52 protein-coding genes (1 of these 52 running past the window's edge) are annotated in these 57,671 nt (G+C 54.8%); 36 read left to right on the forward strand and 16 right to left on the reverse strand.

Annotation, left to right across the window (positions count from 1 at the left end):
- Window positions 1-195 precede the first annotated feature (195 nt).
- The 8 genes from ACNQ0W_RS16985 to fhuB all read left to right on the forward strand — a co-directional run bounded on the left by ACNQ0W_RS16985 (window position 196) and on the right by fhuB (window position 11,177).
- Window positions 196-765: a fimbrial protein gene (locus ACNQ0W_RS16985; RefSeq protein WP_062932495.1), complete on the forward strand. Its 570-nt coding sequence runs from the start codon at window positions 196-198 to the stop codon at window positions 763-765.
- Window positions 766-813: 48 nt separating this feature from the next.
- A complete protein-coding gene (locus ACNQ0W_RS16990) occupies window positions 814-1,527 on the forward strand; it encodes a molecular chaperone (protein WP_062932325.1) in 714 nt (237 codons plus the stop codon).
- A gap of 19 nt (window positions 1,528-1,546) precedes the next feature.
- Window positions 1,547-4,024, forward strand: a complete 2,478-nt coding sequence (locus tag ACNQ0W_RS16995; RefSeq protein WP_417933218.1) for a fimbria/pilus outer membrane usher protein — start codon at window positions 1,547-1,549, stop codon at window positions 4,022-4,024.
- Window positions 4,025-4,037: 13 nt separating this feature from the next.
- Entirely contained in the window at window positions 4,038-5,042 is a 1,005-nt protein-coding gene (locus ACNQ0W_RS17000) for a fimbrial protein (RefSeq protein WP_235143918.1), read from the forward strand.
- A 207-nt stretch (window positions 5,043-5,249) separates the two neighbouring features.
- Complete coding sequence (fhuA, locus tag ACNQ0W_RS17005) at window positions 5,250-7,460, forward strand: ferrichrome porin FhuA (protein WP_062932323.1); 2,211 nt, start codon at window positions 5,250-5,252, stop codon at window positions 7,458-7,460.
- Between the two features lie 50 nt (window positions 7,461-7,510).
- Window positions 7,511-8,308 (forward strand): Fe3+-hydroxamate ABC transporter ATP-binding protein FhuC, encoded by a 798-nt coding sequence (gene fhuC / locus ACNQ0W_RS17010; protein WP_032652619.1) that lies wholly within the window; start codon window positions 7,511-7,513, stop codon window positions 8,306-8,308.
- On the forward strand, window positions 8,308-9,198 hold the full coding sequence (fhuD, locus tag ACNQ0W_RS17015; RefSeq protein ID WP_047051285.1) for a Fe(3+)-hydroxamate ABC transporter substrate-binding protein FhuD: 891 nt from the start codon (window positions 8,308-8,310) through the stop codon (window positions 9,196-9,198). The genes fhuC and fhuD overlap by 1 nt, the downstream gene beginning before the upstream one ends.
- A complete protein-coding gene (gene fhuB, locus ACNQ0W_RS17020; protein ID WP_049134018.1) occupies window positions 9,195-11,177 on the forward strand; it encodes a Fe(3+)-hydroxamate ABC transporter permease FhuB in 1,983 nt (660 codons plus the stop codon). The genes fhuD and fhuB overlap by 4 nt, the downstream gene beginning before the upstream one ends.
- Before the next feature lie 93 nt (window positions 11,178-11,270).
- Here the strand turns inward: fhuB and hemL are convergent, their stop codons facing one another.
- Window positions 11,271-12,551 carry a glutamate-1-semialdehyde 2,1-aminomutase gene (gene hemL / locus ACNQ0W_RS17025; protein ID WP_015572714.1) on the reverse strand — a complete coding sequence of 427 codons (1,281 nt, stop codon included), beginning with the start codon at window positions 12,549-12,551 and terminating at the stop codon, window positions 11,271-11,273.
- A gap of 177 nt (window positions 12,552-12,728) precedes the next feature.
- Between hemL and clcA the strand changes: the two genes are divergently transcribed.
- Both clcA and erpA read left to right on the forward strand, forming a co-directional pair.
- A complete protein-coding gene (clcA, locus tag ACNQ0W_RS17030; RefSeq protein WP_017383743.1) occupies window positions 12,729-14,129 on the forward strand; it encodes a H(+)/Cl(-) exchange transporter ClcA in 1,401 nt (466 codons plus the stop codon).
- Window positions 14,130-14,214: 85 nt separating this feature from the next.
- Window positions 14,215-14,559, forward strand: a complete 345-nt coding sequence (gene erpA, locus ACNQ0W_RS17035; protein WP_003856230.1) for an iron-sulfur cluster insertion protein ErpA — start codon at window positions 14,215-14,217, stop codon at window positions 14,557-14,559.
- Between the two features lie 58 nt (window positions 14,560-14,617).
- On the opposite strand, the gene ACNQ0W_RS17040 is transcribed toward erpA, so the two are convergent.
- Genes ACNQ0W_RS17040 through mtnN form a run of 3 tightly spaced genes read right to left on the reverse strand, consistent with a single transcriptional unit; the run spans window position 14,618 to window position 16,768 of the window.
- A complete protein-coding gene (locus ACNQ0W_RS17040) occupies window positions 14,618-15,241 on the reverse strand; it encodes a TRIC cation channel family protein (RefSeq protein ID WP_003856227.1) in 624 nt (207 codons plus the stop codon).
- 23 nt (window positions 15,242-15,264) lie between these two features.
- Window positions 15,265-16,077, reverse strand: a complete 813-nt coding sequence (gene btuF, locus ACNQ0W_RS17045; RefSeq protein ID WP_062932322.1) for a vitamin B12 ABC transporter substrate-binding protein BtuF — start codon at window positions 16,075-16,077, stop codon at window positions 15,265-15,267.
- On the reverse strand, window positions 16,070-16,768 hold the full coding sequence (gene mtnN / locus ACNQ0W_RS17050; RefSeq protein ID WP_003856223.1) for a 5'-methylthioadenosine/S-adenosylhomocysteine nucleosidase: 699 nt from the start codon (window positions 16,766-16,768) through the stop codon (window positions 16,070-16,072). Before mtnN ends, btuF begins: the two co-directional genes overlap by 8 nt.
- An 82-nt stretch (window positions 16,769-16,850) precedes the next feature.
- Between mtnN and dgt the strand changes: the two genes are divergently transcribed.
- The 3 genes from dgt (at window position 16,851) to ACNQ0W_RS17065 (ending at window position 21,235) form a co-directional block, all read left to right on the forward strand.
- Window positions 16,851-18,365, forward strand: a complete 1,515-nt coding sequence (dgt, locus tag ACNQ0W_RS17055) for a dGTPase (protein ID WP_062932321.1) — start codon at window positions 16,851-16,853, stop codon at window positions 18,363-18,365.
- Between the two features lie 132 nt (window positions 18,366-18,497).
- Complete coding sequence (degP, locus tag ACNQ0W_RS17060; RefSeq protein WP_023303104.1) at window positions 18,498-19,931, forward strand: serine endoprotease DegP; 1,434 nt, start codon at window positions 18,498-18,500, stop codon at window positions 19,929-19,931.
- Window positions 19,932-20,077: 146 nt separating this feature from the next.
- Window positions 20,078-21,235, forward strand: coding sequence for a CdaR family transcriptional regulator (locus ACNQ0W_RS17065; protein WP_003856217.1), 1,158 nt, complete (start codon window positions 20,078-20,080; stop codon window positions 21,233-21,235).
- Window positions 21,236-21,327: 92 nt separating this feature from the next.
- On the opposite strand, the gene ACNQ0W_RS17070 is transcribed toward ACNQ0W_RS17065, so the two are convergent.
- The 4 genes from ACNQ0W_RS17070 to map all read right to left on the reverse strand — a co-directional run bounded on the left by ACNQ0W_RS17070 (window position 21,328) and on the right by map (window position 26,215).
- Window positions 21,328-21,714, reverse strand: a complete 387-nt coding sequence (locus ACNQ0W_RS17070; RefSeq protein ID WP_003856216.1) for a DUF3461 family protein — start codon at window positions 21,712-21,714, stop codon at window positions 21,328-21,330.
- A 111-nt stretch (window positions 21,715-21,825) separates the two neighbouring features.
- Window positions 21,826-22,650, reverse strand: a complete 825-nt coding sequence (gene dapD / locus ACNQ0W_RS17075; RefSeq protein WP_003856214.1) for a 2,3,4,5-tetrahydropyridine-2,6-dicarboxylate N-succinyltransferase — start codon at window positions 22,648-22,650, stop codon at window positions 21,826-21,828.
- Window positions 22,651-22,682: 32 nt separating this feature from the next.
- Entirely contained in the window at window positions 22,683-25,358 is a 2,676-nt protein-coding gene (gene glnD / locus ACNQ0W_RS17080) for a bifunctional uridylyltransferase/uridylyl-removing protein GlnD (protein WP_003856210.1), read from the reverse strand.
- A gap of 62 nt (window positions 25,359-25,420) precedes the next feature.
- Window positions 25,421-26,215, reverse strand: a complete 795-nt coding sequence (gene map, locus ACNQ0W_RS17085) for a type I methionyl aminopeptidase (RefSeq protein ID WP_015572721.1) — start codon at window positions 26,213-26,215, stop codon at window positions 25,421-25,423.
- A 321-nt stretch (window positions 26,216-26,536) separates the two neighbouring features.
- Here map and rpsB point away from each other — a divergent pair, with 321 nt between their 5' ends.
- From rpsB to tilS, 20 genes are all read left to right on the forward strand, one after another.
- A complete protein-coding gene (gene rpsB / locus ACNQ0W_RS17090; protein WP_003856207.1) occupies window positions 26,537-27,262 on the forward strand; it encodes a 30S ribosomal protein S2 in 726 nt (241 codons plus the stop codon).
- A 117-nt stretch (window positions 27,263-27,379) separates the two neighbouring features.
- Window positions 27,380-28,231 (forward strand): translation elongation factor Ts, encoded by an 852-nt coding sequence (gene tsf / locus ACNQ0W_RS17095; protein ID WP_003856196.1) that lies wholly within the window; start codon window positions 27,380-27,382, stop codon window positions 28,229-28,231.
- A gap of 149 nt (window positions 28,232-28,380) precedes the next feature.
- Window positions 28,381-29,106: a UMP kinase gene (gene pyrH, locus ACNQ0W_RS17100; protein WP_003856194.1), complete on the forward strand. Its 726-nt coding sequence runs from the start codon at window positions 28,381-28,383 to the stop codon at window positions 29,104-29,106.
- A 167-nt stretch (window positions 29,107-29,273) separates the two neighbouring features.
- Window positions 29,274-29,831, forward strand: a complete 558-nt coding sequence (gene frr / locus ACNQ0W_RS17105) for a ribosome recycling factor (protein WP_003856180.1) — start codon at window positions 29,274-29,276, stop codon at window positions 29,829-29,831.
- Between the two features lie 92 nt (window positions 29,832-29,923).
- On the forward strand, window positions 29,924-31,123 hold the full coding sequence (gene ispC, locus ACNQ0W_RS17110; protein ID WP_023315432.1) for a 1-deoxy-D-xylulose-5-phosphate reductoisomerase: 1,200 nt from the start codon (window positions 29,924-29,926) through the stop codon (window positions 31,121-31,123).
- Window positions 31,124-31,308: 185 nt separating this feature from the next.
- Window positions 31,309-32,067 carry a (2E,6E)-farnesyl-diphosphate-specific ditrans,polycis-undecaprenyl-diphosphate synthase gene (gene ispU / locus ACNQ0W_RS17115; RefSeq protein WP_003856176.1) on the forward strand — a complete coding sequence of 253 codons (759 nt, stop codon included), beginning with the start codon at window positions 31,309-31,311 and terminating at the stop codon, window positions 32,065-32,067.
- A gap of 12 nt (window positions 32,068-32,079) precedes the next feature.
- On the forward strand, window positions 32,080-32,937 hold the full coding sequence (gene cdsA / locus ACNQ0W_RS17120) for a phosphatidate cytidylyltransferase (protein ID WP_003856175.1): 858 nt from the start codon (window positions 32,080-32,082) through the stop codon (window positions 32,935-32,937).
- A gap of 11 nt (window positions 32,938-32,948) precedes the next feature.
- Window positions 32,949-34,301, forward strand: coding sequence for a sigma E protease regulator RseP (rseP, locus tag ACNQ0W_RS17125; RefSeq protein ID WP_003856174.1), 1,353 nt, complete (start codon window positions 32,949-32,951; stop codon window positions 34,299-34,301).
- A gap of 31 nt (window positions 34,302-34,332) precedes the next feature.
- Entirely contained in the window at window positions 34,333-36,750 is a 2,418-nt protein-coding gene (gene bamA / locus ACNQ0W_RS17130; RefSeq protein WP_061856037.1) for an outer membrane protein assembly factor BamA, read from the forward strand.
- Window positions 36,751-36,873: 123 nt separating this feature from the next.
- Entirely contained in the window at window positions 36,874-37,368 is a 495-nt protein-coding gene (skp, locus tag ACNQ0W_RS17135; protein WP_003856169.1) for a molecular chaperone Skp, read from the forward strand.
- 3 nt (window positions 37,369-37,371) lie between these two features.
- Window positions 37,372-38,397, forward strand: a complete 1,026-nt coding sequence (lpxD, locus tag ACNQ0W_RS17140) for a UDP-3-O-(3-hydroxymyristoyl)glucosamine N-acyltransferase (RefSeq protein WP_116329833.1) — start codon at window positions 37,372-37,374, stop codon at window positions 38,395-38,397.
- Between the two features lie 104 nt (window positions 38,398-38,501).
- Entirely contained in the window at window positions 38,502-38,957 is a 456-nt protein-coding gene (gene fabZ / locus ACNQ0W_RS17145) for a 3-hydroxyacyl-ACP dehydratase FabZ (protein WP_003856165.1), read from the forward strand.
- A gap of 3 nt (window positions 38,958-38,960) precedes the next feature.
- A complete protein-coding gene (lpxA, locus tag ACNQ0W_RS17150; protein WP_003856164.1) occupies window positions 38,961-39,749 on the forward strand; it encodes an acyl-ACP--UDP-N-acetylglucosamine O-acyltransferase in 789 nt (262 codons plus the stop codon).
- Window positions 39,749-40,897: a lipid-A-disaccharide synthase gene (gene lpxB, locus ACNQ0W_RS17155; protein WP_003856161.1), complete on the forward strand. Its 1,149-nt coding sequence runs from the start codon at window positions 39,749-39,751 to the stop codon at window positions 40,895-40,897. The genes lpxA and lpxB overlap by 1 nt, the downstream gene beginning before the upstream one ends.
- The gene (gene rnhB, locus ACNQ0W_RS17160; protein WP_003856158.1) at window positions 40,894-41,490 is read left to right on the forward strand and encodes a ribonuclease HII; all 597 of its coding nucleotides are present in this window, start codon (window positions 40,894-40,896) and stop codon (window positions 41,488-41,490) included. Before lpxB ends, rnhB begins: the two co-directional genes overlap by 4 nt.
- A 38-nt stretch (window positions 41,491-41,528) precedes the next feature.
- Window positions 41,529-45,011, forward strand: a complete 3,483-nt coding sequence (gene dnaE, locus ACNQ0W_RS17165) for a DNA polymerase III subunit alpha (RefSeq protein ID WP_003856156.1) — start codon at window positions 41,529-41,531, stop codon at window positions 45,009-45,011.
- 12 nt (window positions 45,012-45,023) lie between these two features.
- Window positions 45,024-45,983 (forward strand): acetyl-CoA carboxylase carboxyl transferase subunit alpha, encoded by a 960-nt coding sequence (accA, locus tag ACNQ0W_RS17170; protein ID WP_013095666.1) that lies wholly within the window; start codon window positions 45,024-45,026, stop codon window positions 45,981-45,983.
- Window positions 45,984-46,083: 100 nt separating this feature from the next.
- Entirely contained in the window at window positions 46,084-48,216 is a 2,133-nt protein-coding gene (locus ACNQ0W_RS17175; RefSeq protein WP_062932319.1) for a lysine decarboxylase LdcC, read from the forward strand.
- A gap of 66 nt (window positions 48,217-48,282) precedes the next feature.
- On the forward strand, window positions 48,283-48,672 hold the full coding sequence (locus ACNQ0W_RS17180; RefSeq protein ID WP_003856151.1) for a VOC family protein: 390 nt from the start codon (window positions 48,283-48,285) through the stop codon (window positions 48,670-48,672).
- Between the two features lie 58 nt (window positions 48,673-48,730).
- Complete coding sequence (gene tilS / locus ACNQ0W_RS17185) at window positions 48,731-50,017, forward strand: tRNA lysidine(34) synthetase TilS (protein WP_062939340.1); 1,287 nt, start codon at window positions 48,731-48,733, stop codon at window positions 50,015-50,017.
- Window positions 50,018-50,043: 26 nt separating this feature from the next.
- Here the strand turns inward: tilS and rof are convergent, their stop codons facing one another.
- Both rof and ACNQ0W_RS17195 read right to left on the reverse strand, forming a co-directional pair.
- Window positions 50,044-50,304 carry a Rho-binding antiterminator gene (rof, locus tag ACNQ0W_RS17190; protein WP_003856148.1) on the reverse strand — a complete coding sequence of 87 codons (261 nt, stop codon included), beginning with the start codon at window positions 50,302-50,304 and terminating at the stop codon, window positions 50,044-50,046.
- Window positions 50,291-50,491: a YaeP family protein gene (locus tag ACNQ0W_RS17195; RefSeq protein WP_003856146.1), complete on the reverse strand. Its 201-nt coding sequence runs from the start codon at window positions 50,489-50,491 to the stop codon at window positions 50,291-50,293. The genes rof and ACNQ0W_RS17195 overlap by 14 nt, the downstream gene beginning before the upstream one ends.
- A gap of 195 nt (window positions 50,492-50,686) precedes the next feature.
- Between ACNQ0W_RS17195 and ACNQ0W_RS17200 the strand changes: the two genes are divergently transcribed.
- The 3 genes from ACNQ0W_RS17200 to nlpE are packed head-to-tail and all read left to right on the forward strand — an operon-like array spanning window position 50,687 to window position 52,383.
- Window positions 50,687-51,232 carry a YaeQ family protein gene (locus tag ACNQ0W_RS17200; protein ID WP_003856144.1) on the forward strand — a complete coding sequence of 182 codons (546 nt, stop codon included), beginning with the start codon at window positions 50,687-50,689 and terminating at the stop codon, window positions 51,230-51,232.
- The gene (arfB, locus tag ACNQ0W_RS17205) at window positions 51,229-51,645 is read left to right on the forward strand and encodes an alternative ribosome rescue aminoacyl-tRNA hydrolase ArfB (RefSeq protein ID WP_006810027.1); all 417 of its coding nucleotides are present in this window, start codon (window positions 51,229-51,231) and stop codon (window positions 51,643-51,645) included. The genes ACNQ0W_RS17200 and arfB overlap by 4 nt, the downstream gene beginning before the upstream one ends.
- Before the next feature lie 39 nt (window positions 51,646-51,684).
- Window positions 51,685-52,383 carry an envelope stress response activation lipoprotein NlpE gene (gene nlpE, locus ACNQ0W_RS17210; RefSeq protein WP_062932317.1) on the forward strand — a complete coding sequence of 233 codons (699 nt, stop codon included), beginning with the start codon at window positions 51,685-51,687 and terminating at the stop codon, window positions 52,381-52,383.
- Between the two features lie 45 nt (window positions 52,384-52,428).
- Here nlpE and proS read toward each other — a convergent pair whose 3' ends face one another.
- From proS to metN, 6 genes are all read right to left on the reverse strand, one after another.
- On the reverse strand, window positions 52,429-54,147 hold the full coding sequence (proS, locus tag ACNQ0W_RS17215) for a proline--tRNA ligase (RefSeq protein ID WP_062932316.1): 1,719 nt from the start codon (window positions 54,145-54,147) through the stop codon (window positions 52,429-52,431).
- Between the two features lie 112 nt (window positions 54,148-54,259).
- Window positions 54,260-54,967 carry a tRNA (N6-threonylcarbamoyladenosine(37)-N6)-methyltransferase TrmO gene (gene tsaA, locus ACNQ0W_RS17220; protein WP_062932315.1) on the reverse strand — a complete coding sequence of 236 codons (708 nt, stop codon included), beginning with the start codon at window positions 54,965-54,967 and terminating at the stop codon, window positions 54,260-54,262.
- Window positions 54,964-55,368 (reverse strand): Rcs stress response system protein RcsF, encoded by a 405-nt coding sequence (rcsF, locus tag ACNQ0W_RS17225; RefSeq protein WP_003856133.1) that lies wholly within the window; start codon window positions 55,366-55,368, stop codon window positions 54,964-54,966. Before rcsF ends, tsaA begins: the two co-directional genes overlap by 4 nt.
- A gap of 106 nt (window positions 55,369-55,474) precedes the next feature.
- A complete protein-coding gene (gene metQ / locus ACNQ0W_RS17230; protein WP_003856132.1) occupies window positions 55,475-56,290 on the reverse strand; it encodes a methionine ABC transporter substrate-binding lipoprotein MetQ in 816 nt (271 codons plus the stop codon).
- Between the two features lie 40 nt (window positions 56,291-56,330).
- Window positions 56,331-56,984: a methionine ABC transporter permease MetI gene (locus tag ACNQ0W_RS17235; protein ID WP_003856130.1), complete on the reverse strand. Its 654-nt coding sequence runs from the start codon at window positions 56,982-56,984 to the stop codon at window positions 56,331-56,333.
- On the reverse strand, window positions 56,977-57,671 hold the 3' portion of the coding sequence (gene metN / locus ACNQ0W_RS17240; RefSeq protein WP_006810022.1) for a methionine ABC transporter ATP-binding protein MetN. 337 nt of this gene lie beyond the right edge of the window; the window shows 695 of its 1,032 coding nt (coding positions 338-1,032); its start codon lies beyond the right edge, outside the window; it ends in the stop codon at window positions 56,977-56,979. Before metN ends, ACNQ0W_RS17235 begins: the two co-directional genes overlap by 8 nt.

Raw genomic sequence — 57,671 nt, forward strand, 5'->3', positions numbered from 1 at the left:
ATCAAGAGGTTAATGAGAACAGGTTGTGAGAGAAGTTTTCATGCGGTAGACGAAGTTGAGACGATTCTGATTTAATTGTGCACAGGGTGAAATGTTATTTAAAGATTAACTTATTACATTTTGCTGTAATTATTCTCTGCTCCTCTGTTTCGGCAGGAATGGAATCGTATGTTTATCTCTTATAAGGAATATTGGATGAAAAAGCAGATTCGGTGCACTTTTTTAGCGGCAGGTATTATGGCTGTTTCATCGCTGCCTGTTATGGCGAGTGATTCTGGTACCGTCAATTTCGCGGGTAAAATTGTTGCTGATACCTGTGTCGTTAATGTTGATGATTCCAACTCAACGGTATCAACCGTTACGTTTGCTGACACCTATCCGTCTGACTATGGCACAGATGGAAAAATTGGCACCTCTAAAGATTTCAAAATTGAAGTGTCAGGCTGTGACCCTCTGGTGTCTAAACTGAACCTTAAATTTAGCGGTACCACAACGGATGCAGCCTATAAGCGTCTGCAAAACGATCTGACGGGCGAAGGTAATGCTACTCATGTTGGGATCACCGTAACCAATAAAAACGGCGGAAATGGAGATGTGCTGTTTAACGGCTCTGTTCCTGACAGCGCGACGGATGTAATCAACAACCCTGACGGCACGACGGCCTCTGTTTTTAACTATACCGCGAATGTCATCCAGGTCGGTGATACTTTGCCAACCGCAGGCCATTACTCGGCTTCCGCGACATTTGAGGTTATGTATCGCTAACTTTTTCGGGGCAGTGGCCTATCGCTGCCCCTTTCGGGTTTACCTATTATGAATACGTTTTTAAAAGTATTATGCGGATGCGTTTTGCTCGGCTGCTGTTCCGCGCAGGCCAGTATTGTTCTGGGTGGCACCCGTATTGTTTATCCATCGAATAAATCTGAAGTGCAGATTGCGCTAAAAAATAAAGATTTGCATACCCGTTATTTAGTTCAAAGTTGGGTCAGTAACCCTGACGCTACAAAAGCGCCTTTTGTTGTTACGCCTCCGGTTTATAAATTGCAGGAAAATCGCCAAACGCTTTTACATATTATTTATACCGGCGATAAAAACGCGCTTCCAAAAGATCGTGAGTCACTCTTTGTTGCGAACGTGAAATCTGTTTCCGCGCTTGCCCCTGAGCTGAAGGATAAAAATACATTGCAGTTTGCAATGAAGACGCGGCTCAAACTGTTCTGGCGTCCGTCGCAGTTAAAAGAATCTGATGCGCTTGAGGCATGGGAAAAGATCACTTTCCACCGTCAGGGGACGCAGCTTGTTGCGAAAAACCCTACGCCTTTCTATGTCTCCTTTGGCGAATTGGCCGTGGGGGGGAAAGCCGTGCCTGTCGTTGAAACAAAATCCATCCCCGGTGCGGTGGCAATGATGGTTGCGCCTTACAGCGAACAGACGTTCACCTTACCCGCAGGCGCCAGGGGGGCTGTCACATGGACGGCCATTAACGACCATGGTGCGCAAACCCGTCAGAAGCAGCAGGCTTTATAAATCATCATGTTGGTAGCGTATGTCGTCGTTCTCATATTACAGATCGGTTCTGAATGGGGTCGCGTTAGCCATGCTGGCGTTATTCCAGCCTGCAAATGCGGACGACGAATTCAACCTGCGCATTCTTGAGCTGGATACGCCGCTGGAAAACACTTCTACGCTTAAAAATTTCATCGGTAATAACAGCTTACTGGCCGGAAGCTATCCAGTGACCATCAAATGGGGGCGAGACATTATCGATAAACGGACCGTGACGTTTGTTCTTTCAAAAGACAAGCAGAGGCTGCTGCCCGAATTCACCAAGGCCGATCTCCGGGATTTTGGTCTTAAGGTAGATACCCTGCCGGACATGAAAGAACTGGATGATAGCGCCCGGGTAGAAGATATCTCGCATTTCATTGAAGGGGCGCAGTACGACTTTAATCAGGATAATCAAACCCTGAGCCTGGTTATTCCGCAGATTTATCGCGACCAAACGGCGGCAGGGACGATCAACCCCAAATACTGGGATGACGGAGCATCAGCCGCCTGGGCCAGCTACCAGGTCAGCGGTTCGCAGCAGGAGACAGATTCCGGAAAAAACAGGTCCACCTGGCTGGGGCTGAATTCGGGCATAAACCTTGGCGCATGGCGACTGCGTAACAACAGCACCTGGAGTGATACCTCCGGCTGGGATGCCATCAGCACCAGCCTGCAACGTGACATTAAAGCTCTGCGAAGCCAGCTGGAGATTGGCCAGACCGCGACCAACGGCGAGTTATTTGACAGCGTTCAGATGACGGGCATAAAGCTTGAAACCGATACCTCAATGTTGCCAACCAGTCAGCAGGGTTTTGCCCCTGTAGTTCGCGGTATAGCTAATAGCGATGCGAAGGTCACCATCAAACAAAATGGCTATACCGTATATCAGACCAACGTCGCACCCGGCCCCTTCGAAATTCGCGACTTAAGTCAGGTGACCTCCGGGACCGATCTCGAAGTGACCGTAGAAGAAGCCGACGGCAGCGAACATAGCTTTATTCAGGCCAGCGCCTCGGTACCCATTCTTCAGCGAGAAGGGGCGTTTAAATATTCCCTGGCAGCAGGTACGTTTCGCGGTAACGAAGGAGAAGAAGAGCCTGCTTTTGTTCAGGGAACAGCGATTTATGGCCTCCCTTACGGCGTTACGGTCTATACCGGCGCGCTGGGGGCATCCCTCTACAATGCGTTTCTGGCCGGCGTCGGCGCGGATTTGGGGCGCTACGGCTCGGCATCGGTTGATGTGACCGCCGCGCATACCGTATTTGACGACGGACGAGATCCCGCCAGCGGCCTGTCATGGCGCGCGCAGTATTCGAAAGATATTCCTGATACCGACACCACGGTCACGCTGGCGAGCTATCGCTACTCTACCTCCGGGTTTTACACCTTTCAGGAGGCGATCGACCAGCGCGACAGCCACATTGACGACGGGATCTACACCTATCGCCGGATGAATAACCGTCGCAGCCGTGTGCAGGTTAACCTTTCTCAGCGAGTGGGAGACTGGGGCTCCACCTATATTAACGCCTATCAACAGCACTACTGGGATATGAGCGGCAGCGAGCGCAGCGTGAGCGCCGGGTTTAGCTCAAGCTGGCACGATATCACCTGGTCTGTCAGCTATAACCTGACCCGCACCCCGGATGCCGACAATGACAGGCAGATGGCGCTGATGGTCAACATTCCTTTCTCCCACTGGCTGCCAAATGCATGGGCAAGCTACAGCCTGAATACCGCCAGCGGCGGATATACCTCTCACCAGGCCGGTATCGGCGGAACGGCGCTGGAGGACAATAACCTCAGCTACAACCTTCAGCAGAGCTATACCAGCAACAATGTCGGGTACGGCGCCAGTCTTTCAGGGCGCTACCGAGGCTCGGCTGGCGAGGTTGGGCTGGGTTACAGCTACGGCGGCAGCAACAGGCAGTGGAATTACAGCGCGAAAGGCTCTGTTGTTGCCCATGAGCATGGTGTGACGCTCGGGCAGTCCGTGCGCGACGCCTTTGCCATCGTGCATATCAAAGGGGGCAACAACGTTAAAGTCCAGAACGGACGCGGGATTTATACCGACTATTTTGGCAATGCGATTGTCCCGACGCTTACGGCCTATCGTCATAATGGCATCACCGTGAACACCCAGGATCGTGACGATCTGGACATCGAAATGGCGACGCAGGATGTAGTGCCGACCAAAGGGGCGGCCATGATGGCGAACTTTGATGCGCGTTCAGGGCAGCGGGCCTTGATTACCTTGTTATACCGTGGAAAACCGGTGCCTTTTGGCGCTCTGGTAACGTTTGAAAATAACACGGTGATTGTCGGTGATGACGGTGAAGCCTGGTTCACGGGGTTACGTGATGTTGTTCCGTTCACGGTTCAGTGGGGAGAAGAACAGGAGCAACACTGTTCCGGCGCGGTCCAGGTACCGTCTTCGGGCGTATCCGGCATTTTAAAAACCACGATAAGCTGCCAGTAAAAAGGGGAAGGGTGTGAGTCAGTTTTTTTCTCTTAAACGGTTTTTTGCCGCCGTTGTGCTTGTGATGTCAGGCGCTTGTTTTCAACCTGCGTGGGCGATTTGCACCATTTCTGGAGACCATGGCAGTCATGTTGTGACCTTCCCGATGCCTCCCACAATCTACCTGGAGCCGGATACGCCCGTCGGGACCATCATTTACGATCACAGTGCGGAGAGTGGGGAAGTATCGGTAGATTGTGGCGGCAGTGATGTGTATTACCGAAAAGGTTACCTGGCTATAACGGACGCCGATGCCCGGGAGGATGTGCTGCCTGGTGTCTACAAAACCAATATACCAGGGATAGGGTTCCGCGCCGCGGCATCGACGGAGAGGTTTCCCGCTTACCTGGAGGAGGATTTAGTCAGGCCGTGGCATCTGGTTGGAATGATACATGGTTACTCCCATGCTACGACTGTATTTCGTGCAGTAGCCCAACTGGTGGTGATTGGTGATGTGCAGGAGGGGATGCTGGACACCTCGCGTCTGATGTCCCGGGAAACGCTTGATGATGCTGTTGTTGGCGAGATGCGATTCTCACCGACCAGCGTGCGTATCACGACCAATACCTGCAACCTGGAGGATAAAAACATCTACGTCCCGCTCAGAACCGTTCATGCGGGCGATTTCGATGGGCAATATTCCGATATCCTGACCGATGACAGCTTTAAGATTGAGATCACCCGTTGTGCCGCTGGGACAAAAGTGGATTACAAATTCACCAGCACAGGCTCAACGGGCGTGACAAACGGCAATATTCTCGACATTGCCAGCGGCGAAGGTGCCGCCAGAGGCGTAGGGATCCAGATTCTGGATAAAAATAACGCGGTTCTGAATTTTGATCAGGACTATACGGCAGTCAGCAGCGTCAGCGCCAATGAAGCTGTGACCATCCCCCTTCAGGCGCGTTACATCAAAACGGGTCAGATTAGTGCGGGGAAGGTTGAGGCTATGGCGACCTTTGAAGTCTTTTATCGTTAATGCTCTTCGACCCGCTCCGGCGGGTTTATAGCGATCATTTCGCTAACTTTCTTAACCCGCTATTTTCATCTGGTTATTTCTTAAACCCTCAATTCTTGTAGGGCCGCATATCGCTTGCTATGCCGTCAGCGTTTCGCATATTATTCTGCGGTCATAATAATAATTCTCGTTTACGTTATCATTCACCTTTTCCATCAGAGATCCATCATGGCGCTTTCCAATACTGCTCAGCCAATTAACACGTCGCTGCGTAAACTCGCAGTCGTCGTAGCCACAGCGGTTGCCGGCATGTCTGCTTACGCACAGGCCGCTGAAACTCCCAATAAAGAAGAAACCATCACCGTGACTGCCGCACCGGCAGCGCAGGAAAGTGCCTGGGAGCCTGCACCGACGATTGCGGCAAAGCGCACTGCAACGGCGACGAAAACCGATACACCGATCGAGAAAACCCCGCAGTCCATTTCCGTGGTCACACGTGAAGAGATGGACATGAAACAGCCGGGAACGGTTAAACAGGCGCTGGCCTATACCCCAAGCGTTTTCGCAACGCGCGGCGCATCAACAACTTACGATGTGGTTTCGATTCGTGGTTTCACGACCTCCAGCACCGTGAATACCAACCAGTATCTGGATGGTATGAAGTTGCAGGGAGACAACTACTCTGAAGCGTCGATGGACCCGTACTTCCTGGAGCGCGTAGAGCTGCTGCGAGGCCCGACGTCCGTACTGTATGGCAAAAGCCACCCTGGCGGCGTAGTGAGTATGGTCAGCAAGCGGCCAACCACGGAACCGTTAAAAGAAATTCAGTTCAAAATGGGGACGGATAACCTCTGGCAGACTGGGTTTGACTTCAGCGACGCGATTGACGATGACGGCGTGTGGTCCTACCGTCTGACCGGTCTGGGGCGCAGCGAGAACGCGCAGCAGGAAATGGTGAAGTCTACTCGTTACGCGATTGCGCCGTCTTTCAGCTGGCGTCCTGATGATAAAACCGATTTCACTTTCCTGAGCAACTTCCAGAGCGATCCGGATGCGGGTTACTACGGCTGGCTGCCGCGTGAAGGTACCGTTGTGCCTTACTATGATGCTAACGGAAAAGCGCACAAACTGCCGACCGACTTCAACGAAGGCGATGAAGACAATAAGATCTCCCGTCGTCAGAAAATGGTGGGTTACAGCTTCGCGCATGAATTCAACGACACCTTCACCGTGCGTCAGAACCTGCGTTATACCAAAATCAACACGCTTTACCGTTCAGTTTACGGTAACGGCTATATCGCCCCTGCCCAGATCAGCCGCGCGTACGTGCGCTCAGATGAAGACCTCAACTCGTTCACGGTTGATACACAGCTCCAGTCGAAATTCGCGACCGGCGCCGTTGACCATACGCTGCTGACGGGGGTGGATTACCTTCGTATGCGCAATGACATTGATGCTGACTACGGTACCGCCGATCCGATCAGCATGAACAATCCGCAGCACGGCAATGCGAACGTCAATGTGAACTTCCCGTATGCCATGCTCAATCGCCAGGAGCAGACCGGGCTCTATGCGCAGGATCAGGCGGAATGGGATAAGTGGGTACTCACCCTGGGTGGCCGCTATGACTTTGCGAAAACGTCTGCCTTTAACCGTAATAACGGGACCACCGCGGAAATTAACGATCAGGCATTTACCTGGCGCGGGGGAATTAACTACCTGTTCGACAACGGGATCACCCCATACTTCAGCTACAGTGAATCCTTTGAGCCGCTCTCTGGCACCACCCAGGGCGGCAAACCGTTCGATCCGGCGCGCGGCAAGCAGTATGAAGCGGGCGTGAAGTATGTTCCGAAAGATCTGCCTGTTGTGGTGACGGCAGCGGTCTATCAGCTGACCAAGAACAACAACCTGACCGCCGATCCGGCGAACCCGACCAGCGGCTTTAGCGTGCAGGGCGGTGAAATTCGCTCCCGTGGCTTTGAGCTGGAAGCGAAAGCGGCGGTGTCGGCTAACGTGAACGTAACGGCGGCCTACAGCTACACCGATGCGGAATATACCCACGATACCTGGTATGAAGGTCGTCGTCCGGCAGAAGTACCGCGTAACATGGCATCCCTGTGGGCGGATTACACCTTCCACGAGACGGCGCTGAGTGGCCTGACCGTCGGTGCGGGCGCGCGTTACATCGGTAACACGGTGACGTACTACTCCTCAGCGTCGCCTAAAGCCTATGAGTCCTTTAACGTCGCGGGTTATGCCCTGGCGGATGCGACCGTGAAATACGATCTGGCGCGCTTCGGTCTGCCGGGATCTTCCGTCGGCGTCAACGTGAACAACATCTTTGACCGTGAATACGTCTCCAGCTGCTACAGCGAGTATGCATGCTACTGGGGAGCAGGACGCCAGGTTGTTGCCACCGCGATCTTCCGCTTCTAACCTCTTTCTGGGCACGGTTCGCCGTGCCCTTTTTATTTAAGTTGGCTGACATGCAGGATAATAAAACGCAATCCGACTCCACCTTCACGCTCAACAATCTCTCCTTTCGCGTACCCGGGCGCACCTTGCTGCATCCGCTCTCTTTGACGTTTCCCGCAGGTAAAGTGACCGGTTTAATCGGGCACAATGGTTCCGGTAAATCGACGCTGCTGAAGATGCTGGGTCGTCATCAGCCGCCGTCCGGGGGCGACATATTGCTGGATGATCAGCCGCTGGCGAGCTGGAGCAGTAAGGCCTTTGCCCGCAAGGTGGCCTATCTGCCGCAGCAGTTGCCGCAGGCGGAGGGGATGACGGTGCGCGAGCTGGTGGCGATTGGACGTTATCCGTGGCACGGTGCGCTCGGGCGTTTTGGCGTCGCTGACAGAGAGAAAGTGGAAGAGGCGATCGCGCTGGTTGGGTTAAAACCGCTGGCGCACCGTCTGGTGGATAGCCTGTCCGGTGGCGAGCGTCAGCGCGCATGGATCGCGATGCTGGTGGCGCAGGACAGCCGCTGCCTGCTGCTTGACGAACCCACGTCGGCGCTGGATATTGCTCATCAGGTTGACGTCCTGGCGCTGGTGCATCGCTTAAGCCAGCAGCGCGGCCTGACGGTGATTGCCGTTCTGCATGATATCAACATGGCGGCACGCTATTGCGACTACCTGGTAGCGCTGCGCGGCGGTGAAATGATCGCTCAGGGTACGCCTGCCGAACTGATGCGCAGCGAAACGCTGGAACATATCTACGGTATTCCTATGGGCATCCTGCCTCACCCGGCCGGTGCTGCACCCGTGAGCTTTGTCTACTGATGCTGGATCCAACATTCATTAGCCGCCGTCGCCTGCTGACAGCCATGGCGCTCTCACCGCTGCTGTTAAAGATGGGCCCGGCCCGCGCTGCCGCTATCGATCCGCACCGCATCGTGGCGCTGGAGTGGTTGCCCGTCGAACTGATGATGGCGCTGGGCGTGACGCCCTACGGCGTGGCCGATATTCCCAACTACACCCTGTGGGTGAATGAGCCAAAACTGCCGGACTCCGTCATCGACATCGGTCTGCGTACGGAGCCGAACCTTGAGCTTCTCACCCAGATGAAACCGTCTTATTTATTCTGGTCTGCGGGGTATGGCCCGTCGGAAGAGACCATGGCGAAGATTGCGCCCGGACGGGGCTTTTCCTTCAGCGACGGCAAAAAGCCGCTGACCATGGCAAAAAATTCCATCCACGAGATGGCGCAGTTCCTCAACCGTGAGGCTCAGGCGAAAAAACATCTCGATGAATTTGATGCGCTGATTGATTCCCTCAAGCCGCGCTTTGCCCACCGTGGCGATCGGCCTTTGCTGATGGTAACCCTGCTGGATGCCCGCCATATGCTGGTCTTTGGAAATAACTGTCTGTTCCAGGAAGTGCTCGACAGCTTTGGCATTCGCAATGCCTGGGAAGGCGAGATGACATTCTGGGGCAGTACCGCCGTGGGGATTGACCGTCTGGCGGCGTTTCGTGATGTGGACGTGCTGTGCTTCGATCACGGGAACGAGCGCGAAATGCAAACCCTGATGGCGACCCCGCTCTGGCAGGCAATGCCGTTCGTCCGCGAGCAGCGCTTCCTGCGCGCGCCAGCGGTATGGTTCTACGGCGCGACGCTGTCGGCAATGCATTTTGCCCGCGTGCTGGACAATGCACTGGGAGGCAAGGCATGAGCACGCGGATGGCCCGTTTCCCGATGTTGCTGTTAGCGCTCATTTTTCTGGCTGCCCTGGCGTTAACCGGCTTTAACCTGAGCACGGCGTTACCGCGCGATCAGTGGGCAGCCGCGTTTGCCGCACCGGATATCGATAATATTCAGCAAATGCTGTTCCACTACAGCCTGCTGCCGCGTCTGGCTATCTCCCTGCTGGTCGGGGCGGGACTGGGACTGGTGGGCGTACTGTTTCAGCAGGTGCTGCGTAACCCGCTGGCAGAGCCGACCACGCTGGGCGTGGCGACGGGGGCTCAGCTGGGGATCACCATCACTACTCTCTGGACCCTGCCGGGAGCGTTAACCTCGCAGTTTGCCGCGCTGGCAGGCGCATGTGTGGTCGGTGCGCTGGTCTTTGGCGTGGCCTGGGGAAAACGTCTCTCGCCGGTCACGCTGATCCTCGCGGGGCTGGTCGTCAGCCTCTACTGTGGGGCAATCAACCAGCTGCTGGTGCTGTTTCACCACGACCAGCTGCAAAGCATGTTTATGTGGAGTACCGGCACGCTCACCCAGACCGACTGGAGTATCGTCCAGCGCCTGTGGCCGCAGCTGTTCGGCGGCGTGGTGCTGACGCTGCTGCTGCTGCGTCCGCTGACGTTGATGGGCCTCGATGACGGCGTGGCGCGCAATCTGGGGCTGGCGCTGTCGCTGGCGCGTCTGGCGGCCCTGACCCTGGCGATTGTGCTGAGCGCGTTACTGGTTAACGCTGTCGGCATCATCGGGTTTATCGGCCTGTTTGCGCCATTGCTGGCAAAAATGCTCGGCGCGCGCCGTCTGCTGGCGCGGCTGATGCTGGCTCCGCTGATTGGCGCGCTGATCCTCTGGCTTTCCGATCAACTCATTCTCTGGCTGGCGCGCGTCTGGATGGAAGTTTCCACGGGCTCGGTGACGGCCCTGATCGGCGCGCCGCTGCTGCTGTGGCTGTTGCCGCGCCTGCGCAGCATTAGCGCCCCGGCAATGGATGCCGGCGATAAAGTACATGCCGAACGTCAGTCGGTGGTGTGGTTCAGCCTTGCCGGGCTGGCGGTGCTGGTTATCGCCTCGTTTGCCGCACTCTCGCTGGGACGCGACGCCACGGGCTGGCACTGGGCGACGGGTGATTTGCTGCATGAACTTATGCAGTGGCGCTGGCCGCGGATCTTCTCCGCGCTGATTGCGGGCGTCATGCTGGCGGTGGCGGGCTGTATTATCCAGCGTCTCACCGGCAACCCGATGGCAAGCCCGGAAGTATTAGGGATCAGCTCCGGGGCCGCGTTTGGCGTAGTGTTGATGTTGTTCCTCGTGCCGGGAAATGCGTTCGGCTGGCTGATGCCTGCCGGGAGTATCGGCGCGGCAGTCACGCTGATGATTATCCTGATCGCCTCCGGGCGAGGGGGGTTCTCACCTCACCGCATGCTGCTGGCCGGGATGGCGCTCAGCACCGCGTTTACTATGCTGCTGATGATGTTGCAGGCGAGCGGCGATCCGCGCATGGCGCAGATCCTGACCTGGATTTCCGGTTCAACGTACAACGCCACCGGCAGTCAGGTGGTGCATACCGGGATTGTGATGATTGTGCTGCTGGCGATTGTGCCGCTGTGCCGTCGCTGGATGACCATTCTGCCGCTGGGTGGGGATACCGCCCGCGCGGTCGGGGTGGCGCTGACGCCAACGCGTATCGCCCTGTTGCTGCTGGCCGCGTGCCTGACGGCGACGGCCACCATGACTATCGGCCCGCTCAGTTTTGTCGGATTAATGGCGCCGCATATCGCCCGTATGATGGGCTTCCGCCGGACTTTGCCGCATATCGTGATCTCTGCGCTGACGGGAGGGGCGATCCTGGTCTTTGCTGACTGGTGCGGAAGGATGGTGCTGTTCCCGTATCAGATCCCGGCGGGCCTGCTGTCGACCTTTATCGGCGCGCCGTACTTTATATATCTGTTGAGAAAGCAGAGTCGGTAATAAAAGTAAACGGCAATCCTTAGATTGCCGTTTTCGTGTTTGCTCCCTCTCCCTGTGGGAGAGGGTTGGGGTGAGGGCATCAAGCCGCACATTTTACAGCTTCGCAAACACCTTACGCGCTGCGTCGATGGTGTTATTGATATCTTCTTCGCTGTGCGCCACGGACATAAAGCCCGCTTCAAACGCTGACGGCGCAAGATACACGCCTTCTTCCAGCATCAGGTGGAAGAAGCGTTTGAAGCGTTCCACGTCGCATTTCACCACGTCCTGATAGCAGGTCACGGTTTTCGCATCGGTGAAGAAAATCCCGAACATCCCGCCGACGTGGTTTACCACCAGCGGGATACCCGCGTCTTCTGCGGCTTCCAGCAGGCCGTTTGCCAGCTGCGTCGTCCGGTCCGTCAGGGTTTCGTGGATACCCGGCTGCGCCACTTCGGTCAGACAGGCAAAGCCCGCCGCCATCGCAATCGGGTTACCGGAGAGCGTACCCGCCTGGTAAACCGGACCGGTTGGCGCCAGCGCGTCCATTACGTCCTTACGGCCGCCAAACGCGCCGACGGGCATGCCGCCGCCAATGATTTTGCCGAGGCAGGTCAGATCCGGCTCAACGCCGTAGTATGACTGCGCTCCCGCCAGCGCGACGCGGAAACCAGTCATCACTTCGTCGATGATCAGCAGCGCGCCGAACTCATCGCACAGCGCGCGCAGGCCCGGCAGGAAATCCGGCTGCGGTGGAATACAGTTCATGTTGCCCGCCACCGGTTCAACGATGATGCAGGCGATCTCCTGCGGATACTGCTCGAACGCGGCGCGAACGGTGTTCAGATCGTTATAGGTGCAGGTCAGCGTGTGTTTCGCGAAATCAGCCGGCACCCCCGGAGAGTTTGGCTGGCCGAGGGTCAGCGCGCCGGAACCGGCTTTTACCAGCAGGCAGTCGGCATGGCCGTGATAACAACCTTCGAACTTGATGATCTTGTCACGACCGGTAAAACCGCGCGCCAGACGGATAGCGCTCATGGTCGCTTCGGTACCGGAGTTCACCATACGCACCATGTCCATCGTTGGCACCAGCTCGGTGACCAGCTCCGCCATTTTGACTTCCATCTCGGTTGGCGCGCCGAAACTCAGGCCGCGCTGAGCGGCTTCAATCACCGCGTTGCGGATCGCCGGGTGGTTGTGCCCCAGTACCATCGGGCCCCAGGAGCCGACGTAATCGACATAGGCTTTACCATCCACATCATACAGATATGCGCCATCCGCACGTTCGATAAACAGCGGGGTGCCACCCACGCCGGTAAAGGCGCGCACGGGTGAATTCACGCCGCCTGGGATAAGCTCGCGGGCTGCGCTGTAGAGGTTTTCAGACTTGCTCATGGCGTCGTTCCTGGTTCGTAGAAATAAGTTAAGGCAACTATTCTAAGTGATTCGGAAGAGGTTATAAAATTTTTGCCCCTCAGAAGGCTTAACAATTGTTAAGTATTTTTCAGGGGACGATGGGATTGTCTCTGGTAGAATCCCTGCGGCCTTTTGTATGACGAAACAGAACAGGTAATGAACGAGAACACGCCTTCTTTTGAACAACAACAGTTTACGCGCGCGAAGCACCGGGTCAGTATCCGGCGGCTGCTCAACCGTGACAAAACCCCGTTAGCCATTCTGCTGGCAGCCGCCGTGGTTGGTACGCTGGCCGGTCTGGTGGGGGTCGCATTCGAGAAAGCGGTCAACGCGGTGCTCAACTGGCGCATAGGTACCGTCGCCAGCTTTGCCGATCGGGAATGGCTGGTCTGGGTGTGGGCCTTTGGCCTTTCAGCACTGTTTGCCATGGTGGGCTATTTTCTGGTGCGTAAATTCGCACCTGAAGCAGGTGGCTCGGGGATCCCTGAAATTGAGGGGGCGCTGGAGGAGCTACGCCCGGTTCGCTGGTGGCGGGTGCTTCCTGTGAAATTTATCGGCGGGATGGGAACCCTCGGGGCGGGCATGGTGCTCGGTCGGGAAGGGCCAACGGTACAGCTGGGCGGTAACGTCGGGCGCATGGTCGGCGATCTGTTCCGTATGCGCAGCGCCGAAGCACGGCATACGCTGCTGGCGACGGGGGCCGCCGCGGGGCTGTCTGCGGCGTTTAACGCGCCGCTGGCGGGTATCCTGTTTATTATTGAAGAGATGCGCGCCCAGTTCCGCTACAACCTGATCTCCATTAAAGCGGTGTTTACCGGCGTGATTATGTCGAGCATTGTCTTTCGCGTCTTTAACGGCGAAGGTGCGGTGATTGAAGTTGGCAAGCTGACCAATGCGCCGGTCAATACTTTATGGCTGTATCTGGTTCTTGGGATGATTTTTGGCGTCGTCGGCCCGCTTTTTAACACCCTGATTTTACGGGCGCAGGATATGTTTCAGCGCATCCATGGCGGAAATACCACGAAATGGGTGCTGGTGGGAGGCCTGCTTGGCGGCGTGTGCGGGATCCTCGGCTTTATCGAACCGAATGCGGCGGGCGGCGGTTTCGGCCTGATTCCCATTGCCGCGGCGGGGAATTTCAGCGTAGGCCTGCTGCTGTTTATGTTTATTTCACGCGTCATCACCACGGTATTGTGCTTCTCCTCCGGCGCACCGGGCGGCATTTTCGCTCCGATGCTGGCACTTGGGACGCTGCTGGGTACGGCGTTCGGGATGGCGGCGGCGGCAGGGTTCCCGGCCTACCATCTGGATGCGGGGACGTTTGCGGTTGCGGGAATGGGGGCGCTGCTGGCGGCCTCCCTGCGCGCGCCGCTGACCGGGATCGTACTGGTGCTGGAAATGACCGACAATTACCAGCTCATTTTGCCAATGATCATTACCTGTCTCGGCGCGACACTATTAGCCCAATTCCTGGGTGGAAAACCGCTATACTCCACCATTCTTGCCCGTACCCTGGCGAAACAGGAAGCTGAACAGGCCCTGAAGCAGAATACTTGAATGAATTACCAGGGTATTAGATAATGACAAAAAGAATTGGGTGATTTTTGCCCAATAGCAGTCGCAGTATTCATGGGAGCATAAGATGAGTGATGACGTAGCGTTGCCGCTGGAATTTACCGAAGCAGCAGCGAAAAAAGTGAAAACCCTGATTGCCGACGAGGACAATCCGGATCTGAAACTGCGTGTTTATATTACCGGCGGCGGCTGTAGTGGCTTCCAGTATGGTTTTACCTTTGACGATCAGGTTAACGATGGTGATATGACTATCGAGAAACAGGGCGTCGCGCTGGTGGTTGACCCGATGAGCCTGCAATATCTGGTGGGCGGTTCAGTGGACTACACTGAAGGTCTGGAAGGTTCGCGCTTTGTGGTGACTAACCCGAATGCAACCAGCACCTGCGGGTGTGGTTCGTCGTTCAGTATTTAAGCCTGAATGCAGATTGTAGGCCCGGTAAGCGAAGCGCTACCGGGCTTATAAACGATATCTATCTTGAATTTTCATCCAGCGCAAAGGTCGGCAGCTTCAGGTGCCAGCGTATCGCCGCTAAACGGATCACCAGCGTGACCACCATCCCCAGCATCGCCGCATTCTCCAGCGGGACAGCAAAGGTGTAATACGCCGTGGCGTGAACAATCCCCCCGATGATACAGGCCGTCGCGTAGATTTCCGTTCGCAGGATCATCGGGACTTCTCGCGCCAGTATGTCGCGAATAATCCCTCCGCCCACGCCGGTTAACACGCCCATGCAGATCGCCACCAGCGGGCCAGTCCCGGCAATAAAGGCTTTATTCACGCCTATCCCCACAAAAACCGCCAGACCGACGGCATCCAGCACCGGCAATATCCATTTTGGCAGTCTGCGAGGCTGACGAACCAGCACGATGGTTAACAGGCAGGTGACCATCGCCACCACCAGGTCCGTGGGATCTTTTACCCAGAATACCGGGCCGTTTGCCAGCGCCATATCGCGGATCGTTCCGCCTCCCACCGCCGTAACAACGCCGAGTACCAGTACGCCAAAAGGGTCCATGCGTAGTTTTCCGGCAAGCAAAACGCCGGAGATAGCAAAAACGGCTGTGCCAAGAATATCCAGCCAATACACGAGCATCGTTAAATCCTCGAAGGGGGTATTTATCTGTTTGAGTGACTCTCTGCAAGTTCGGCGCAGAGTTGTTTTGCGGCGAGGATAATACGCGGGCTGGCGCGTTCAAACCAGTCGCTGTTGAGTGCGATGACCGGAATTTTAAGCTGCCGATGCCAGAATTGTTCTATTTTAGGAATCTCGCTCGCATTTCCGACCACCACAATGGCCTGCGGTTGTCGGGCAAGAACCTGCTCACGACTGACCTGGGGCCAGGGAACCCGGCTTTCGGCAAAGATATTTTCACCTCCACAGGTCTCAAGCACCTGGTTCTGGATCGAACCTCTCCCGGTAGTGAACAGCGGCTGGCTGCCAAATTGCAGAAAAACGCGTTGTTTCGGTTGCGTGCCGTATCGGGCTTTTAGCGCGGCATAGTCGTTGAGCATCTGCTGTGCAGCCTGCCCGGCGCGTTGTGGGGTAGGGCTGAAGGGCGCGAGGTCACGGAGGGTTTGCGCCACCTGTTCGATGCTCACCGCGTCCACCCATTTCACCGTTATTCCCAGCGAAGAGAGCTGGTTCACCTGCCGTTCGGCATTACCGCCGCGCCAGGCGAGGACCAGATCGGGCTTTAGCGCCACGATGCGTTCCAGGTTCATTCCCTGCCAGGTGGCAACCTGTTCGATATGGGCGGCCTGCGGTGGATAATCGGAAAAGCTGCTCACCGCAACGGGCGTGATCCCGGCGGCAAACGCCAGTTCCGTATTGGCAGGGGAGAGAGTGATCACCCGCGGCGCGGCGATGAGCCAGGCCGGAGCGAGCAGCAGAAGCAGGGCGACCAGCGCCCTGAATGACACCTTACCCACGCGCCAGTTTCTGCACCAGGGTTTCCACCATCACGGTGGACTGTTTGGCCGCAACGGCCAGGAATTCGTCGAAGCTGATGTGGGACTGCTGGTCCGCCACGTCAGAGATCGCGCGAACGACCACGAACGGCACGCTGAAGTTATGGCATACGTGCGCGATGGCCGTGGCTTCCATCTCAACGGCCACAGCCTGCGGGAAGTTATGACGGATTTTCGCCAGACCGACAGAGCCGTTGATAAAGGCATCGCCGCTGACGATCAGGCCACGCACCGCATTGAGGTTCAGCTCGTTAATGCAGCTTTCAGCGGCGGCAATCAGCTTATCATCCGCTTTAAACCCGGCCGGGCAGCCTGGAAGCTGACCATATTCGTAGCCGAATGCGGTGACATCTGCATCGTGGTAACGCGCTTCGTCGGAAACCACGATATCGCCCACTTTCAGCGTCGGCGCCAGACCGCCCGCAGAACCCGTATTAATGATAACGTCAGGCTTGCAGCGCTCAAGCAGCAGGGTCGCGCCCAGTGCCGCTGCAACTTTACCGATGCCTGATTTCAGCAGAGCCACGTCAACGCCGTTCAGCTGGCCGGTGTAGATCTCACAGCCACCGAGGGAGAGGGTCTGACGGTTCTCAATTTTGTCACGCAGCAGCGTAACTTCTTCTTCCATTGCACCAATAATGCCGATTTTCATAGATTTACTCGCGATGTGCCTTGTTAAGATGCATAGTCTATCATGCGGTTAAGGGGAAACGCATTCTCACGCGGGGGAGCACATGGCACCAATCGATTTTCGCACCAAAATTAACTGGCACCGACGTTTCCGTTCGCCACAGGGCGAAAAGAGCGAACATGAGATCCTGCGCATTTTCGAAAGCGATCGCGGACGCATCATCAACTCGCCCGCCATCCGCCGGTTACAGCAAAAAACCCAGGTGTTCCCGCTGGAGCGTAACGCCGCGGTGCGTACGCGGTTAACGCACTCCATGGAAGTGCAGCAGGTGGGACGCTACATTGCGAAAGAGATCCTCAGCCGCCTTAAAGAGCAACGTCTGCTGGAAACCTACGGACTGGATGAACTGACCGGGCCGTTCGAAAGCATCGTCGAGATGGCCTGCCTGATGCACGATATCGGCAATCCTCCCTTTGGTCATTTCGGCGAGGCCGCCATCAATGACTGGTTTAAACAGCGGCTTTTTCCCTCTGACGCCATAAGCCAGCCGCTCAGCGATGACCGCTGTGTGGTACGCGATTTACGCCTGCGTGAAGGTGAAGATAGCCTGAACGATCTGCGCCGTAAGGTGCGCCAGGATCTGTGTCATTTCGAGGGTAACGCGCAGGGGATCCGTCTGGTGCACTCCCTGATGCGGATGAATCTGACCTGGGCCCAGGTCGGCTGTATTCTTAAATACACGCGTCCCGCATGGTGGACCGGAGAAACGCCCGCCACGCATAGTTACCTGATGAAAAAACCGGGCTATTACCTATCGGAAGAAGCATACATCGCGCGGTTGCGTAAAGAACTGTCTCTGACCCCCAATGGCCGTTTTCCATTGACATGGATTATGGAAGCGGCTGATGACATTTCTTATTGCGTGGCCGATCTGGAAGACGCGGTGGAAAAAAGAATATTCAGCGTCGAGGAGCTGTATCAGCATCTTCATGATGCCTGGGGAGAGCATGAAAAAGGTTCTCTGTTTGCGCAGGTCGTCGAAAATGCCTGGGATAAATCGCGTTCAAATTCGCTGAGCCGCAGTACCGAAGATCAGTTCTTTATGTATTTGCGGGTGAACACGCTGAATAAACTGGTGCCGTATGCGGCCGCCCGTTTCATTGATAATTTGCCGATGATATTTAGCGGGGAATTTAATCACGCCCTGCTTGAAGATGAGAGCAGTTTTAGTCAGCTGCTTGAATTATATAAAAACGTGGCTGTTCGCCATGTTTTCAGCCACCCGGATGTCGAGCAGCTGGAGCTGCAAGGATACCGGGTTATCAGCGGGTTGCTGGAAATTTATGGTCCGCTGCTCCAGCTGACGGTCGATGAGTTTTGCGAGCTGGTCGAAAATGAACGTGTTCGCCGCCTGCCGATTGAATCTCGTCTCTATCAGAAGCTTTCAACCCGCCACCGGCTGGCATACATTGAGGCCGTCAGTAAAATAGATCGCCATTCTTCCCACTGGCCAGTTATGGAATATTATTATCGCTGTCGTCTTATCCAGGACTATATCAGCGGGATGACAGATTTGTATGCCTGGGATGAATACCGCAAGCTTATGGCCGTTGAATAAGCCATGAGTTTTGTAAAGACGACCAATAAATTTTTACTTTTTCCATAAACTTAATCCCGGAACTAAGCGGTATAAAACGAATCTGAGTTACACAGCAATTTTGCGTTATCTGGTAAATCGAGATTGAGAAACATGAAAAAAACCACATTAGCAATGAGTGCACTGGCTCTGAGTTTAGGTTTAGCGCTGTCCCCTCTGGCGATGGCGGCCGAGACAGCTTCCTCGGCAGCGACTGCGCAGCAGATGCCAAGCCTGGCCCCGATGCTCGAAAAAGTGATGCCATCGGTGGTGAGTATTAACGTTGAGGGCAGCACGACCGTCAATACGCCGCGTATGCCGCGTAATTTCCAGCAGTTCTTCGGCGACAATTCGCCATTCTGCCAGGACGGTTCGCCATTCCAAAGCTCCCCGTTCTGTCAGGGCGGCGGTGCAGGGGATGACGGCATGGGCGGCGGCCAGCAGCAGAAATTCATGGCACTCGGCTCGGGCGTGATTATTGATGCAGCGAAAGGCTACGTGGTGACCAATAACCACGTGGTAGATAATGCTAACACCATTAAGGTGCAGATGAGCGATGGCCGTAAATTCGATGCCAAAGTGGTTGGTAAAGACCCGCGCTCTGATATCGCGCTGATTCAAATCCAGGATCCGAAGAACCTGACGGCGATTAAGCTTGCCGACTCTGACGCGCTGCGCGTGGGTGACTACACCGTCGCCATCGGTAACCCGTTTGGTCTGGGCGAAACCGTGACCTCGGGTATCGTCTCCGCGCTGGGACGTAGCGGCCTGAATGCGGAAAACTATGAAAACTTCATCCAGACGGATGCGGCCATTAACCGTGGTAACTCCGGCGGTGCGCTGGTTAACCTGAACGGTGAGCTGATCGGTATCAACACCGCTATCCTGGCACCGGACGGTGGCAACATCGGTATCGGCTTTGCTATCCCAAGCAACATGGTGAAAAACCTGACTGCGCAGATGGTGCAATATGGACAGGTGAAACGCGGTGAGCTGGGTATCATGGGTACCGAGCTGAACTCCGAGCTGGCGAAAGCGATGAAAGTGGACGCTCAGCGCGGCGCATTCGTAAGCCAGGTCATGCCGAACTCCTCGGCGGCGAAAGCCGGCATTAAAGCGGGTGACGTCATTACCTCGTTGAACGGTAAACCGATCAGCAGCTTTGCCGCCCTGCGTGCGGAAGTGGGTTCTATGCCAATCGGCAGTAAAGTGACCCTCGGCCTGCTGCGTGAAGGTAAGCCGGTTAACGTGAGCCTGGAACTGCAACAGAGCAGTCAGAATCAGGTCGATTCCAGCACCATCTTCAGCGGTATTGAAGGTGCCGAGATGAGCAACAAAGGGGCAGATAAAGGCGTGGTGGTGAACAACGTGAAAGCGAACTCACCTGCTGCCCGTATCGGCCTGAAAAAAGGTGATGTGATCATGGGCGCTAACCAGCAGCCGGTGAAAAACATCGCTGAACTGCGCAAAATTCTCGACAGCAAGCCGTCCGTGCTGGCACTGAATATTCAGCGTGGTGATACCTCTATTTATCTCCTGATGCAGTAATCTTCTTAAGCCCCTGTTCGCAGGGGCTTTCTCGTTTCTGTGACCTTTCCCACAACTCCATACATCTCTCTCTGCCTTTGGGCATCTGCACAATGCAGCCTTAGCTGAACTTCCCTATGCTTGAGCTCTGCTCACGGGAGGGTTATATGGCTGGCTGGCATCTTGATACCAAAATGGCGCAGGATATCGTGGCGCGAACCATGCGCATCATTGATACCAATATCAACGTAATGGATGCCCGCGGGCGCATTATCGGCAGCGGCGATCGTGAGCGTATTGGGGAATTGCACGAAGGGGCGTTGCTGGTGCTCTCTCAGGGGCGCGTGGTCGATATCGATGACGCCGTGGCGAAACATCTGCACGGGGTCCGTCAGGGGATCAACCTGCCGCTGCGTCTGGAAGGAGAGATTGTTGGCGTTATCGGTCTGACCGGCGATCCTGAATCGCTGCGTAAATACGGCGAGCTGGTCTGCATGACGGCCGAGATGATGCTGGAGCAGTCGCGTCTGATGCACCTGCTCGCCCAGGACAGCCGCCTGCGCGAAGAGCTGGTGATGAATTTGATTCAGGCGGAGGAGCACACGCCTGCCCTGAGCGAATGGGCGCAGCGTCTGGGTATCGACCTGAATCAGCCGCGCGTGGTCGCCGTTATTGAGGTGGATAGCGGCCAGCTTGGTGTGGACAGCGCCATGGTGGAGCTACAGCAGCTGCAAAACATGCTGGCGACGCCGGAGCGTAACAACCTGGTGGCGATTGTCTCTTTGACGGAAATGGTGGTGCTCAAGCCTGCGCTTAATCAGTTTGGCCGCTGGGACGCGGAAGATCATCGTCGCCGCGTTGAGCTGCTCATCGAGCGCATGAAGGAGAACGGACAGCTCCGTTTTCGCGTCGCGCTGGGAAATTACTTTACCGGGCCGGGAAGTATCGCCCGTTCGTGGCGAACGGCGCGCACCACCATGATGGTAGGGAAACAGCGCATGCCGGAGAGCCGCAGTTATTTCTATCAGGATCTGATGCTGCCGGTCCTGCTCGACAGCCTGCGCGGTGGCTGGCAGGCCAACGAGCTGGCGCGTCCGCTTGTGCGTCTGAAAGCGATGGACAACAACGGGCTGCTGCGCCGCACCTTGCAGGCATGGTTCCGACATAACGTGCAGCCGCTGGCAACGTCAAAAGCGCTCTTTATTCATCGTAATACGCTGGAGTATCGGCTTAACCGGATCTCGGAACTGACGGGGCTGGATTTAGGGAATTTTGACGACCGGCTACTGCTGTATGTGGCGTTGCAGCTGGATGAACAGAGATAACTAAGTGCGGTCTGGTGCCCTCACCCCATCCCTCTCCCACGGGGAGAGGGCACAAACATTAAAAACGGCAATCAAGGATTGCCGTTTTGCTTTTATTTCCGCGTCAATTTCTCAAGATCTGCTTCAATCTCGCTGATCTTATTGGTGACTACGCTTTCCAGGTGACGCAGGTCGTCAAGGATCTTACGTTTCAGATCGACTTCGCTGCGATCGCGCTGGCAGATTTGATCGAGTTCGTCGATCACGTAGCGCAGGTTAGGGCTGATTTCCTGTACTTCTTTATATCCCTGACCGATACCGTCAGCGACAACGGTCTTACGCTGGCGAGGGTATTTAAACTTCACGCTTTTGGCGAAGAACTCTCCTTTGTCCTTGTGAAAATAGATTTTCAAAATATCGTTATTGGCTTCCTGGCGGAGACTATAACGATCAATTTCATCAGGATTGGTAATGCCCAGACTTTTCAGATTATCGTACATAGCGGTACCCTTGATCTCAACATAACCTATGAATAATTAACGAAAAAATCTATTTTCGCCACCTTCGGATATAAAAAAAGCGGGGTTGCCCCCGCTTTTTGTTATACCCGATTAATCGATGGTGCGCAGCAGTTCATTGATGCCCACTTTACCGCGCGTTTTCGCGTCCACTTTTTTCACGATGACCGCGCAATACAGGCTGTATTTGCCATCTTTAGACGGCAGGTTGCCGGAAACCACAACGGAACCGGCTGGAACGCGGCCGTAGTGAATTTCACCGGTTTCGCGATCGTAAATACGGGTGCTCTGGCCAATATAAACGCCCATGGAGATCACAGAACCTTCTTCGACGATCACGCCTTCAACCACTTCGGAACGTGCGCCGATGAAGCAGTTGTCTTCGATGATGGTTGGGTTAGCCTGAAGTGGCTCCAGAACGCCACCGATGCCCACACCGCCGGACAGGTGAACGTTTTTACCGATCTGCGCGCAGGAGCCGACGGTAGCCCAGGTGTCTACCATGGTGCCTTCGTCAACGTAGGCGCCGATGTTCACGTAGGATGGCATCAGCACGGTGTTGCGTGCGATGAAGGCACCCTGACGAACGGCCGCCGGTGGTACTACGCGGAAGCCCTCTTTCTGGAAGCGCGCTTCGTCGTAATCCGCAAATTTCATTGGCACTTTATCGAAGTAGCGGCTTTCTGCTCCGTCGATAACCTGGTTATCGTTGATACGGAAAGAGAGCAGCACAGCTTTCTTCAGCCATTGATGAGTAACCCACTGACCGTCGATTTTTTCTGCCACGCGCAGCGCGCCGGAATCCAGCAGGGAAATAACCTGGTTTACCGCTTCACGGGTCACGGTATCCACATTTGCCGGAGTGATGTCGGCGCGACGCTCAAAAGCGGACTCAATAACGTTCTGTAACTGCTGCATTGTTTACTCTTTCCATTTCACTAAAAAACACGTCACCCTTTATCGTTTGGATTGAGGGCTGCTGTCAACCGTTGTTGCACTTCAAGTTGCAGGTCATTATTAAGGGCACGCCGGTCGGCCGTCGCGATTATAAATAAATCTTCTACTCGTTCGCCAATGGTTGTAATTCGGGCGCCGTGAAGCGAAATTCCCAGATCGGCAAAAACCTGGCCGACGCGGGCGAGTAGCCCTGGCTGGTCGAGCGCAATCAGCTCAAGGAACGATTTACGGTCGGTATGGGTCGGCAGGAAATTGACCTCGGTATCGACGGTAAAGTGGCGCAGTTTTGCCGCCTGACGACGCGGCTGCGGAGGTTGCCAGCTGCGCTGGGTAATGGCCTGCTCGAGGCCAAAGCGTATCCCCTCATGCCTGTCCGACGACAGCGGGCTGCCGTCCGGCTCCAGCACAATAAAGGTGTCCATCGCCATGCCGTCGCGGGTGGTAAAAATCTGCGCGTCGTGAACGCTCAGGTTACGCCTGTCCAGCTCGGCACAGACCGCTGCAAACAAATAAGGTCGGTCCGGGCTCCAGATAAAGATCTCCGTCCCGCCACGCGTGGCCTGCGGACTGAGCAGAATCATCGGTTTTGTCAGGTCGTGCTTCAGCAGATGCCGGGCGTGCCAGGCAAGCTGGTTTGGGCTGTGGCGCACAAAGTAGTTGGCGCGGCAGCGCGCCCAAATCTGATGCAGCGCCTCTTCGTTGATGTTATCCATGCGCAGCAGGGCCAGCGCCTGCAACTGATGGTGGCGCACGCGCTCGCGCATGTCGGGGGTGTTCTGCATCCCGCGACGCAGCTGTTTTTCGGTGGCGAAGTAGAGTTCGCGCAGCAGGCTCTGCTTCCAGCTGTTCCACAGGGTTTCGTTGGTGGCGCAGATATCGGCCACCGTCAGGCAGACCAGGTAGCGCAGGCGGTTCTCCGTTTGCACTTCCTCGGCGAACTGCTTGATCACTTCCGGATCCTGAATATCACGACGCTGAGCGGTAACCGACATCAGCAGATGATGGCGAACCAGCCAGGCGATAAGCTGCGTTTCACGCGAGTTCAGACCGTGCAGCTCGGCAAATTTCAGCACGTCCTGGGCGCCGAGTACGGAGTGGTCGCCGCCGCGACCTTTGGCGATATCATGGAACAGGGCGGCGATCAGGATCAGCTCCGGGTGCGCCAGACGTGGCCACAGATCAACGCACAGCGGATGGCGGGATCGCGTCTCTTCCTTAGCGAAGCTTTCCAGCTTCAGCATGACGCGGATCGTGTGCTCATCCACCGTATAGGCGTGAAACAGGTCGAACTGCATCTGTCCGACAATATGCGACCACTGGGGCATATAAGCCCACAATACGCTGTGACGGTGCATCGGCAGCAGACCGCGGCTGACGGCGCCCGGATGACGAAGCATGCTCAGGAACAGCGAGCGCGCCTCCGGGATGTAACACAGCGGCTGCTTCAGATGACGCCGTGCATGGCGCAGATGACGCAGGGTGGTGGAGTAGATCCCGGTGATCGTGCTGTTGCGCACCATGGTGTAGAACATTCGCAGGATCGCTTCCGGTTCGCGGATGAACAGCGTTTCGTCGCGCAGATCGATAAGCGTGCCGCGCAGCTGAAATTCATCATCAATCGGACGCGGTTTTTCGTCTGCCGTCAGCGCGAGGATCGCCTCATCGAACAACTGTAACAGCATCTGGTTTAGCTCAGAGACGCGGCGGGTGACGCGGAAGAAATCCTTCATCATTTGCTCGACCGGCTCGTTGCCCTCGCCCTGGTAATTCAGGCGCTGCGCCACGCTGAGCTGTCGGTCAAACAGCAGGCGGTTATCGTAGCGGGTGACTTCCAGGTGCAGGGCAAAACGGATGCGCCACAGCAGATGCAGACATTCATTGAGTTCGTTACGTTCGGCTTCGGTCAGAAAACCAAACCCGACCATTTCGTCCAGCGATGTTGCCCCAAAATGGCGACGGGCGACCCATTGCAGCGTGTGGATATCGCGCAGGCCACCGGGGCTGCTTTTAATATCCGGTTCGAGATTATAGCTGGTACCGTGATAGCGCTGGTGGCGCTGGTTTTGTTCTTCGACTTTCGCGGCGAAGAATTTTTCCGAAGGCCAGAAGCCGTCGCTAAAGATGTGCTTTTGCAGTTCGAGGAACAGCGCCACGTCGCCAATCAGCAGGCGGGTTTCAATCAGGTTGGTGGCGACGGTCAGGTCAGATAACCCTTCCAGCAGACACTCTTCCAGCGTGCGTACGCTGTGGCCCACTTCCAGCTTTACGTCCCAGAGCAGGGTCAACAGTTCACCGATTTTCTGCGCCCGATCGTCCGGCAGTTTTTTACGGCTTAAGATCAGCAGGTCGATATCAGAGAGCGGATGCAGTTCACCCCGGCCATAGCCGCCGACCGCAACCAGCGCGACGTCGCTCACCTGTCCGAAACCGTAGTCGATCCACAGACGTTGCAGGAGCTGGTCGATAAATTCGGTGCGCGCTTCAATGAGCTGCTCGGCCGAAACACCTGCGTCAAATGCGCTACCCAGCCAGCGATGGAAAACCTCCATGTGGGCTTTGATATGCGCGCAGGTCAGCTCATGCGGTGGCCAGACGCCCGGGTTATCAGGCTGGTCGGGGAGGGTGGGAAGTGCTGTGTTAGCATACTGTTCGGGTAAGAGATTACTCATCGTGCGCCACCCATAAGAAAAAGCTATCGCCATTAAAAAAGCCGGCATTCGCCGGCTTCTTATCACTCAATGTTCGTCAGTATCGCCGGGATGGTGTCATCCTTGCGCAAGGTCATAATTTCGCAGCCGTTGTCTGTAACCACAATAGTATGCTCGTACTGGGCAGACAAGCTTCTGTCTTTGGTTTTTACCGTCCAGCCATCTTTCATGGTACGGATGCGGTAATCACCCGCGTTGACCATTGGTTCGATAGTGAAGGTCATGCCCTTTTGCAGCACTACGCCGCCGTCGTCAGCATCGTAATGCAGAACCTGCGGTTCTTCATGGAAGACGCGGCCAATGCCGTGACCGCAGTATTCGCGCACCACGGAGAAACCTTCCGCTTCCACAAATTTCTGGATAGCCGCCCCGATGGTGCGCAGGCGGATGCCCGGCTTCACCATTTTCAGCGCCAGGTAGAGGCTCTCTTGCGTCACTTTGCACAGACGCTCGCCCAGAATCGTTGGCTTGCCAACGATGAACATCTTAGAAGTGTCGCCGTGGTACTCGTCTTTAATCACGGTCACATCGATGTTGACGATGTCGCCATCTTTCAGCAGTTTTTCGTCATCCGGAATGCCGTGGCAAACCACTTCATTAATAGAGATGCAGACGGATTTCGGGAAACCGTGATAGCCAAGGCAGGCGGAGACCGCGTGCTGCTCGTTGACGATATAGTCGTTACAGATGCGATCCAGTTCGCCAGTGCTGACGCCCGGTTTCACAAACGGCTCGATCATTTCCAGCACGTCCGCGGCCAGACGACCGGCGACGCGCATCTTTTCAATTTCTTCAGGTGTCTTAATAGAGATAGCCATGTAATCTGTCCATCGGTGTCGATTTTTTCGACAATACTAGTGTAAGTGTTGTCAATGGTATCAGTCAGGCGCACCCCGTGCCAAATTGAGAATCATTAACAGCACACTCCGCCAACAATTATTGGTTTCTGGCCGTGTTTTGTGATATAAAGCGCGCCGGACTTCCGATCCATTTCAGATACACAGGCTGGACGGGAGCGACAAATCTCACTTTGTGTAACAACACACACGTATCGGCACATATTCCGGGGTGCCCTTCGGGGTCGGTAATATGGGATACGTGGAGGCATAACCCCAACTTTCAATATAGAGGTTTTAAACATGGCAACTGTTTCCATGCGCGACATGCTCAAGGCTGGTGTTCACTTCGGTCACCAGACCCGTTACTGGAACCCGAAAATGAAGCCTTTCATCTTCGGCGCACGTAACAAAGTTCACATCATCAACCTTGAGAAGACTGTACCAATGTTCAACGAAGCCCTGGCTGAGCTGAACAAGATCTCTTCCCGTAAAGGTAAGATTCTGTTCGTTGGTACTAAGCGCGCTGCAAGCGAAGCTGTGAAAGATGCTGCTAACAGCTGCGACCAGTTCTTCGTGAACCATCGCTGGTTGGGCGGCATGCTGACCAACTGGAAAACTGTTCGTCAGTCCATCAAGCGCCTGAAAGATCTGGAAACCCAGTCTCAGGACGGTACTTTCGATAAGCTGACTAAGAAAGAAGCGCTGATGCGCACTCGTGAACTGGACAAGCTGGAAAACAGCCTGGGCGGTATCAAAGATATGGGCGGCCTGCCAGACGCGCTGTTCGTAATCGATGCAGACCACGAGCACATCGCAATCAAAGAAGCTAACAACCTGGGTATCCCGGTATTCGCTATCGTTGATACCAACTCCGATCCGGACGGTGTTGACTTCGTTATCCCGGGTAACGACGACGCAATCCGTGCTGTTAGCCTGTACCTGAGCGCTGTAGCTGCTACCGTTCGTGAAGGCCGTTCCCAGGATCTGGCTTCTCAGGCGGAAGAAAGCTTCGTAGAAGCTGAATAATAAGGTTTTACCCCTTATTAGTACCGTGTATGAATAGGGGCCCATTATCGGCCCCTTTTTTCAATTTATACTGTTTGGCTCCCGGCCGGGCAGTTCACATCTCCCGAGGATTTAAGAATGGCTGAAATTACCGCATCCCTGGTAAAAGAGCTGCGTGAGCGTACTGGCGCAGGCATGATGGATTGCAAAAAAGCGCTGACCGAAGCGAACGGCGACATCGAGCTGGCAATCGAAAACATGCGTAAATCCGGTGCGATCAAAGCAGCTAAGAAAGCAGGCAACGTTGCTGCTGACGGCGTGATCATCACCAAAATCGACGGCAACTACGGCATCATTCTGGAAGTTAACTGCCAGACTGACTTCGTTGCTAAAGATGCTGGTTTCCAGGCATTTGCTAACAAAGTTCTGGACGCAGCGGTTGCAGGCAAAATCACTGACGTTGAAGTTCTGAAAGCACAGTTCGAAGAAGAGCGTGTTGCGCTGGTTGCTAAAATCGGTGAGAACATCAACATCCGTCGCGTTGCTTCCCTGGAAGGTGACGTGCTGGGCTCTTACCAGCACGGCGCGCGTATCGGCGTTCTGGTTGCGGCTAAAGGCGCTGACGAAGAGCTGGTTAAACAGCTGGCAATGCACATCGCTGCAAGCAAACCAGAATTCGTTAAGCCAGAAGACGTGTCTGCTGAAGTGGTAGAGAAAGAGTACCAGGTTCAGCTGGACATCGCGATGCAGTCTGGTAAGCCAAAAGAAATCGCAGAGAAAATGGTTGAAGGCCGCATGAAGAAATTCACCGGCGAAGTTTCTCTGACTGGCCAGCCTTTCGTAATGGATCCAAGCAAGTCTGTTGCTCAGCTGCTGAAAGAGCACAACGCTGATGTAACTGGCTTCATCCGCTTCGAAGTGGGCGAAGGCATTGAGAAAGTTGAGACTGACTTCGCAGCAGAAGTTGCTGCAATGTCCAAGCAGTCTTAATGATTGAAAAGGAGCCGCCTGAGGGCGGCTTCTTTTTGTCACCCGTCTCACGAAATCAGACAGGCTCCAGTATCGCTGTGCTGATTTGCGACATATCATGTCGCCAGAATTAACCCCATCTTAATCGTTGACAGTCTCAGGAAAGAAACATGGCTACCAATGCAAAACCCGTGTACAAACGCATTCTGCTTAAGCTGAGTGGCGAAGCGCTGCAAGGATCGGAAGGCTTCGGTATTGACGCAAGCATCCTTGATCGCATGGCACAGGAAATCAAAGAACTGGTCGAACTGGGTATTCAGGTTGGCGTGGTCATTGGCGGTGGCAACCTTTTCCGTGGTGCTGGTCTGGCGAAAGCGGGGATGAACCGCGTAGTGGGCGACCACATGGGTATGCTGGCAACCGTGATGAATGGCCTGGCGATGCGTGATGCGCTTCATCGCGCCTATGTGAACGCTCGCCTGATGTCCGCTATTCCTTTGAATGGCGTATGCGATAACTACAGCTGGGCAGAGGCCATCAGCCTGCTGCGCAACAACCGCGTGGTGATCCTCTCCGCCGGTACGGGTAACCCCTTCTTTACCACCGATTCCGCAGCCTGCCTGCGCGGTATCGAAATCGAAGCCGATGTGGTGCTGAAAGCGACCAAAGTCGATGGCGTGTTTACTGCCGACCCGGCAAAAGATCCTTCAGCGACCATGTACGATCAGCTGAGCTACAGCGAAGTGCTGGAAAAAGAGCTGAAAGTGATGGATCTTGCCGCCTTTACGCTGGCTCGTGACCACAAACTGCCGATCCGTGTCTTCAATATGAACAAGCCTGGCGCGCTGCGTCGCGTTGTTATGGGCGAAAAAGAAGGCACTTTGATCACGGAATAATTTCCGTCGGCGATAAATACAGGTAAGATTCCGCTTTATTTCGACGTGGTATCTTACCCGGGCGCGCCTTTGGCGTTGTCATGAATTAAACGCGACTATACTTAGCACACCTGTAGCGCTGTGCTGGCGGATAGTCTGCCTGAGACAAGTTTTCAAGGATTCGTAACGTGATTAACGACATCAGAAAAGATGCTGAAGTACGCATGGACAAATGCGTAGAAGCGTTCAAAAACCAAATCAGCAAAATCCGTACTGGCCGTGCTTCCCCAAGCCTGCTGGATGGCATCATCGTAGAATACTACGGTACGCCTACGCCACTGCGTCAGCTGGCGAGCGTGACGGTAGAAGATACCCGTACCCTGAAAATCAACGTGTTCGATCGCTCAATGAGCCCGGCCGTTGAAAAAGCGATCATGGCATCTGACCTGGGTCTGAACCCAAGCTCAGCGGGCGCGGATATTCGCGTTCCACTGCCTCCGCTGACGGAAGAGCGTCGTAAAGACCTGATCAAAGTCGTGCGTGGTGAAGCTGAGCAGGGTCGCGTTTCCGTGCGTAACGTGCGTCGCGATGCGAACGATAAAGTGAAAGCTCTGCTGAAAGAAAAAGAGATCAGCGAAGATGACGATCGTCGTTCTCAGGACGACATTCAGAAAATGACCGACGCGGCGATCAAGAAAATTGATGCGGCGCTGGCAGAAAAAGAAGCGGAACTGATGCAGTTCTGATTTTCGCTGTACACTGATAAACGCCGTTCAGAAGGACATTGAGTCTTGCTGGCGGCGTTTTGCTTTTATCTGGTCTAACTTTTGGGCATCTCATGAAGCATCTCACTCTCCTCGGCTCGACCGGCTCTATCGGTTGCAGCACTCTCGACGTTGTACGTCATAATCCTGACAGCTACACCGTGGCCGCGCTTGTGGCCGGAAAAAACGTGCAGCGAATGGTCGAACAGTGCCTGGAGTTTACCCCCCGTTTTGCGGTGATGGATGACGAAGAGAGCGCCCGCCAGGTGAAAGCGCTGTTGCAGGAGAAGGGCTGCCGTACCGAGGTACTCAGCGGGCAACAGGCGGCGTGCGATATGGCCGCGCTTGATGAAGTTGATCAGGTCATGGCGGCAATCGTCGGGGCGGCGGGTCTTCTGCCGACGCTTGCCGCTATTGATGCGGGTAAAGATGTCCTGCTTGCGAACAAAGAGTCGCTGGTCACCTGCGGACGCCTCTTTATGGAGGCGGTAAAACAGCGTGGGGCGCGTCTTTTGCCGGTCGATAGCGAACACAACGCGATTTTTCAGAGTTTGCCTCAACCTTTTCAACAAAACCTGGGGTACGCTGACCTGGAGCAGAATGGCGTTGTGTCGATTCTGCTTACCGGGTCTGGTGGCCCGTTCCGTGAAACGCCACTGTCTGAATTGAGCGCAATGACGCCGGATCAGGCGTGTCGTCATCCGAACTGGTCAATGGGGCGTAAGATCTCCGTCGATTCGGCCACCATGATGAACAAAGGTCTGGAATACATTGAAGCTCGCTGGCTGTTCAATGCGTCGGCGAAACAGATGGAAGTGCTGATCCACCCGCAGTCGGTGATTCACTCGATGGTGCGCTATCAGGACGGCAGCGTGCTGGCCCAGCTGGGCGAACCGGATATGCGTACGCCAATTGCTCATACAATGGCGTGGCCAAACCGCGTAAAATCGGGCGTTAAGCCTCTCGATTTTTGTAAGCTGAGTTCACTGACGTTTAGCGAGCCTGATTATGACCGTTATCCCTGTCTGAAACTGGCGATGACGGCCTTCGATCAGGGGCAGGCGGCGACAACGGCGCTTAATGCAGCCAATGAAGTGACCGTTGAAGCATTCCTGAATCAGCAGATCCGCTTTACTGATATCGCCGCGTTGAATTTATCCGTGCTGGAGATGATGGATTTGCGTGAGCCGCAGAGCGTGGAAGAGGTGCTGGCCGTGGATGAACAGGCACGCATTGTTGCGCGTAAACAGGTGACACGTCTCGCAAGCTGGTGATAAAGCAAGCACTAGTCGTCGTGCTATTTGTTAGCGTTGGGCTTCAGTGATATAGTCTGCGCCACCTGATCGCAGGTATTTGGCTTTAAGTGGTCAGGTAAGCCGTGGTTTGACACGGCTTTTTTATGTATAGGCTTCAGTATTCCTGTGTACCGTTAAATCCTTTCAGGGACTAAAAACGCGTTATGTTGTCTGCGAATCAACCAATAAGCGAAAACTTGCCAGCACATGGCTGTCGCCATGTTGCAATCATCATGGATGGCAATGGCCGCTGGGCGAAAAGACAAGGGAAGATACGAGCCTTTGGGCATAAAGCTGGGGCGAAATCTGTTCGCCGCGCCGTCTCTTTTGCCGCCAATAACGGCATTGATGCGTTAACGCTCTATGCTTTTAGCAGTGAGAACTGGAATCGACCTGCGCAGGAAGTGACGGCGTTGATGGAACTGTTCGTGTGGGCGCTCGATAGTGAAGTAAAAAGCCTGCACCGCCACAACGTCCGCTTGCGTATTATTGGCGAAACCAGTCGTTTTAACTCACGTTTGCAGGAACGGATTCGCAAAGCAGAAGCGCTGACGGAAAATAATACCGGCCTGACGCTCAATATCGCGGCGAATTACGGCGGACGCTGGGATATTATCCAGGGGGTTCGGCATTTGGCTGAGCAGGTTCAGGAAGGGCTGTTAAGACCCGACCAGATTGATGAAGAGGCGCTGAGTCAGCAAATCTGCATGAATGAACTGGCACCCGTGGATTTGGTTATAAGGACAGGGGGGGAACATCGCATAAGTAACTTTTTGCTGTGGCAAATTGCCTACGCCGAACTTTACTTTACGGATGTTCTTTGGCCAGATTTTGATGAACAAGACTTTGAAGGTGCGCTGCATGCCTTTGCCAATCGAGAGCGTCGTTTCGGCGGCACCGAGCCTGGTGGCGATAACGCCTGATGGGGGTAGCTTTTGCTGAAGTATCGCCTGATTTCCGCTTTTGTATTAATACCCGTCGTCATCGCAGCGCTGTTTTTACTGCCTCCGGTGGGATTCGCTATTGTTACGCTGGTGGTGTGTATGCTCGCCGCGTGGGAATGGGGGCAGCTTAGCGGCTTTACCTCGCGCACTCAGCGGGTATGGCTGGCGGTACTCTGTGGTTTTTTACTGGCCCTGATGCTGTATACCTTGCCTGAATATCATCACGATGTTCACCAGCCGCTGGTTGCCGGTTCCTTATGGATATCGCTGGCCTGGTGGATTGCTGCGCTTGTTTTAGTGCTTTTCTATCCGGGCTCTGCCGCGATCTGGCGTAACTCTAAAGTGTTGCGCCTTATTTTTGGTCTGCTCACGATTGTTCCCTTTTTCTGGGGGATGGTTGCGCTGCGCGCCTGGCACTATGACGAAAACCACTACAGCGGCGCGATATGGCTGCTTTATGTGATGATTCTCGTCTGGGGGGCTGACTCCGGGGCCTATATGTTTGGTAAACTGTTCGGCAAACATAAACTGGCGCCAAAGGTTTCTCCGGGCAAAACCTGGCAAGGCTTCATCGGCGGCCTGTTTACGGCAGCGATTATCTCCTGGGGCTATGGCGTCTGGGCGAATCTTGAGGTTGCCCCCTCCACCCTGCTGGTATGTTCGATTTTCGCGGCGCTGGCATCGGTGCTGGGTGATTTAACCGAGAGTATGTTTAAGCGTGAAGCAGGGATTAAGGACAGTGGTCACCTGATTCCAGGACATGGCGGAATACTGGATCGCATTGACAGCCTTACCGCGGCTGTTCCCGTATTTGCTTGCCTGCTTTTACTGGTGTTTGGGACGATATAACGGAAGGTTTTATGCTGAGCATTCTCTGGAATCTGGCGGCGTTCATTGTTGCACTGGGTGTACTGATTACCGTGCATGAATTTGGCCATTTCTGGGTTGCCCGGCGCTGTGGTGTGCGGGTGGAGCGATTCTCGATTGGCTTTGGCAAATCGCTCTGGAAGCGCACCGATAAGCATGGCACCGAGTTTGTCATTGCTCTGATTCCCCTGGGCGGCTATGTCAAAATGCTCGACGAACGCGTTGAGCCTGTCGCCCCGGAACTTCGCCATCGCGCGTTTAACAATAAAACTGTTGGACAACGTGCTGCCATCATCGCTGCCGGCCCGGTAGCCAATTTCATCTTCGCTATCTTCGCCTACTGGCTGGTGTTTATCATCGGCGTGCCTGGCGTGCGCCCGGTTGTGGGAGAAATCACCACGGGTTCTATTGCGGCAACGGCGCAAATTACACCGGGAATGGAACTTAAAGCGATTGATGGTATCGAAACCCCTGATTGGGATGCCGTGAGGTTACAACTGGTTGCCAAAATTGGTGATGAGCAGACAACCGTCAGCGTATCGCCATTTGGTTCCGACCAGCGGCAGGAAAAAGTGCTGGATTTACGCCACTGGCGCTTTGAGCCAGACAAAGAGGACCCTGTCGCCGCACTCGGGATTCGACCGCGCGGCGCGCAGATCGAGCCGGTATTAGCCGAAGTACAGGCCAAATCGGCAGCGAGTAAAGCAGGTTTACAAGCGGGTGACAGGATCGTTAAAGTCGATGGTCAGCCATTAACACAATGGATGACCTTTGTTACTCTGGTGCGCGATAATCCAGGCAAGCCGCTCGCGCTGGAAGTGGAAAGGCAGGGGAGTTCGCTCTCACTGACCCTCACTCCGGATACCAAATCGGGCGGCGGTAAGGCGGAAGGGTTTGCAGGCGTTGTGCCGAAAGTGATCCCACTGCCAGATGAGTACAAGACAATACGCCAGTATGGGCCGTTTAGCGCCATCGTTGAGGCCACGGATAAAACATGGCAGCTGATGAAGCTTACGGTCAACATGTTGGGGAAATTGATAACCGGTGATGTGAAACTGAACAACCTCAGTGGGCCAATTTCGATTGCTCAGGGGGCTGGGATGTCAGCGGAGTTCGGGGTGATTTACTATCTCATGTTCCTTGCGCTGATTAGCGTGAACCTGGGGATAATCAACCTGTTCCCGCTTCCCGTATTAGATGGGGGCCATCTGCTGTTTTTAGCGATTGAAAAGCTAAAAGGCGGACCGGTATCCGAGCGAGTTCAAGACTTTAGTTATCGCATTGGCTCGATTTTGCTGGTGCTGTTAATGGGGCTTGCACTTTTCAATGATTTCTCTCGGTTGTAAGAGAGTTAGTTAGGAAGAACGCATAATAACGATGGCGATGAAAAAGTTGCTCATAGCGTCGCTGCTGTTTAGCAGCGCGACCGTATACGGTGCTGACGGGTTCGTAGTGAAAGATATTCATTTCGAAGGCCTTCAGCGTGTCGCCGTTGGTGCGGCCCTCCTCAGTATGCCTGTGCGCCCCGGCGATACGGTTAATGATGAAGATATCAGTAACACCATCCGTGCTCTGTTTGCCACTGGCAACTTTGAGGACGTCCGCGTCCTGCGCGATGGTGATACGCTGGTGGTTCAGGTAAAAGAACGTCCAACGATTGCCAGCATCACTTTCTCCGGCAACAAGTCGGTGAAAGACGACATGCTCAAGCAGAACCTTGAGGCATCGGGTGTTCGTGTGGGGGAATCTCTGGACCGCACAACCCTTGCAGACATTGAAAAAGGTCTGGAAGATTTCTACTACAGCGTCGGTAAATACAGCGCGAGCGTTAAAGCGGTTGTTACACCGCTGCCACGTAACCGTGTTGACCTGAAACTGGTCTTCCAGGAAGGTGTTTCTGCGAAGATCCAGCAGATCAACATTGTGGGTAACCACGCGTTCAGCACCGACGAACTGATCTCCAACTTCCAGCTGCGTGACGAAGTGCCGTGGTGGAACGTGGTGGGCGATCGTAAATACCAGAAACAGAAACTGGCGGGTGACCTTGAAACCCTGCGCAGCTACTATCTGGATCGCGGTTACGCCCGTTTCAACATCGATTCAACTCAGGTGAGTCTGACTCCGGACAAGAAAGGTATCTACATTACCGTTAACATCACAGAAGGCGATAAGTACACGCTTTCGGGTGTTGAAGTCAGCGGCAACCTGGCAGGACATTCAGCTGAAATTGAATCTCTGACCAAAATTCAGCCGGGCGATCTGTACAGCGGATCTAAAGTCACCAAAATGGAAGACAGCATTAAGAAGCTGCTCGGCCGTTATGGTTATGCGTATCCGCGTGTGCAAACGCAGCCGGAAATTAACGACACGGATAAAACCGTTAAGCTGCACGTTAACGTTGATGCGGGCAACCGCTACTACGTGCGTAAGATCCGCTTCGAAGGTAACGATACCTCTAAAGACTCCGTTCTGCGCCGTGAAATGCGCCAGATGGAAGGGGCATGGCTGGGAAGCGATCTGGTAGACCAGGGTAAAGAGCGTCTGAACCGTCTGGGCTATTTCGAAACGGTCGATACCGATACTCAGCGTGTACCGGGTCGTCCGGATCAGGTTGATGTTGTTTATAAAGTTAAAGAACGTAATACCGGTAGCTTCAACTTCGGTATTGGTTACGGTACTGAAAGTGGCGTGAGCTTCCAGGTCGGTGTTCAGCAGGATAACTGGCTGGGTACGGGCTACTCTGTCGGTATCAACGGGACGAAAAACGACTACCAGACTTACTCTGAGTTCTCCGTTACCAACCCATACTTCACCGTTGACGGTGTAAGCCTGGGCGGTCGTATCTTCTATAACGACTTTAAAGCGGACGACGCGGACCTCTCCTCGTATACCAACAAGAGTTACGGTCTGGATGGTACGCTCGGCTTCCCGGTCAACGAATACAACACCCTGCGTGCAGGTTTAGGGTACGTGCATAACGACCTGTCCAACATGCAACCGCAGGTGGCGATGTGGCGTTATCTGGACTCCATCGGTCAGTCGGCGAGTACGTCCAGCGATGACAATGGTTTCGCCGCGGACGACTTCACCTTCAACTACGGTTGGACCTACAACCGTCTTGACCGTGGCTACTTCCCGACGGAAGGTTCACGCGTCAACCTGAACGGTAAAGTGACTATCCCGGGCTCGGATAACGAGTTCTACAAGGTCACGCTGGATACGGCGTCCTACTTCCCAATTGATGAAGATCACAAGTGGGTTGTTCTGGGTCGTACCCGTTGGGGCTATGGTGACGGTTTAGGTGGCAAAGAACTGCCGTTCTATGAAAACTTCTACGCCGGTGGTTCAAGCACCGTGCGTGGCTTCCAGTCCAATAACATTGGTCCGAAAGCGGTTTATTACGGCGGTAATGACGAAGATAACTGCGCAAGCCGTGATCCTAAGCAAGTATGTAGCTCTGATGACGCAGTAGGCGGTAACGCTATGGCCGTGGCGAGCCTCGAGTTCATCACGCCTACGCCGTTTATCAGCGACAAGTATGCGAACTCCGTGCGTACCTCCTTCTTTATGGATGCAGGTACGGTGTGGGACACCAACTGGGAGAACACCGCCCAGACGCGTGCGGCGGGGGTTCCGGACTACAGCGATCCGAGCAACATTCGCATGTCCGCCGGTATCGCATTACAATGGATGTCACCGCTGGGGCCGTTGGTCTTCTCTTACGCCCAGCCGTTTAAGAAATACGATGGAGACAAAGCGGAGCAGTTCCAGTTTAACATTGGTAAAACCTGGTAATAATCCGCTGCAATGGAATGCGTTGGCAGTGTAGCGCTGACAACCGGCGATCGGTAAAACGATCGCCTTGCCACGCAAAGAACGGTACCCCTCGGGTGCCAATGGGATGGTAAGGAGTTAATTGTGAAAAAGTGGTTATTAGCTGCAGGTCTCGGTTTAGCGATGGCAACTTCTGCTCAGGCAGCGGATAAAATTGCAATCGTCAACATGGGTAATTTGTTCCAGCAGGTTGCACAGAAAACCGGTGTTTCTGCAACGCTGGAAAACGAATTCAAAGGCCGTGCGAGCGAACTGCAACGTATGGAAGGTGATCTTCAGTCCAAGATGCAGCGTCTTCAGCGTGATGGTTCTACCATGAAAGCGAGCGAGCGCAGCAAACTGGAAAAAGACGTCATGTCTCAGCGCCAGACCTTCTCTCAGAAAGCGCAGGCTTTCGAGCAGGATCGTCAGCGTCGTTCTAACGAAGAGCGTGGCAAACTGGTGACGCGTATTCAGTCTGCCGTTAAAGCAGTCGCAGCCGATCAGAGCATCGATCTGGTTGTTGATTCGAACGCCGTTGCATTCAACAGCAGCGATGTTAAAGACATCACCGCTGATGTTCTGAAACAGGTTAAATAAGTAATGCCTTCAATTCGACTGGCTGATTTAGCTCAGCAGTTGGATGCAGAATTACACGGTGATGGCGATATCGTCATCACCGCTGTTGCGTCCATGCAATCTGCTAAAGCAGGCACTATTACCTTCATGGTAAGCCCTAAGTACCGTGAACACCTGGCCCAGTGCCAGGCGTCTGCCGTTGTTCTGACGCAGGACGATCTTCCATTTGCCACTAGCGCTGCACTGGTAGTGAAAAATCCCTACCTGACCTATGCGCGCATGGCCCAAATTCTTGATACCACGCCGCAGCCGGCACAGAACATTGCAGCCAGTGCTGCGATTGATCCGACGGCTCAGCTGGGTAACAACGTATCAGTCGGCGCAAAGGCCGTTATCGAATCCGGCGTTGTGCTGGGTGATAACGTGGTGATTGGCCCAGGCTGCTTTGTTGGAAAAAATACGAAAATTGGCGCAGGGACTCGTCTGTGGGCCAATGTCTCTGTCTACCATGAGGTTGAGATTGGCGAGAATTGTCTCGTACAGTCCAGCACGGTGATTGGTTCTGACGGATTTGGTTACGCTAACGATCGGGGTAACTGGGTTAAGATCCCTCAGCTGGGTCGCGTGATTATCGGCGATCGTGTGGAGATCGGCGCTTGCACCACCATCGACCGCGGTGCGCTTGACGACACCATTATTGGTAACGGTGTTATCATAGACAACCAGTGCCAGATTGCACATAACGTTGTGATTGGCGACAATACCGCAGTTGCGGGTGGAGTTATCATGGCAGGCAGCCTGAAAATTGGCCGTTACTGCATGATTGGCGGTGCCAGCGTGATCAATGGCCATATGGAAATATGCGACAAAGTCACGGTGACGGGGATGGGTATGGTGATGCGTCCAATCACTGAGCCTGGCGTTTATTCCTCCGGTATTCCGCTGCAACCGAACAAGGTCTGGCGTAAAACAGCTGCACTGGTGATGAATATTGATGATATGAGCAAGCGACTCAAAGCGATTGAGCGCAAAATCGATCAACAAGACTAAGCGTTCATCCGTTTAACGCTAAATTTCCCGGCCTGTCGGCTTTGTTTATAAACCGGCAGGCCGTGTTATTATTGCTACTTAGTACATTTGACAGGAAGAGTATTTTGACTACTGACACTCATACTCTGCATATTGAAGAGATTTTAGAACTTCTGCCGCACCGCTATCCGTTTTTACTGGTAGACCGTGTGCTGGATTTTGAAGAAGGTCGTTTTCTGCGCGCAGTGAAAAATGTCTCCGTTAACGAGCCGTTCTTCCAGGGGCACTTCCCTGGTAAGCCTATCTTCCCGGGTGTATTGATCCTTGAGGCGATGGCACAGGCTACCGGTATTCTGGCGTTTAAAAGCGTAGGTAAACTGGAACCGGGTGAACTCTATTACTTCGCGGGTATCGATGAAGCGCGCTTCAAGCGTCCGGTCGTGCCTGGTGATCAAATGATCATGGAAGTCACTTTTGAAAAAACGCGTCGCGGCCTGACTCGCTTCAAAGGCGTAGCTATGGTTGACGGCAAAGTTGTTTGCGAAGCGACAATGATGTGTGCGCGTAGCCGGGAGGCCTGATACGTGATTGATAAATCCGCCTTTATTCATCCTACCGCCATTGTGGAAACGGGTGCCATTATTGGTGCAAACGTCCACATTGGCCCGTTTTGTATTGTTGGACCCCATGTCGAAATTGGTGAGGGTACAGTACTGAAATCTCACGTTGTCGTGAATGGTCATACCACCATTGGCTGCAACAATGAGATCTATCAGTTCGCCTCCATCGGCGAAGTTAACCAGGATCTTAAGTATGCTGGCGAACCGACCCGCGTGGAAATCGGCGATCGTAACCGCATTCGCGAAAGCGTCACCATTCATCGTGGTACAACGCAAGGCGGTGGATTGACGAAGGTGGGCAGCGACAACCTGTTTATGGTTAATGCGCATATTGCGCACGACTGTACCGTGGGTAGCCGCTGTATTCTCGCCAACAACGCAACGCTGGCGGGACACGTATCGGTCGATGATTTCGCCATTATTGGCGGCATGACCGCAGTCCATCAGTTCTGCATCATTGGTGCACACGTGATGGTCGGCGGATGCTCCGGTGTGGCGCAGGACGTCCCACCGTTTGTGATTGCGCAGGGCAACCATGCCACGCCGTTTGGCGTGAACATTGAAGGCCTCAAGCGTCGTGGCTTCAGCCGCGAAGCGATTACCGCGATCCGCAACGCGTACAAACTGCTGTACCGTAGCGGTAAAACGCTGGAAGAGGCTAAGCCGGAAATTGCCGAGCTGGCGAATAAGCACCCTGAAGTGAAAACGTTCATGGAATTCTTTGAACGTTCAACCCGTGGTCTGATTCGTTAATGGTCGACAGTCGTCCGCTTACCATCGCCCTGGTCGCCGGAGAAACCTCCGGCGATATTCTTGGTGCAGGTCTGATCCGCGCGCTTAAAGCCCGTGTACCCAATGCCCGCTTTGTGGGCGTGGCTGGGCCGCTGATGCAGGCCGAAGGCTGCGAAGCCTGGTATGAAATGGAAGAGCTGGCTGTGATGGGCATCGTCGAGGTGCTGGGCCGCTTGCGTCGCCTGCTGCATATTCGCGCCGACCTTACCCGCCGTTTTACCGATCTTAAGCCCGATGTATTTGTCGGCATTGATGCGCCTGATTTCAATATTACCCTTGAAGGGAACCTGAAAAAGCAGGGGATCAAAACGATCCATTACGTCAGTCCGTCCGTGTGGGCGTGGCGACAGAAACGCGTTTTCAAAATCGGACGGTCCACCAATCTGGTGCTGGCTTTTCTGCCTTTCGAAAAAGCGTTTTACGACAGATTTAATGTCCCATGCCGTTTTATCGGTCATACCATGGCGGATGCCATGCCGCTGGATCCGGATAAAAACGCGGCGCGTGACGAACTGGGCATCCCGCATGATGTGCACTGTCTGGCGTTGCTGCCAGGAAGCCGGGGTGCGGAAGTTGAAATGCTCAGTGCCGATTTCCTGAAAACGGCGCAAATTCTTCGCAAGACTTACCCCGATCTTGAAGTGGTCGTGCCGCTGGTGAATGCCAAACGCCGGGAGCAGTTTGAGCGTATCAAAGCCGACGTCGCCCCGGATCTTCACGTCCGCCTGCTGGACGGAAAAGGGCGGCAAGCCATGTTTGCGAGCGATGCCGCACTGCTGGCTTCCGGCACGGCTGCGCTGGAGTGTATGCTGGCAAAATGTCCAATGGTAGTCGGTTATCGCATGAAGCCGTTTACCTTCTGGCTGGCAAAACGTCTGGTAAAAACAGATTACGTATCCCTGCCAAACCTGCTTGCGGGTCGCGAGCTGGTGAAAGAACTCTTGCAGGATGAATGCCAGCCGCAGGCACTGGCTGATGCATTACTGCCGCTGCTGGCCAACGGTAAAACCAGCCACCAGATGCATGATACCTTCCGTGAACTGCATCAACTGATCCGCTGTAATGCTGATGAGCAGGCGGCCGATGCGGTGCTGGAGTTAGCACAATGATGGAATTTATTTATCCCCATACCCACCTCGTTGCCGGTGTGGATGAAGTCGGTCGTGGCCCGTTAGTGGGTGCCGTTGTGACCGCGGCGGTGATCCTCGATCCAGCCCGCCCGATCGTTGGCCTGAACGACTCGAAAAAACTGAGCGAAAAGCGTCGTTTAGCGCTGTTCGATGAAATTAAAGAAAAGGCGCTGGCCTGGAGTCTCGGGCGCGCAGAGCCGCATGAGATCGACGATCTGAACATTCTGCACGCCACCATGCTGGCGATGCAGCGTGCCGTTGCTGGCCTGAAGATTGTGCCTGAGTATGTACTGATCGACGGTAACCGTTGCCCGGCGCTGCCGATGCCTTCCATGGCTGTTGTTAAAGGCGATAGCCGCGTCGCAGAAATCAGTGCGGCGTCAATCATTGCCAAAGTGACGCGCGATGCCGAAATGGCCGCGCTGGACCTCACTTATCCCGCGTATGGTTTCGCCCAGCACAAGGGATATCCAACGGCTTTCCATCTGGAAAAGCTGGCTGAACATGGCGCAACTGAACATCATCGGCGCAGCTTTGGCCCGGTGAAACGCGCGCTGGGACTGGTGTCCTGAATCAAGACGCAAGCAATTAAGTAACGCGGGATTTGAAGATGGCTGAACCACGTTTCGTACACCTGCGGGTGCATAGCGACTACTCCATGATCGATGGGCTGGCAAAGACCGGGCCGCTGGTAAAAAAGGCGGCCTCGCTTGGCATGCCTGCGCTGGCGATCACCGATTTTACCAACCTGTGTGGCCTGGTGAAGTTCTACGGAACGGCGCATGGCGCAGGATTAAAGCCCATCGTCGGCGCGGATTTTCACGTGCAGAGCGACCTGCTCGGCGATGAGATGACGCAAATTTCCGTGTTAGCCATGAATAACACGGGCTATCAGAACCTCACTCTGCTGATCTCAAAAGCCTACCAGCGCGGTTACGGCGCACTGGGTCCATGGATTGACCGCGACTGGCTGGCGGAGCTGAACGAAGGTTTGCTGCTGATCTCCGGTGGCCGTATGGGGGATGTCGGCAAATGTCTGCTGCGCGGTAACAACGCGCTGGTGGATCAGTGCGTCTCGTTCTACGAAGAGTATTTCCCGGATCGCTATTACCTGGAGCTGATCCGTACCGGGCGTGCGGATGAAGAGAGCTATCTGCATGCGGCCGTCGCACTGGCGGAAGCGCGTGGCCTGCCTGTGGTGGCCACCAACGATGTGCGCTTCCTTGAGGCGGGCGATTTTGACGCGCATGAAATTCGCGTCGCTATCCACGATGGTTTCACCCTCGACGATCCGAAACGTCCGCGCAACTACTCATCGCAGCAGTACATGCGCAGCGAAGAGGAGATGTGTGAGCTCTTCTCGGACATCCCGGAAGCGCTGGAAAACAGCGTAGAGATTGCCAAGCGCTGTAACGTCACCGTGCGTCTCGGCGAATACTTCCTGCCGCAGTTCCCGACGGGCGATATGACCACCGAAGATTTCCTGGTTATGAAATCGAAAGAGGGTCTGGAAGAGCGTCTGGAATTCCTCTTCCCGGATGAAGCGGTTCGTAAAGAGAAACGTCCTGAATATGATGAGCGCCTCGATATTGAACTCCAGGTGATCAACCAGATGGGGTTCCCTGGCTACTTCCTGATCGTGATGGAGTTCATCCAGTGGTCGAAAGATAACGGCGTGCCGGTAGGCCCGGGCCGTGGTTCCGGTGCCGGCTCGCTGGTGGCGTATGCCCTGAAAATCACTGACCTCGATCCGCTGGAATTTGACCTGCTGTTCGAACGTTTCCTCAACCCGGAACGTGTCTCCATGCCCGACTTTGACGTCGACTTCTGCATGGAAAAACGCGACCAGGTGATTGAGCACGTGGCCGATATGTACGGTCGTGATGCGGTTTCGCAGATTATTACCTTCGGTACGATGGCAGCGAAAGCGGTTATCCGCGACGTGGGCCGCGTTCTGGGCCACCCGTACGGTTTTGTCGATCGAATCTCTAAGCTGGTGCCGCCCGATCCGGGCATGACCCTGGCGAAAGCCTTTGAAGCCGAACCTCAGCTGCCGGAAATTTACGAAGCCGACGAAGAGGTGAAAGCGCTGATCGACATGGCGCGCAAGCTGGAAGGCGTCACGCGTAACGCCGGTAAGCATGCGGGGGGCGTGGTTATCGCCCCGACCAAAATCACTGATTTTGCGCCGCTGTACTGCGACGAAGCGGGCCAGCACCCGGTCACCCAGTTCGACAAGAACGACGTGGAATACGCCGGGCTGGTGAAGTTCGACTTCCTCGGCCTGCGTACGCTGACCATCATCAACTGGGCGCTGGAGATGATCAACGCCCGTCGCGAGAAGAACGGCGAACCGCCGCTGGATATCGCGGCTATCCCGCTTGATGACAAGAAAAGTTTCGACATGCTGCAACGCTCGGAGACGACAGCCGTCTTCCAGCTTGAATCCCGCGGCATGAAAGATTTGATTAAGCGTCTGCAACCAGACTGCTTCGAAGATATGATCGCGCTGGTGGCCCTGTTCCGTCCGGGGCCGTTGCAGTCGGGGATGGTGGATAACTTTATCGACCGTAAGCACGGGCGCGAAGAGATTTCCTACCCGGACGTGCAGTGGCAGCATGAAAGCCTGAAACCGGTACTGGAGCCGACCTATGGCATCATCCTGTATCAGGAACAGGTCATGCAGATCGCCCAGGTACTTTCGGGTTACACCCTTGGCGGCGCAGACATGCTGCGTCGTGCGATGGGTAAGAAAAAGCCGGAAGAGATGGCCAAGCAGCGTTCCATCTTTGAAGATGGGGCGAAGAAAAACGGCATCGATGGCGAACTGGCGATGAAAATCTTCGACCTGGTGGAAAAATTCGCCGGGTACGGATTTAACAAATCCCACTCCGCCGCCTATGCTTTGGTTTCGTATCAGACGCTGTGGCTGAAGGCTCACTATCCCGCTGAGTTTATGGCAGCGGTAATGACCGCCGATATGGACAACACCGAGAAGGTGGTTGGCCTGGTGGACGAGTGCTGGCGCATGGGGCTGAAGATCCTGCCGCCGGATATTAACTCGGGCCTGTACCATTTCCACGTTAACGATGACGGGGAAATCGTCTATGGGATCGGCGCGATCAAGGGCGTGGGTGAGGGGCCGATCGAGGCGATCATCGAAGCGCGTAACAACGGCGGCTATTTCCGCGAGCTGTTCGATCTGTGCGCCCGCACCGATACCAAAAAACTGAACCGCCGCGTGCTGGAAAAACTGATCATGTCCGGCGCGTTTGACCGGCTGGGGCCACACCGCGCCGCGCTGATGAACTCGCTCGGCGATGCGCTGAAAGCGGCCGATCAGCACGCGAAAGCGGAAGCCATTGGCCAGGCGGATATGTTCGGCGTGCTGGCGGAAGAGCCAGAGCAGATCGAGCAGTCTTATTCCAACTGCCAACCCTGGCCAGAACAGGTGGTGCTGGATGGGGAGCGTGAGACGTTAGGCCTGTACCTGACGGGGCACCCGATCAACCAGTATCTGAAAGAAATTGAGCGCTATGTCGGCGGCCACAGGCTAAAAGACATGCATCCGACAGAACGTGGTAAAATCACCACGGCTGCGGGGCTCGTGATTGCTGCAAGGGTAATGGTCACCAAGCGCGGCAATCGTATCGGCATCTGTACCCTGGATGACCGTTCCGGGCGTCTGGAGGTGATGTTGTTCACCGACGCGCTGGATAAATACCAGCAATTGCTGGAAAAAGACCGCATACTTATCGTCAGCGGACAGGTCAGCTTTGATGACTTCAGCGGGGGGCTTAAAATGACCGCCCGCGAAGTGATGGACATTGACGAAGCCCGGGAAAAATATGCTCGCGGGCTTGCTATCTCGCTGACGGACAGGCAAATTGATGACCAGCTTTTAAACCGACTCCGTCAGTCTCTGGAACCCCATCGCTCGGGGACCATTCCAGTACATCTCTACTATCAGAGGGCGGATGCACGTGCGCGGTTGCGCTTTGGTGCAACGTGGCGTGTCTCTCCGAGCGATCGTTTACTGAACGATCTCCGTGGCCTCATTGGTTCGGAGCAGGTGGAACTGGAGTTTGACTAATACAGGAATACTATGAGTCTGAATTTCCTTGATTTCGAACAGCCGATTGCAGAGCTGGAAGCGAAAATCGATTCTCTGACAGCCGTGAGCCGTCAGGATGAAAAACTGGATATTAACATCGACGAAGAAGTGCATCGTCTGCGCGAAAAAAGCGTAGAACTGACGCGCAAAATCTTTGCCGATCTCGGCGCATGGCAGATCGCCCAGCTGGCGCGTCATCCACAGCGTCCGTACACCCTGGATTATGTCCGCCTGGCGTTTGACGAATTTGACGAACTGGCAGGCGACCGCGCATACGCTGACGATAAAGCTATCGTCGGCGGTATCGCGCGTCTGGATGGACGTCCGGTGATGATCATTGGTCATCAGAAAGGCCGTGAAACCAAAGAGAAAATCCGTCGTAACTTCGGTATGCCAGCACCAGAAGGCTACCGTAAGGCCCTGCGTCTGATGGAGATGGCTGAGCGTTTCAATATGCCAATCATCACCTTCATCGACACGCCGGGGGCTTACCCGGGTGTTGGCGCTGAAGAGCGCGGCCAGTCTGAAGCCATCGCACGCAACCTGCGTGAGATGTCTCGCCTGAAAGTGCCGGTCATCTGTACCGTTATCGGTGAAGGTGGGTCCGGCGGCGCGCTGGCAATTGGCGTGGGCGATAAAGTGAATATGCTACAGTACAGTACCTATTCCGTTATCTCTCCGGAAGGCTGTGCCTCCATTCTGTGGAAAAGCGCCGACAAAGCGCCGCTGGCTGCCGAAGCGATGGGCATCATTGCCCCACGTCTGAAAGAGCTGAAGCTGATCGACACCGTTATCCCTGAACCGCTGGGCGGCGCGCACCGTAAGCCGGAAGTGATGGCTGCGTCCCTGAAAGCGCAGCTGCTGGCAGACCTGGCGGACCTGGACGTGCTGAGCAAAGAAGATCTGCTCAACCGTCGTTATCAACGTCTGATGACCTACGGTTACGCGTAAGCCTCACAATTATCCTAAAAGCCGCACATTGTTGCGGCTTTTTTTATACCTGCCGTTTACCTTAACTATGCTTATCTGATGTTTTTCAAGGAGGTAAACCATGAACATCATTGCCATCATGGGGCCACACGGCGTCTTTTATAAAGACGAACCCATCAAGGAGCTGGAGCAAGCCCTTAAAGCACGCGGATACCAGCTGATCTGGCCGCAAAACAGCGCCGATCTGCTGAAATTTATCGAACACAATCCGCGCATCTGTGGCGTGATATTCGACTGGGACGAATACGACATGGAGTTGTGCAGCGATATCAATAAGCTCAACGAATATCTTCCGCTGTACGCGTTTATCAATACTCACTCGACCATGGACGTGAGCGCTCACGATATGCGTATGGCGCTGTGGTTCTTCGAATACTCACTCGGCGTTGCCGAGGACATTGCGACCCGCATTCAGCAGTACACCGGTGAATACCTCGATAACATCACACCGCCGTTCACGCGCGCGTTGTTCACCTATGTGAATGAAGGGAAGTACACCTTCTGTACGCCAGGCCACATGGCGGGAACGGCCTATCAAAAAAGCCCGGTGGGATGCCTGTTCTACGATTTCTTTGGCGGTAACACGCTGAAAGCGGACGTGTCCATTTCAGTCACCGAATTAGGCTCGCTGCTGGATCATACCGGCCCGCATCTGGAAGCTGAAGAGTACATCGCCCGGACCTTTGGCGCCGAGCAAAGCTACATGGTGACCAACGGTACCTCAACCTCGAACAAAATCGTCGGGATGTATGCCGCGCCTGCCGGCAGTACGCTGCTGATTGACCGCAACTGCCATAAATCACTGGCGCATTTGCTGATGATGAGCGACGTGGTGCCGCTCTGGCTGTCGCCTACGCGTAATGCGCTAGGTATTCTCGGCGGCATTCCTCGCCGTGAGTTCACGCATGAAGCCATTGAAAATAAGATCGCGGCGATCCCCGAGGCAAGCTGGCCCGTTCACGCAGTGATCACCAACTCCACCTATGACGGGCTGCTTTACAACACGAACTGGATCAAGCAGACGCTGGACGTACCGTCGATCCACTTTGACTCCGCGTGGGTGCCTTACACCAATTTCCACCCGATTTACTCGGGTAAAAGTGGGATGAGCGGCGAGCGGGTGCCTGGCAAGGTGTTCTTCGAAACGCAGTCGACGCACAAAATGCTGGCCGCGTTTTCCCAGGCATCTCTCATTCACATCAAGGGCGAGTACGACGAGGACACCTTCAACGAAGCCTTTATGATGCACACGACCACGTCGCCGAGCTACCCGCTGGTGGCGTCCATCGAAACGGCGGCGGCGATGCTGCGCGGTAATCCGGGTAAACGCCTGATCAATCGTTCGGTGGAACGGGCGCTGCATTTCCGAAAAGAGGTTCAGCGGCTTAAAGATGAAGCGGACGGCTGGTTCTTTGATATCTGGCAGCCGGAAGAGATTGATGAGGCAGAATGCTGGCCCGTCGCGCCGGGGGAGAGCTGGCACGGTTTTCGGGAGGCCGATGCGGACCACATGTTCCTCGATCCGGTTAAGGTGACGATCCTGACGCCGGGCATGGATGAACAGGGTGTGATGGGTGAGGAAGGGATCCCGGCTGCGCTGGTGGCGAAGTTCCTTGATGAGCGCGGCGTGGTGGTGGAGAAAACCGGCCCCTATAATTTGCTGTTCCTGTTCAGCATCGGGATCGATAAAACCCGCGCGATGGGTCTGCTGCGCGGACTGATGGAGTTTAAGCGCGCATACGATCTGAACCTGCGGGTGAAGAATATGCTGCCGGATCTCTACGCGGAAGATCCTGACTTCTACCGCAATATGCGTATTCAGGATCTGGCCCAGGGCATTCACAGGCTGATCCGCCAGCACGATCTGCCGCGCCTGATGTTGCAGGCATTTGATGTTCTGCCTGAAATGAAGCTGACGCCGCACAGGGCGTGGCAACGCCAGGTGAAAGGGGAGGTTGAAACCGTTGAGCTGGAGAATCTGGTCGGGCGGGTATCGGCCAACATGATCCTGCCTTATCCGCCGGGCGTGCCGCTGCTGATGCCGGGTGAGATGATCACCGAGGAGAGCCGGGCGGTGCTTGATTTCCTGCTGATGCTCTGTTCGGTAGGGCGCCACTATCCGGGCTTTGAAACGGATATTCATGGCGCGAAACGCGATGATAACGGCGTGTACTGGGTGAGAGTCCTAAAATAAAAGGGTCTGCTTGCCAGGAGCGGGTTGTCGGTTGTAACGTTCAGGGCATCATAAAAAGGAGAAACTATGCTGGGTTTAAAAGCGGTTCATCATATTGCGATCATTGCCACCGATTATGCGAAAAGTAAGGCATTCTACTGCGACGTTCTCGGCTTTACGCTGTTAAGCGAGGCCTACCGTGAGGAGCGCGACTCCTGGAAAGGCGATCTGGCGTTAAACGGACAATATGTGATTGAACTGTTCTCTTTTCCTTTCCCGCCAGCGCGTCCTTCGCGCCCGGAAGCCTGCGGTCTGCGCCACCTCGCCTTCAGCGTCGATGACCTGGACAGCGCGGTAAAACATCTGGAAGCCCACGGCGTGGCCTGCGAAGCGATTCGTGTCGATCCCTTTACCGATAAACGTTTCACTTTTTTCAACGATCCGGACGGGCTGCCGCTGGAGCTTTACCAGCAGTAATCGCCGTCATGTGTGATAATGCCCGTTCAGTTCGGGCATTTTTTATGTGTAATTTCCTATGACCTTACCCGCAATCGCGCACGCCGTTTCACCCTACCGCCAGCTGCTGGTGGGGTTCAGCGGTGGCCTGGATTCCACCGTTTTGCTGCACCGCCTTAAGCTCTGGCGCGACCGTGAGCCTGACGTCCAGCTGCGGGCGATGCATATCCATCACGGCTTAAGCCCCCATGCCGACGACTGGGTGGCGCACTGCGAAGCGGTGTGTTCAGGGTGGGCGATCCCGCTGATCGTTGAACGCGTCACGCTTGAGGATGAGGGGCTGGGTATTGAGGCGCAGGCGCGGAAAGCCCGCTACGCCGCGTTTTCTGGCGCATTACAGCCTGGGGAAGCGTTGGTCACCGCGCAGCATCTGGACGACCAGTGCGAGACGTTTTTACTGGCGCTCAAGCGGGGCAGCGGGCCTGCGGGGTTATCTGCCATGCCTGAGCGCGCTGATTTTGCTGAAACAGAGCTCATCCGCCCGCTGCTGGGTGAGACGCGCGCATCACTGGAAGCCTGGGCGCAGCAGCATCATCTGTGCTGGATTGAAGACGAGAGCAATCAGGACGACAGTTACGACCGTAACTTCCTGCGCCTGCGCGTCTTACCGCTGCTGAGCGAGCGCTGGGCGCATTTTTCCGAAGCGGCGGCCAGAAGCGCCATGCTGTGTGCTGAACAGGAAAGCTTGCTGGATGAATTGCTGAGCGAGGAGCTGGATACGCTGATTACCGCTGACGGTGCCCTGAACATAGCGCCGTTGATGGTGATGAGCCCCGTGCGTCGGGCTGCTCTGATTCGCCGCTGGCTGGCTTCCCAGCGTGCGGTTATGCCGTCCCGGGCGATGCTCAACCGTATCTGGGAGGAAGTTGCACAGGCGAGGGAAGATGCCGCCCCGTGTATACACCTGAATGGTTATGACGTCAGGCGCTATAAAGGGCAACTCTGGTGGGTAAAATCTGTGCCGTCGCTGGCTGACGCTGTGCTCGACTGGCCGTCGCCGAGGAATGCATTAACGCTACCGATGAATGCCGGTGTCGTTGCGTTAAGCCATTCGGGCAATGTGCGTCTACCTGAGCCGGACGAGAACGTCACCATACGCTTCAGGGCCAGCGGCATGCTGCATATCGTCGGGCGTAACGGCGGGCGTAAGTTGAAGAAAATCTGGCAGGAACAGAACGTTCCGCCCTGGCGACGTGATACCACGCCGCTTCTGTTTTACGGCGACACGCTCATCGCGGCGGCAGGAGTGTTCATCACTGAAGAGGGGTGGGCTGAAGCCGGAGTTAATTTTGAATGGAAAGCGTAACGGGCAGCCTGGCTGCCCGTTAGTTATCAGGATTCGCTCACCACGACGGTGCCGATTTCCGGATGGCTGAAACTGGCAATTTTGTCGAGGCGTAGCTCACGCGTTGCACCTGCATCTTCCACAACCAGGTATTCCACATTTTTACGGGAAACCAGATCGCTGGCCTTTGCCTTTAGCACTTCGCCATCTTTTAGCTCCAGCGTCAGTATTAAATGATGCTGGCAGGCGAGTTCGAGGTTGTCATAGTCATCACAATTGATGGGTTGATAGGTATCATTCATCGACATAATCGCTCACCAGTAAATTCGCCGCAGCATACGCTGCTTTTTCCCTGACCGATTCAGAAAGGCTCTCATCAGAGGCCACTTCATTTAGCACGTTCAATACACAGCCCAACGCATCCGGAATGTACCCCAGATCTCCGCTGGCGATCTCCGCATACCGTCTGCGAATCAACTCACAATAATTATTCACATCACCTCCTGCCAGCGTACTGACTTACTGTGAGATATCATTAAGCCTACGAAGTTAAACTCGGTTTAGCAAGGTGACTATACCATACTCATTTAAGCAATATCAGCGCCTTGATAAGAGGGAGCCACCACCTCGTAACAGCCTTTTGCCGCGGTTTTCGCTACAATGTACGCCTGATTCGAAAGGAGTTCTCTCATGGCGCTGAAAGCGACTATTTATAAAGCTGTGGTCAATGTGGCGGATCTTGACCGTAACCAGTTTCTGGATGCGTCATTGACGCTGGCGCGTCACCCTTCTGAAACCCAGGAGCGCATGATGCTGCGCCTGCTGGCGTGGATTAAGTATGCCGACGAGCGTCTGCAATTTACCCGTGGTTTAAGCGCGGAAGATGAACCGGAAGCCTGGCTGCGCAACGATCATCTGGGTATCGATTTATGGATTGAGCTTGGCCTGCCGGATGAACGCCGGATCAAAAAGGCCTGCACCCAGTCAGCTGAAGTGGCGTTGTTTGCCTACAACCAGCGCGCGGCGGAGATCTGGTGGCAACAAAATAAAAATAAATGTGCGCAGTTCAAAAATCTTACCGTCTGGTATCTGGATGATGAACAGCTGGCGCAGCTGAGTGCGTTCGCCAGCCGGACGATGGCGCTACAGGCGACGATTCAGGACGGCGCCATCTGGCTTTCCGATTCTCAGAATAATCTGGAAATTCATCTCACGGCCTGGCAGCCCGCATCATGATTGTATTGTCCCGAAACGTCAGCATCCCTGATAACGAGCTGGAGATCACCGCCATCCGGGCCCAGGGAGCAGGGGGACAGCACGTTAACAAGGCCTCAACGGCTATCCATTTGCGCTTTGACATTCGGGCCTCCAGCCTGCCAGAGTATTATAAAGAAAGCCTGCTTGCCGCCAGCCATCACCTGATCACCAGCGAGGGTGTGATGGTGATTAAAGCGCAGGAGTATCGCAGCCAGGAGCTTAACCGGGAAGCGGCAATAGCTCGGCTGGTCGCGGTCATCAAAGAGCTGACGGCTGTGCAAAAAAGTCGCCGGGCAACACGTCCAACACGGGCATCGAAAGAACGTCGGTTGTCATCGAAGGCGCAGAAATCCACCGTAAAATCACTGCGTGGCAAAGTCCGCCACCCGTAATGTGACGAAAGGGACACCCTTTTTCATAAGGAAAGAATTGTGAAAAAAGCATTATTATCAGCGCTGGCCGTGACAAGCCTGTTTGCGCTTTTTGGCTGTAACAACCGTTCGGAAACCCAGGTACTACAGCCCACGCAAAATGAAGAATTAAAGCCGATGCAGCAGAGCTGGCGCGGCGTTTTGCCATGTGCAGATTGCGAGGGCATCGAAACCTCTCTGTTCCTGCAAAAAGATGGCACCTGGGTCATGAACCAGCGTTACCAGGGGGCGAAAGAACCGTCTTCTTTTGCATCTTATGGAACATGGGCGCGTACGGCTGAGAAGCTGGTATTGACGGATACCACGGGCGATAAAACTTATTTCCGCGCCAAAGGCGAGGGGATGGAGATGCTCGATCGCGAAGGCAATCCGATTGATTCCCAGTTCAACTACACGTTGGCCCCGGTGAAAGCGACCCTGCCAGCCACCCCAATGGCAATGCGAGGGATGTATTTCTACATGGCGGATGCGGCGATCTTCACTGACTGTGCAACCGGGAAGAAAGTCAGCGTGGCGAACAATGCCCAGCTGGAGCGAGACTATGCCGTCGCGCGCGGCAACGACAGTAAGCCAGTGTTGCTGACGGTTGAAGGGCATTTTACGCTGGAGCCAAACCCGGATAGCGGCGAGCTGGTGAAAACGCTGGTGGCAGATAAAGACGCGAAGTTTGCTGCGGGGAAAGACTGCGAAAGCAAATAAGATATAGCCATTAAAAAACCCCGCGCTGGCGGGGTTTTTTGTTTTTTAACCTTTGATGGCTTTCACCAGGTAATCAAGAATATCGCCCGTCTTGATCATCTGTTTTTCGCCGTTGCGACGGTATTTGTATTCAATCTCGTCGCTGTCGAGGTTACGGTCGCCGATGACGATGGTATGGGGAATACCGATCAGTTCCATGTCAGCAAACATCACGCCAGGACGCTCTTTACGATCATCCATCAGCACGTCGATACCTTTCGCGCTCAGCTCAGCGTAGAGTTTCTCAGCCAGCTCCTGCACGCGGTAAGACTTGTGCATGTTCATTGGCAGGATCGCCACCTGGAACGGCGCGATGTTATCCGGCCAGACGATTCCGCGTTCGTCATAGTTCTGCTCGATAGCGGCAGCAACAACGCGCGTTACGCCAATGCCGTAGCAGCCCATGGTCAGAACCTGGTTACGACCATCTTCGCCCTGAACGGCAGCGTTCATTGCGCGCGAGTACTTATCGCCCAGCTGGAAGATGTGGCCTACTTCGATACCGCGTTTGATCATCAGGGTACCCTTGCCGTCCGGGCTTGGATCGCCTGCGACCACGTTACGGATGTCAGCCACTTCCGGCGTCGCCACGTCCCGATCCCAGTTGATGCCGAAGTAGTGTTTACCGTCGATGTTTGCGCCCGCAGCGAAGTCGCTCATCGCCGCAACGGTGCGGTCAATGACCACCGGAACAGGCATGTTCACCGGACCCAGAGAACCAGGACCTGCATTCACCACGGCGCGGATCTCCGCTTCCGTTGCGAAGGTCAGCGGGCTGGCAACCTGCGGCAGCTTCTCGGCTTTCACTTCGTTCAGCTCGTGATCGCCTCGTACCAGCAGGGCAATCAGTGGATAAGCGCTACCTTCAGCCGATTTCACCAGCAGGGTTTTCACGGTTTTTTCGATCGGCAGAGTAAACTGCTCAACCAGCTCGGCGATAGTTTTCGCGTTTGGCGTATCAACCAGCGTCATCTCTTGCGTTGCCGCACCGCGTGGTTCTTTCGGTGCCAGCGCTTCTGCAAATTCGATGTTCGCGGCGTAATCAGAGGAGTCAGAGAAGATCACATCGTCTTCGCCGCTCTGCGCCAGAACCTGAAATTCATGAGAGGCGCTACCGCCGATTGAACCGGTATCAGCCTGTACAGCACGGAAATCCAGCCCCATGCGGGAGAAGATTTTGCTGTAGGCCGCGTACATTTTGTCGTAGGTCTCTTGCAGCGATTCCTGAGAAGTATGGAAAGAGTAAGCATCTTTCATCAGGAATTCGCGAGAACGCATGACGCCAAAGCGTGGACGCACTTCGTCACGGAACTTGGTCTGGATCTGGAAGAAGTTCAGCGGCAGCTGTTTGTAAGAGCTCAGCTCGTTACGGATCAGGTCGGTGATCACTTCTTCATGCGTTGGACCGAGAACGAATGGACGATCGCCACGATCGGCAATACGCAGCAGTTCAGGACCGTACTGCTCCCAGCGACCGCTCTCCTGCCACAGTTCAGAGGGCTGAACGACCGGCATTAACACCTCGATAGCACCGGCGTTGTTCATCTCTTCACGCACGATGTTTTCGACTTTTTTCAGGACGCGCACGCCGGTCGGCAGCCAGGTGTATAACCCGGAGGCCAGCTTGCGGATCATCCCGGCGCGCAGCATCAGCTGGTGGCTGATCACCTCGGCGTCGGCAGGTGTCTCCTTCAGAGTGGAGAGCAGATATTGGCTAGTACGCATGTTGTTACGGTTCCATTTCGACGATTGGAACAGGCTGAAACACCAGCCTGACACAAAAAAAGTGGTTTAGTTTACCAGTGTGGCAAAGATGCCAAAAGAGAGGAGAACAAAATTACCTGGGTTCCAGGGCAAACACTTCAAAACCCGCCGCAGTCACGCGCCAGCGCACGTTAAAGTCCAGCAGCCAGACAGCGTACGTTTTCCCGGCTTCCTCTTCTTTGCGGTAGGCGGGACGGGGGTCCTGGGCCAGCACTTCAACGATAAAGTCACGCAGACGAGGATAACGCTTTTCCAGCTCGCTGATTTGCGTTGTAATTTCAGACGTGAAGTGAACCGGCATATCTGCCTGCGGTGCGTCCTGTGCATAGCTTGCCCGGGCATCCGGCAGCGCTTCGGCGAAGGGCAGGTAAGGCTTAATATCTATGACCGGCGTGCCATCAACCAGGTCAAGGCTACCTAACTCCAGGATCACCTGATCTTTCTGACAACGTATGCCTTTCAGCTCGACCAGCGACATCCCGATGGGGTTGGGACGAAAGGTTGAGCGGGTGGCAAAGACACCCATTCTGGCATTTCCGCCCAGACGAGGCGGACGCACGGTGGGACGCCAGCCGCCTTCCATGGTCTGGTGAAATACAAAGACCACCCATAAATGGCTGAACGCCTCAAGCCCGCGCACTGCATCGGCCTGATTATACGGCGCGACAAGATGAAGCTCGCCGCCGCCGTTAATGACCAGACCCGGCTGACGCGGCACGGCGAACTTTTCTTTATAAGGGGAGCGAATAACGCCTATCTGCTCGAACTGAAATGAACTCATTTCGCCGTAATGTTAAGCGCAGAACCGATACATACCGCCTGGCGATAGCAACCTGGTGTGCCGCTGGTGACTTCGCAGCTGTGCAGCAGCACCGCGTTGGCTTTCATTTTCGACGCGTTGATTTGCATACGCTTGCGGGCTGTCGGAATATTAGGTGGGGAGTCCTGATTCGTTGCCTGGCAGGATTCGCCGCTCACTTCGCCCAGTTCACGGAATGGCTTACCGACCAGCTCGTCGGCTTTGGTAATAATACGTACCGGCGCAGCGCGAGGCGCTTTCGGTTTTGCTGGCTCCGCTTTTGGCGGGGTTGCAGTGCTTTGAACAGGTTCAACAGGAGATCTGCTTAGCATAGAACAGCCGCTCAGCATCAGTGCTAAAAGACAGATCGGTAAAGCACGCATAATAATTCCTCAGTGGATAATCAAAACGTCAGATATTGAAGCAGTTGACCGCACAAATGACAAGACGGGCAAACGCCCGTCTTGATGATATTACACTGCCGGGAGATTACCAGCCTTTAACCGCGCCGCCGTTAAACACCTTATTGGCTTCCTGGTACACTTCTTCAGACTGATAGGCCTGTATGAATTTCTTCACATTCTCCGCGTCTTTGTTGTCTTCGCGAGTCACGATCAGGTTGACGTACGGGGAATCTTTGTCTTCAACGAAGATGCCATCTTTCGCTGGGGTCAGGCCGATCTGGCTGGCGTAAGTGGTGTTGATCACGGCCAGGGCGATCTGCGCATCGTCCAGAGAACGTGGCAGCTGTGGTGCTTCCAGTTCAACAATTTTCAGATTTTTCGGGTTTTCGGTTACGTCCAGAACGGTCGGTAACAGGCCAACGCCTTCTTTCAGTTTAATCAGACCCACTTTCTGTAGCAGAAGCAGGGAACGGCCAAGGTTGGTTGGGTCGTTAGGGACGGCAACCTGTGAACCCGGCTGGAGTTCATCCAGAGATTTAATTTTCTTGGAGTAACCGGCAATTGGGTAAACGAAGGTGTTACCGACAGCAACCAGTTTGTAGCCACGATCTTTGATCTGCTGATCCAGGTACGGTTTATGCTGGAAGGCGTTAGCGTCAATGTCGCCTTTGCTCAGCGCTTCGTTCGGCAGAACGTAATCGTTGAAGGTCACCAGTTCAACGTCCAAGCCATATTTCTCTTTCGCGATTTTCTGCGCGGCCTCAGCAACCTGCTGTTCTGCACCGACGATAACGCCTACTTTGATGTGGTTTGGATCTTTTTCGTCCTGACCGCAACCCACCAGTGCCAGCGAACCAATCAGTGCGCCTACTGCTGCAAAGGTCTTAAATTTAAACGCCATGTTATGTCCTTAACTCGTCGAGTTTGTGTTGTTTGTAACGTTATTTATGCGTAACAGCCCGGACGATACGATCGCCAGAGAATTGAATTAAGTAAACCAGCACAACCAGCAATACCAGAACGGTATTCATTACGGTAGCGTTATAGCCAATATAGCCGTACTGATAGCCAATCTGGCCTAAACCGCCAGCACCTACGGCGCCGCCCATCGCGGAATAACCGACCAGGGTGATAAGCGTGATGGTTGCTGCGTTTACCAGCCCAGGCAGCGCCTCAGGCAGCAGAACTTTGCGAACGATCTGCATTGGGGTTGCGCCCATCGCGCGGGAAGCTTCAATCAGGCCAGTTGGGATTTCCAGCAGGGCGTTTTCCACCATACGGGCGATAAACGGTGCCGCGCCTACGGTCAGCGGGACAATAGCTGCCTGCAAACCAATCGACGTCCCGACGATCACGCGTGTAAACGGAATCATCCACACCAGCAGAATAATGAACGGAATAGACCGGAAAATGTTCACCAGCGCAGAGAGCGTGCGATACAGCTTCGCGTTTTCAATAATTTGACCCGGGCGCGTAACGTACAGCAGCACGCCGACCGGCAGCCCAATCACAAAACCAAAGAAGCCCGATACGAAGGTCATTGCCAGCGTTTCCCAAACGCCGCGAACCAGTAGCCACATCATCGGCTCAGACATAACCCAGTACCTCTACTTTTACGTGATGTTCTTGCAGCCAGGCAATTGCCGCCTGGGTTTCTTCCTGTGTGCCGTGCATTTCCGTCAGCATAATGCCGAACTTCACGCCACCGGCGTAGTCCATCTGCGCGCTAATAATGTTGTTATTCACGTTAAAGCGACGCGCGGTTTCGGACAGCAGCGGTGCGTCAACGGACTGGCCCGTGAACTCCATGCGCAGCATCGGGACGCTGTCAGGCGTTGCGTCTGTTTTTAAACGTTCCAGATAATCTTCCGGAATATCCAGATGCAGTGTGGACTGAATAAACTGCTGAGCCAGCGGCGTTTTCGGGTGCGAGAAGACTTCACTCACCGTGTCCTGCTCAATCAGCTCACCGTTGCTGATAACTGCCACACAGTCGCAGATACGTTTCACTACATCCATTTCATGCGTAATAAGGAGGATAGTCAGGCCCAGACGACGGTTAATGTCTTTTAACAGTTCCAGAATAGAGCGCGTAGTTGCCGGATCTAATGCGCTGGTGGCTTCATCGCACAGCAGCACTTTTGGGTTGCTTGCCAGCGCGCGAGCGATTGCTACACGCTGTTTTTGCCCGCCGGACAGATTTGCCGGGTAGCTGTCATGTTTATCACCCAGTCCAACCAGATCCAGCAATTCGGTGACGCGACGCGTCACTTCTTCTTTTG

The organism is Enterobacter cloacae complex sp. 6730903 (genome assembly GCF_048283985.1).
Classification (GTDB): Bacteria; Pseudomonadota; Gammaproteobacteria; order Enterobacterales; family Enterobacteriaceae; genus Enterobacter; species Enterobacter hormaechei_C.

Coding starts and splice junctions, on each gene's coding strand:
- ACNQ0W_RS16985 (WP_062932495.1), top strand. CDS start 196: ATGAAAAAGCAGATTCGGTGCACTTTTTTAGCGGCAGGTATTATGGCT.
- ACNQ0W_RS16990 (WP_062932325.1), top strand. CDS start 814: ATGAATACGTTTTTAAAAGTATTATGCGGATGCGTTTTGCTCGGCTGC.
- ACNQ0W_RS16995 (WP_417933218.1), top strand. CDS start 1,547: ATGTCGTCGTTCTCATATTACAGATCGGTTCTGAATGGGGTCGCGTTA.
- fhuA (WP_062932323.1), top strand. CDS start 5,250: ATGGCGCTTTCCAATACTGCTCAGCCAATTAACACGTCGCTGCGTAAA.
- fhuC (WP_032652619.1), top strand. CDS start 7,511: ATGCAGGATAATAAAACGCAATCCGACTCCACCTTCACGCTCAACAAT.
- fhuD (WP_047051285.1), top strand. CDS start 8,308: ATGCTGGATCCAACATTCATTAGCCGCCGTCGCCTGCTGACAGCCATG.
- fhuB (WP_049134018.1), top strand. CDS start 9,195: ATGAGCACGCGGATGGCCCGTTTCCCGATGTTGCTGTTAGCGCTCATT.
- hemL (WP_015572714.1), bottom strand. CDS start 12,551: ATGAGCAAGTCTGAAAACCTCTACAGCGCAGCCCGCGAGCTTATCCCA.
- clcA (WP_017383743.1), top strand. CDS start 12,729: ATGAACGAGAACACGCCTTCTTTTGAACAACAACAGTTTACGCGCGCG.
- erpA (WP_003856230.1), top strand. CDS start 14,215: ATGAGTGATGACGTAGCGTTGCCGCTGGAATTTACCGAAGCAGCAGCG.
- ACNQ0W_RS17040 (WP_003856227.1), bottom strand. CDS start 15,241: ATGCTCGTGTATTGGCTGGATATTCTTGGCACAGCCGTTTTTGCTATC.
- mtnN (WP_003856223.1), bottom strand. CDS start 16,768: ATGAAAATCGGCATTATTGGTGCAATGGAAGAAGAAGTTACGCTGCTG.
- dgt (WP_062932321.1), top strand. CDS start 16,851: ATGGCACCAATCGATTTTCGCACCAAAATTAACTGGCACCGACGTTTC.
- degP (WP_023303104.1), top strand. CDS start 18,498: ATGAAAAAAACCACATTAGCAATGAGTGCACTGGCTCTGAGTTTAGGT.
- ACNQ0W_RS17065 (WP_003856217.1), top strand. CDS start 20,078: ATGGCTGGCTGGCATCTTGATACCAAAATGGCGCAGGATATCGTGGCG.
- ACNQ0W_RS17070 (WP_003856216.1), bottom strand. CDS start 21,714: ATGTACGATAATCTGAAAAGTCTGGGCATTACCAATCCTGATGAAATT.
- dapD (WP_003856214.1), bottom strand. CDS start 22,650: ATGCAGCAGTTACAGAACGTTATTGAGTCCGCTTTTGAGCGTCGCGCC.
- glnD (WP_003856210.1), bottom strand. CDS start 25,358: ATGAGTAATCTCTTACCCGAACAGTATGCTAACACAGCACTTCCCACC.
- map (WP_015572721.1), bottom strand. CDS start 26,215: ATGGCTATCTCTATTAAGACACCTGAAGAAATTGAAAAGATGCGCGTC.
- rpsB (WP_003856207.1), top strand. CDS start 26,537: ATGGCAACTGTTTCCATGCGCGACATGCTCAAGGCTGGTGTTCACTTC.
- tsf (WP_003856196.1), top strand. CDS start 27,380: ATGGCTGAAATTACCGCATCCCTGGTAAAAGAGCTGCGTGAGCGTACT.
- pyrH (WP_003856194.1), top strand. CDS start 28,381: ATGGCTACCAATGCAAAACCCGTGTACAAACGCATTCTGCTTAAGCTG.
- ispC (WP_023315432.1), top strand. CDS start 29,924: ATGAAGCATCTCACTCTCCTCGGCTCGACCGGCTCTATCGGTTGCAGC.
- ispU (WP_003856176.1), top strand. CDS start 31,309: ATGTTGTCTGCGAATCAACCAATAAGCGAAAACTTGCCAGCACATGGC.
- rseP (WP_003856174.1), top strand. CDS start 32,949: ATGCTGAGCATTCTCTGGAATCTGGCGGCGTTCATTGTTGCACTGGGT.
- bamA (WP_061856037.1), top strand. CDS start 34,333: ATGGCGATGAAAAAGTTGCTCATAGCGTCGCTGCTGTTTAGCAGCGCG.
- lpxD (WP_116329833.1), top strand. CDS start 37,372: ATGCCTTCAATTCGACTGGCTGATTTAGCTCAGCAGTTGGATGCAGAA.
- lpxB (WP_003856161.1), top strand. CDS start 39,749: ATGGTCGACAGTCGTCCGCTTACCATCGCCCTGGTCGCCGGAGAAACC.
- rnhB (WP_003856158.1), top strand. CDS start 40,894: ATGATGGAATTTATTTATCCCCATACCCACCTCGTTGCCGGTGTGGAT.
- dnaE (WP_003856156.1), top strand. CDS start 41,529: ATGGCTGAACCACGTTTCGTACACCTGCGGGTGCATAGCGACTACTCC.
- accA (WP_013095666.1), top strand. CDS start 45,024: ATGAGTCTGAATTTCCTTGATTTCGAACAGCCGATTGCAGAGCTGGAA.
- ACNQ0W_RS17175 (WP_062932319.1), top strand. CDS start 46,084: ATGAACATCATTGCCATCATGGGGCCACACGGCGTCTTTTATAAAGAC.
- ACNQ0W_RS17180 (WP_003856151.1), top strand. CDS start 48,283: ATGCTGGGTTTAAAAGCGGTTCATCATATTGCGATCATTGCCACCGAT.
- tilS (WP_062939340.1), top strand. CDS start 48,731: ATGACCTTACCCGCAATCGCGCACGCCGTTTCACCCTACCGCCAGCTG.
- rof (WP_003856148.1), bottom strand. CDS start 50,304: ATGTCGATGAATGATACCTATCAACCCATCAATTGTGATGACTATGAC.
- ACNQ0W_RS17200 (WP_003856144.1), top strand. CDS start 50,687: ATGGCGCTGAAAGCGACTATTTATAAAGCTGTGGTCAATGTGGCGGAT.
- arfB (WP_006810027.1), top strand. CDS start 51,229: ATGATTGTATTGTCCCGAAACGTCAGCATCCCTGATAACGAGCTGGAG.
- proS (WP_062932316.1), bottom strand. CDS start 54,147: ATGCGTACTAGCCAATATCTGCTCTCCACTCTGAAGGAGACACCTGCC.
- tsaA (WP_062932315.1), bottom strand. CDS start 54,967: ATGAGTTCATTTCAGTTCGAGCAGATAGGCGTTATTCGCTCCCCTTAT.
- rcsF (WP_003856133.1), bottom strand. CDS start 55,368: ATGCGTGCTTTACCGATCTGTCTTTTAGCACTGATGCTGAGCGGCTGT.
- metQ (WP_003856132.1), bottom strand. CDS start 56,290: ATGGCGTTTAAATTTAAGACCTTTGCAGCAGTAGGCGCACTGATTGGT.
- ACNQ0W_RS17235 (WP_003856130.1), bottom strand. CDS start 56,984: ATGTCTGAGCCGATGATGTGGCTACTGGTTCGCGGCGTTTGGGAAACG.